The sequence below is a fragment of the Terrabacter sp. Ter38 genome (assembly GCF_024519435.1).
In the GTDB taxonomy this organism is placed as follows: Bacteria; Actinomycetota; Actinomycetes; order Actinomycetales; family Dermatophilaceae; genus Terrabacter.
On record NZ_JALJRZ010000001.1, the window covers coordinates 515,962 to 573,632 of the forward strand.

The 57,671-nt window shown below is 71.2% G+C and carries 50 protein-coding genes (2 of these 50 only partly in view); 15 read left to right on the forward strand and 35 right to left on the reverse strand.

The features are described from left to right. The 3 genes in view from NR112_RS02400 to ileS are tightly spaced (each overlapping or abutting the next) and all read right to left on the reverse strand, a layout consistent with a single transcriptional unit that may run on beyond the window. Window positions 1-698, reverse strand: partial view of a folylpolyglutamate synthase/dihydrofolate synthase family protein gene (locus tag NR112_RS02400; RefSeq protein WP_256792380.1) — the 5' portion only. The gene continues 694 nt to the left of window position 1, outside the view; only the first 698 of its 1,392 coding nucleotides appear in the window; the start codon lies at window positions 696-698; the stop codon falls past the left edge of the window. Beyond that, the gene (locus tag NR112_RS02405) at window positions 695-1,297 is read right to left on the reverse strand and encodes a GNAT family N-acetyltransferase (RefSeq protein ID WP_256792381.1); all 603 of its coding nucleotides are present in this window, start codon (window positions 1,295-1,297) and stop codon (window positions 695-697) included. Before NR112_RS02405 ends, NR112_RS02400 begins: the two co-directional genes overlap by 4 nt. Further along, on the reverse strand, window positions 1,294-4,578 hold the full coding sequence (gene ileS / locus NR112_RS02410; protein ID WP_256792382.1) for an isoleucine--tRNA ligase: 3,285 nt from the start codon (window positions 4,576-4,578) through the stop codon (window positions 1,294-1,296). The genes NR112_RS02405 and ileS overlap by 4 nt, the downstream gene beginning before the upstream one ends. 274 nt (window positions 4,579-4,852) lie before the next feature. Between ileS and NR112_RS02415 the strand changes: the two genes are divergently transcribed. The 3 genes from NR112_RS02415 to NR112_RS02425 all read left to right on the forward strand — a co-directional run bounded on the left by NR112_RS02415 (window position 4,853) and on the right by NR112_RS02425 (window position 7,967). Beyond that, window positions 4,853-6,223 carry an FAD-binding oxidoreductase gene (locus NR112_RS02415; RefSeq protein WP_256792383.1) on the forward strand — a complete coding sequence of 457 codons (1,371 nt, stop codon included), beginning with the start codon at window positions 4,853-4,855 and terminating at the stop codon, window positions 6,221-6,223. A 106-nt stretch (window positions 6,224-6,329) separates the two neighbouring features. Next, entirely contained in the window at window positions 6,330-7,370 is a 1,041-nt protein-coding gene (locus NR112_RS02420; protein ID WP_256792384.1) for a M28 family metallopeptidase, read from the forward strand. A gap of 63 nt (window positions 7,371-7,433) precedes the next feature. Then, the gene (locus tag NR112_RS02425; protein ID WP_028785370.1) at window positions 7,434-7,967 is read left to right on the forward strand and encodes an NUDIX hydrolase family protein; all 534 of its coding nucleotides are present in this window, start codon (window positions 7,434-7,436) and stop codon (window positions 7,965-7,967) included. 142 nt (window positions 7,968-8,109) lie between these two features. On the opposite strand, the gene NR112_RS02430 is transcribed toward NR112_RS02425, so the two are convergent. The 10 genes from NR112_RS02430 to rimP all read right to left on the reverse strand — a co-directional run bounded on the left by NR112_RS02430 (window position 8,110) and on the right by rimP (window position 21,274). After that, window positions 8,110-10,101 (reverse strand): TIGR03960 family B12-binding radical SAM protein, encoded by a 1,992-nt coding sequence (locus NR112_RS02430; RefSeq protein ID WP_256792385.1) that lies wholly within the window; start codon window positions 10,099-10,101, stop codon window positions 8,110-8,112. Window positions 10,102-10,286: 185 nt separating this feature from the next. Continuing rightward, a complete protein-coding gene (locus tag NR112_RS02435; protein WP_256792386.1) occupies window positions 10,287-12,149 on the reverse strand; it encodes a long-chain fatty acid--CoA ligase in 1,863 nt (620 codons plus the stop codon). 145 nt (window positions 12,150-12,294) lie between these two features. Further along, entirely contained in the window at window positions 12,295-13,527 is a 1,233-nt protein-coding gene (gene rodA / locus NR112_RS02440; protein ID WP_256792387.1) for a rod shape-determining protein RodA, read from the reverse strand. After that, window positions 13,491-14,462 carry a bifunctional riboflavin kinase/FAD synthetase gene (locus tag NR112_RS02445; protein ID WP_256792388.1) on the reverse strand — a complete coding sequence of 324 codons (972 nt, stop codon included), beginning with the start codon at window positions 14,460-14,462 and terminating at the stop codon, window positions 13,491-13,493. Before NR112_RS02445 ends, rodA begins: the two co-directional genes overlap by 37 nt. Window positions 14,463-14,518: 56 nt before the next feature. Next, a complete protein-coding gene (gene truB, locus NR112_RS02450; RefSeq protein ID WP_256792389.1) occupies window positions 14,519-15,469 on the reverse strand; it encodes a tRNA pseudouridine(55) synthase TruB in 951 nt (316 codons plus the stop codon). Next, window positions 15,466-15,954 (reverse strand): 30S ribosome-binding factor RbfA, encoded by a 489-nt coding sequence (rbfA, locus tag NR112_RS02455; protein ID WP_056769847.1) that lies wholly within the window; start codon window positions 15,952-15,954, stop codon window positions 15,466-15,468. The genes truB and rbfA overlap by 4 nt, the downstream gene beginning before the upstream one ends. A 183-nt stretch (window positions 15,955-16,137) precedes the next feature. Next, window positions 16,138-19,071 carry a translation initiation factor IF-2 gene (gene infB, locus NR112_RS02460; protein ID WP_256792391.1) on the reverse strand — a complete coding sequence of 978 codons (2,934 nt, stop codon included), beginning with the start codon at window positions 19,069-19,071 and terminating at the stop codon, window positions 16,138-16,140. Window positions 19,072-19,163: 92 nt separating this feature from the next. After that, entirely contained in the window at window positions 19,164-19,550 is a 387-nt protein-coding gene (locus tag NR112_RS02465) for a YlxR family protein (RefSeq protein ID WP_308336085.1), read from the reverse strand. A gap of 54 nt (window positions 19,551-19,604) precedes the next feature. After that, the gene (nusA, locus tag NR112_RS02470) at window positions 19,605-20,648 is read right to left on the reverse strand and encodes a transcription termination factor NusA (protein WP_256792392.1); all 1,044 of its coding nucleotides are present in this window, start codon (window positions 20,646-20,648) and stop codon (window positions 19,605-19,607) included. Continuing rightward, window positions 20,648-21,274, reverse strand: a complete 627-nt coding sequence (gene rimP, locus NR112_RS02475) for a ribosome maturation factor RimP (protein WP_256792393.1) — start codon at window positions 21,272-21,274, stop codon at window positions 20,648-20,650. Before rimP ends, nusA begins: the two co-directional genes overlap by 1 nt. 133 nt (window positions 21,275-21,407) lie before the next feature. On the opposite strand from rimP, the gene NR112_RS02480 reads away from it, so the two are divergent. From NR112_RS02480 to NR112_RS02500, 5 genes are all read left to right on the forward strand, one after another. Further along, entirely contained in the window at window positions 21,408-22,412 is a 1,005-nt protein-coding gene (locus tag NR112_RS02480) for a hypothetical protein (RefSeq protein ID WP_256792394.1), read from the forward strand. Further along, complete coding sequence (locus NR112_RS02485; RefSeq protein ID WP_256792395.1) at window positions 22,409-23,377, forward strand: aminoglycoside phosphotransferase family protein; 969 nt, start codon at window positions 22,409-22,411, stop codon at window positions 23,375-23,377. The genes NR112_RS02480 and NR112_RS02485 overlap by 4 nt, the downstream gene beginning before the upstream one ends. Window positions 23,378-23,538: 161 nt before the next feature. After that, complete coding sequence (locus tag NR112_RS02490) at window positions 23,539-24,939, forward strand: MATE family efflux transporter (RefSeq protein ID WP_256792396.1); 1,401 nt, start codon at window positions 23,539-23,541, stop codon at window positions 24,937-24,939. A gap of 57 nt (window positions 24,940-24,996) precedes the next feature. Beyond that, window positions 24,997-27,003, forward strand: coding sequence for a thioredoxin domain-containing protein (locus NR112_RS02495; protein WP_256792397.1), 2,007 nt, complete (start codon window positions 24,997-24,999; stop codon window positions 27,001-27,003). An 88-nt stretch (window positions 27,004-27,091) separates the two neighbouring features. After that, complete coding sequence (locus tag NR112_RS02500; RefSeq protein WP_256792398.1) at window positions 27,092-27,889, forward strand: response regulator transcription factor; 798 nt, start codon at window positions 27,092-27,094, stop codon at window positions 27,887-27,889. A gap of 58 nt (window positions 27,890-27,947) precedes the next feature. Here NR112_RS02500 and NR112_RS02505 read toward each other — a convergent pair whose 3' ends face one another. The 7 genes from NR112_RS02505 to NR112_RS02535 form a co-directional block, all read right to left on the reverse strand. Further along, complete coding sequence (locus NR112_RS02505) at window positions 27,948-28,376, reverse strand: hypothetical protein (protein ID WP_256792399.1); 429 nt, start codon at window positions 28,374-28,376, stop codon at window positions 27,948-27,950. Window positions 28,377-28,831: 455 nt separating this feature from the next. Further along, window positions 28,832-29,632, reverse strand: coding sequence for an FAD:protein FMN transferase (locus NR112_RS02510; RefSeq protein WP_256792400.1), 801 nt, complete (start codon window positions 29,630-29,632; stop codon window positions 28,832-28,834). Between the two features lie 33 nt (window positions 29,633-29,665). Continuing rightward, a complete protein-coding gene (locus tag NR112_RS02515; RefSeq protein WP_256792401.1) occupies window positions 29,666-30,244 on the reverse strand; it encodes an FMN-binding protein in 579 nt (192 codons plus the stop codon). Window positions 30,245-30,307: 63 nt separating this feature from the next. After that, on the reverse strand, window positions 30,308-31,729 hold the full coding sequence (locus tag NR112_RS02520) for a ferric reductase-like transmembrane domain-containing protein (RefSeq protein ID WP_256792402.1): 1,422 nt from the start codon (window positions 31,727-31,729) through the stop codon (window positions 30,308-30,310). Window positions 31,730-31,866: 137 nt separating this feature from the next. After that, the gene (locus tag NR112_RS02525) at window positions 31,867-32,649 is read right to left on the reverse strand and encodes a TSUP family transporter (RefSeq protein WP_256792403.1); all 783 of its coding nucleotides are present in this window, start codon (window positions 32,647-32,649) and stop codon (window positions 31,867-31,869) included. Beyond that, window positions 32,646-33,440, reverse strand: a complete 795-nt coding sequence (locus tag NR112_RS02530; RefSeq protein WP_256792404.1) for an HAD family hydrolase — start codon at window positions 33,438-33,440, stop codon at window positions 32,646-32,648. The genes NR112_RS02525 and NR112_RS02530 overlap by 4 nt, the downstream gene beginning before the upstream one ends. Next, window positions 33,437-35,215 (reverse strand): proline--tRNA ligase, encoded by a 1,779-nt coding sequence (locus tag NR112_RS02535; RefSeq protein WP_256792406.1) that lies wholly within the window; start codon window positions 35,213-35,215, stop codon window positions 33,437-33,439. The genes NR112_RS02530 and NR112_RS02535 overlap by 4 nt, the downstream gene beginning before the upstream one ends. 438 nt (window positions 35,216-35,653) lie before the next feature. Here NR112_RS02535 and mmsA point away from each other — a divergent pair, with 438 nt between their 5' ends. The 5 genes from mmsA to NR112_RS02560 all read left to right on the forward strand — a co-directional run bounded on the left by mmsA (window position 35,654) and on the right by NR112_RS02560 (window position 41,633). Beyond that, a complete protein-coding gene (mmsA, locus tag NR112_RS02540; protein ID WP_256792841.1) occupies window positions 35,654-37,195 on the forward strand; it encodes a multiple monosaccharide ABC transporter ATP-binding protein in 1,542 nt (513 codons plus the stop codon). A gap of 65 nt (window positions 37,196-37,260) precedes the next feature. Continuing rightward, a complete protein-coding gene (gene mmsB, locus NR112_RS02545; protein ID WP_256792407.1) occupies window positions 37,261-38,559 on the forward strand; it encodes a multiple monosaccharide ABC transporter permease in 1,299 nt (432 codons plus the stop codon). 129 nt (window positions 38,560-38,688) lie between these two features. Next, window positions 38,689-39,789 (forward strand): sugar-binding protein, encoded by a 1,101-nt coding sequence (locus NR112_RS02550; protein WP_256792408.1) that lies wholly within the window; start codon window positions 38,689-38,691, stop codon window positions 39,787-39,789. A gap of 114 nt (window positions 39,790-39,903) precedes the next feature. Then, the gene (locus tag NR112_RS02555) at window positions 39,904-40,707 is read left to right on the forward strand and encodes a methyltransferase domain-containing protein (protein WP_256792410.1); all 804 of its coding nucleotides are present in this window, start codon (window positions 39,904-39,906) and stop codon (window positions 40,705-40,707) included. Between the two features lie 71 nt (window positions 40,708-40,778). Beyond that, on the forward strand, window positions 40,779-41,633 hold the full coding sequence (locus tag NR112_RS02560) for a GNAT family N-acetyltransferase (RefSeq protein ID WP_256792411.1): 855 nt from the start codon (window positions 40,779-40,781) through the stop codon (window positions 41,631-41,633). Window positions 41,634-41,637: 4 nt separating this feature from the next. On the opposite strand, the gene NR112_RS02565 is transcribed toward NR112_RS02560, so the two are convergent. The 8 genes from NR112_RS02565 to NR112_RS02600 form a co-directional block, all read right to left on the reverse strand. Continuing rightward, window positions 41,638-42,048 (reverse strand): MauE/DoxX family redox-associated membrane protein, encoded by a 411-nt coding sequence (locus tag NR112_RS02565; RefSeq protein ID WP_256792412.1) that lies wholly within the window; start codon window positions 42,046-42,048, stop codon window positions 41,638-41,640. A 30-nt stretch (window positions 42,049-42,078) separates the two neighbouring features. After that, window positions 42,079-42,924, reverse strand: a complete 846-nt coding sequence (locus NR112_RS02570) for a GNAT family N-acetyltransferase (protein WP_256792413.1) — start codon at window positions 42,922-42,924, stop codon at window positions 42,079-42,081. 115 nt (window positions 42,925-43,039) lie between these two features. Beyond that, window positions 43,040-43,717 (reverse strand): uridine kinase, encoded by a 678-nt coding sequence (locus tag NR112_RS02575; RefSeq protein WP_256792414.1) that lies wholly within the window; start codon window positions 43,715-43,717, stop codon window positions 43,040-43,042. Window position 43,718: 1 nt separating this feature from the next. Then, complete coding sequence (ispG, locus tag NR112_RS02580) at window positions 43,719-44,879, reverse strand: flavodoxin-dependent (E)-4-hydroxy-3-methylbut-2-enyl-diphosphate synthase (RefSeq protein ID WP_256792415.1); 1,161 nt, start codon at window positions 44,877-44,879, stop codon at window positions 43,719-43,721. A gap of 127 nt (window positions 44,880-45,006) precedes the next feature. Next, the gene (locus NR112_RS02585) at window positions 45,007-46,353 is read right to left on the reverse strand and encodes a site-2 protease family protein (RefSeq protein ID WP_256792416.1); all 1,347 of its coding nucleotides are present in this window, start codon (window positions 46,351-46,353) and stop codon (window positions 45,007-45,009) included. 111 nt (window positions 46,354-46,464) lie between these two features. Next, window positions 46,465-47,667, reverse strand: coding sequence for a 1-deoxy-D-xylulose-5-phosphate reductoisomerase (gene dxr / locus NR112_RS02590; RefSeq protein ID WP_256792417.1), 1,203 nt, complete (start codon window positions 47,665-47,667; stop codon window positions 46,465-46,467). Window positions 47,668-47,700: 33 nt separating this feature from the next. After that, window positions 47,701-48,222, reverse strand: a complete 522-nt coding sequence (locus tag NR112_RS02595; RefSeq protein WP_256792418.1) for a pyridoxamine 5'-phosphate oxidase family protein — start codon at window positions 48,220-48,222, stop codon at window positions 47,701-47,703. 66 nt (window positions 48,223-48,288) lie between these two features. Further along, window positions 48,289-49,599: a hypothetical protein gene (locus tag NR112_RS02600; protein ID WP_256792419.1), complete on the reverse strand. Its 1,311-nt coding sequence runs from the start codon at window positions 49,597-49,599 to the stop codon at window positions 48,289-48,291. A 74-nt stretch (window positions 49,600-49,673) separates the two neighbouring features. On the opposite strand from NR112_RS02600, the gene NR112_RS02605 reads away from it, so the two are divergent. Both NR112_RS02605 and NR112_RS02610 read left to right on the forward strand, forming a co-directional pair. Next, the gene (locus NR112_RS02605) at window positions 49,674-50,162 is read left to right on the forward strand and encodes a ribonuclease domain-containing protein (protein WP_256792420.1); all 489 of its coding nucleotides are present in this window, start codon (window positions 49,674-49,676) and stop codon (window positions 50,160-50,162) included. Next, complete coding sequence (locus NR112_RS02610; RefSeq protein WP_256792421.1) at window positions 50,159-50,506, forward strand: barstar family protein; 348 nt, start codon at window positions 50,159-50,161, stop codon at window positions 50,504-50,506. The genes NR112_RS02605 and NR112_RS02610 overlap by 4 nt, the downstream gene beginning before the upstream one ends. Window positions 50,507-50,609: 103 nt before the next feature. On the opposite strand, the gene NR112_RS02615 is transcribed toward NR112_RS02610, so the two are convergent. The 7 genes from NR112_RS02615 to NR112_RS02645 all read right to left on the reverse strand — a co-directional run. Beyond that, a complete protein-coding gene (locus tag NR112_RS02615; protein ID WP_256792422.1) occupies window positions 50,610-51,626 on the reverse strand; it encodes a DnaB-like helicase C-terminal domain-containing protein in 1,017 nt (338 codons plus the stop codon). An 85-nt stretch (window positions 51,627-51,711) separates the two neighbouring features. After that, complete coding sequence (locus tag NR112_RS02620; RefSeq protein WP_256792423.1) at window positions 51,712-53,181, reverse strand: NAD-dependent succinate-semialdehyde dehydrogenase; 1,470 nt, start codon at window positions 53,179-53,181, stop codon at window positions 51,712-51,714. A 60-nt stretch (window positions 53,182-53,241) separates the two neighbouring features. Beyond that, window positions 53,242-54,489, reverse strand: a complete 1,248-nt coding sequence (locus NR112_RS02625; RefSeq protein WP_256792842.1) for a saccharopine dehydrogenase family protein — start codon at window positions 54,487-54,489, stop codon at window positions 53,242-53,244. Window positions 54,490-54,495: 6 nt separating this feature from the next. After that, complete coding sequence (locus tag NR112_RS02630; protein ID WP_256792424.1) at window positions 54,496-55,290, reverse strand: ABC transporter permease; 795 nt, start codon at window positions 55,288-55,290, stop codon at window positions 54,496-54,498. Then, window positions 55,290-56,204: an ABC transporter permease gene (locus tag NR112_RS02635; RefSeq protein ID WP_256792425.1), complete on the reverse strand. Its 915-nt coding sequence runs from the start codon at window positions 56,202-56,204 to the stop codon at window positions 55,290-55,292. Before NR112_RS02635 ends, NR112_RS02630 begins: the two co-directional genes overlap by 1 nt. Further along, entirely contained in the window at window positions 56,197-57,315 is a 1,119-nt protein-coding gene (locus tag NR112_RS02640; protein WP_256792426.1) for an ABC transporter ATP-binding protein, read from the reverse strand. Before NR112_RS02640 ends, NR112_RS02635 begins: the two co-directional genes overlap by 8 nt. Next, window positions 57,315-57,671 carry the end of a spermidine/putrescine ABC transporter substrate-binding protein gene (locus tag NR112_RS02645; protein WP_256792427.1) on the reverse strand. Its footprint extends 894 nt past the window's final position, so the window shows 357 of its 1,251 coding nt (coding positions 895-1,251); its start codon lies beyond the right edge, outside the window; its stop codon occupies window positions 57,315-57,317. Before NR112_RS02645 ends, NR112_RS02640 begins: the two co-directional genes overlap by 1 nt.

Here is a 57,671-nt window from a genome sequence, read left to right on the forward strand (position 1 = left end):
TCGATGAGGACGCGCGCGACGTCCTCGTCCTGCACGCCCGAGACGGTGACGGAGTCGGCCTTGATGATGCCGCTCTTCTCCTCGGCGATGGAGACGACGTCGTCACCGAGGAGGTGGGTGTGGTCGAGGTCGACCGGGGTCACGACGGCGACCTGGGCATCGATGACGTTGGTGGCGTCCCACGAGCCGCCGAGACCCACCTCGATGATCGCGACGTCGACGGGCGCGTCGGCGAACGCGGCGTAGGCGAGGGCGACGAGCACCTCGAAGAAGTTCATCCGGCGACCGCCCGACTCGAGCGACCGGGCATCGACGAGCTCGATGAGAGGCGTCACCTCGTCGTAGGCGGCGATGAACTTCTCACGCGGGATCGGCTTGCCCGACAGCGTGATCCGCTCACGGATGTCGTGCAGGTGGGGCGAGGTGAACCGGCCGGTGGACAGCCCGGTCTCGCGCAGGATCGAGTCGATCATCCGGCTCGTAGACGTCTTGCCGTTCGTGCCGGTGAGGTGGATCGATGGGTAGGTGCGCTGCGGGTCGCCGGCGAGCTCCATGACCGCGCGAATGCGCTCGAGCGACGGACCGACGTCGTTCTCGGGCGCCCGGGCGAGGATCTCCTCCTCGATCTCGCGCATCCGCTTCATCTCCTCGAGGTTGCGCGCGGCCTCGACGGCAGCGGCGTCGGGACGGCCGTTCACGCCGGCTCCCCCGCCTCTAGCTCGCGGACCATCCACACGCTCTCGGGCAGGCCCGATCCCGGGGCCTCGCGGTGCGTCTCGACGAAGCCGTGGCGCGCGTAGAAGCGCGCCGCCTGATGGTTGCCCTCGAGGTAGGACAGGGTGATGCGCGGGTGCTCGTTCTCGCGGGCCTGCTCGACGACGGCCTTCAAGAGGCGCGAGCCGATCCCGTGCCCGTGGTGGTCGGGCAGCACGTAGAGCTTCCACAGGACGCACGACTCGTCCCGGGGCCCGAAGGTCGCGACCCCGACGACCTCGTCACCCTCGACGGCCACGAGGGTGCGGCCCTTGCGGATGGAGTCCGTGACGACATCGCTCGTCCACCACTTCGCGAGTCCCATGGCGACGTACTCGGGTCCGGCGATCGGCTCGTAGGTCGCGAGCCAGGTGCGGTGCCCGACGGACAGGACGCCCGCCAGGTCGTCGCCGACGGCGCCGCGCACGACGACCCCGTCCGTCGACCGCGTGTCGCTGCGCGTCCCGGACTCGGTCGGGTCGGGGTCGGGGGTCGGGCTCACGTCGGCAGCCTCCAGCTCGTCCTCGCGGTTCGCGGCGATCATCGCTTGACCACGACGATCGTCGCCGGGTGGTTGTCGCCGACGACGACGGCGGTCGGCGTGCCCGGGAGTCCGTCGGGCACGGCGTGGTCGGGTCCGGCCGCGGCGAACTGCGTCGCGAGCGTCTCACCGACGATGAGGTCGCGGTGCGTCACCGTGGCCTCGAACACCTCGGCACCACCCTGGACGGTCAGGCTGATGCGGTCGCTGACGTGCAGGCCGGTGTCGCGCCTGGCCTGCTGGACCGCGCGGACGAGGTCTCGGGCCAGGCCTTCGGAGGCCAGTTCGGACGTCACGGTCGTGTCGAGCACGACGAAGCCACCCGAGGGCAGCATCGCCGTGGCTCCCGCGTCGGCGTCACCGGCGACGACGGTCTCGAGGGCGTACTCGCCCTCGGCGAGCGGGAGGCCGCCGGACGTCACCGCGCCGTCGGCGTCGACGGTCCAGTCACCCGACTTGCTGCCCGTGATGGCGCGCTGGACGTCCCTGCCCAGGCGAGGGCCGGCGGCGCGCGCGTTGACGGTCAGGCGCTGGCTCACGCCGAAGTCGGCCTCGCTCGCCGTCGCGACGTCGACGAGGGTCAGCGCCTTGACGTTGAGCTCGTCCTGGATGATCGCCCGGAACGGCTCGAGGCTCGCGGGCTCGGCCGCGACGACGGTCAGCTCGGCGAGCGGAAGGCGCGCGCGCAGGCCTCGGGCCTTGCGCAGGCTCGAGCCCGTCGAGCAGATCTCCCGTGCCCGGTCCATCGCCACCACGAGCTCGTGGTCGGCCGGCAGGTCATCGATGGTCGGGTAGTCGGCGAGGTGCACCGAGCGCTCGCCCGTCAGGCCGCGCCAGATCTCCTCGGTCACGAGCGGCAGCAGGGGCGCCGTGGCGCGCGTGACGGTCTCGAGCGCGGTCCACAGCGTGTCGAAAGCCGCGAGCGACTCGTCGGTCTCGCCGCCCCAGAAGCGGTCACGGGAGCGGCGGATGTACCAGTTGGTCAGCACGTCGAGGAAGCCGCGCATCGTGTCGCACGCCGCCGCGATCTCGTACGCGTCGAGCTGCTCGGTCATGGCGCCGACGAACTCACGCAGCTTGGCGAGCAGGTAGCGGTCGAGGACGTCGGACGAGCTCGTCGAGCGTTTGGCCTCGTAGCCCTCGCCGCCGCGCGCCGTGTTGGCGTAGAGCGAGAAGAACGACCACGCGTTCCACAGCGGGATCATCACCTGGCGCACGCCGTCCCGGATGCCCTGCTCGGTGACGACGAGGTTGCCGCCGCGCAGGATCGGGCTGCTCATGAGGAACCAGCGCATCGCGTCGGCCCCGTCGCGGTCGAAGACCTCGCGCACGTCGGGGTAGTTGCGCAGCGACTTGCTCATCTTCTGGCCGTCGGAGCCGAGCACGATGCCGTGGCTGACGCACGTCTTGAAGGCGGGTCGGTCGAAGAGCGCGGTCGCGAGGATGTGCAGGGTGTAGAACCAGCCGCGCGTCTGGCCGATGTACTCGACGATGAAGTCACCGGGGAAGTGGTGCTCGAACCAGTCGGCGTTCTCGAACGGGTAGTGCACCTGGGCGAAGCTCATCGAGCCGGAGTCGAACCAGACGTCGAGGACGTCCTCGACGCGGCGCATCGTCGACCGGCCCGACGGGTCGTCGGGGTTCGGACGCGTCAGGCTGTCGATGAAGGGGCGGTGCAGGTCGGTGACCTCGACGCCGAAGTCACGCTCGAGCTCCTCGAACGAGCCGTAGACGTCGATGCGCGGGAACTCGGGGTTGTCCGACTTCCACACCGGGATCGGGCTGCCCCAGAAGCGGTTGCGCGAGATGGACCAGTCGCGGGCGTTGGCGAGCCACTTGCCGAACTGGCCGTCCTTGATGTGGGAGGGCGTCCACTCGATCTCCTGGTTGAGCTCGAGCATCCGCTCCTTGATCTTCGTGACCTCGACGAACCACGACGAGACCGCCATGTAGATGAGGGGCTCGCGGCAGCGCCAGCAGTGCGGGTAGCTGTGGTCGTAGGTCTCGCGGCGCAGCAGCACCGTGCCGGCCGTCACCGAGCCGGTCTCCCCCTCGCCCCGGGTCGCCGCCTTGAGGTGGTCGATGATGTGGGCGTTGGCGTCGAAGACGTGCATGCCCTCGTAGTCGGTGACGGGCCAGAGGAACCGGCCGTCGGCGCCCACGGGGACGACGGGCTCGATGCCGGCCGCGTCGGTGACGATCTTGTCCTCCTCACCGAAGGCACCGGCGGTGTGGACGAGCCCGGTGCCGTCCTCCGTGGTGACGAAGTCCGCGGGGAAGACGTGGTGCGCGCGCTCGTGCCCCTGGTAGTAGGAGAACGGCGGCGTGAACGAGCGGCCGAGCAGGTCGCTGCCGGTGAGCCGCTCGACGACACGCTCGTCGAGCGTGGACAGGTCGACGTCGGCCCCGAAGAGGTCCTTGGCGTAGGCCGCGAGCCGGGCGGCGCCGATGACGTAGCGCTCGGTCGTGCCCGTGACGTCGGACTCGACGACGACGTAGTCGATGTCGGGGCCGACCATGATGCCGAGGTTGGCGGGCAGCGTCCACGGCGTCGTCGTCCACACGAGGGCGAGCTCGCCGGTCTCGAGGCGCAGGCCGATGGTGACGGCGGGGTCCTGGCGCATCTTGTAGACGTCGTCGTCCATGCGCAGCTCGTGGTTGGACAGCGGCGTCTGGTCGTTCCAGCAGTAGGGCAGGACGCGGAAGCCCTCGTAGACGAGGCCCTTGTCGTGCAGCTGCTTGAAGGCCCAGATGACCGACTCCATGTAGGAGGGCTCGAGCGTCTTGTAGTCGTGGTCGAAGTCGACCCAGCGCGCCTGGCGCGTCACGTAGTCGCGCCACTCGCCGGTGTACTTGAGCACCGAGCTGCGGCAGGCGTCGTTGAACGTGTCGATGCCGAGCTCGACGATGTCCTGCTTCGTCTTGAGTCCGAGCTGGCGCTGTGCCTCGAGCTCCGCGGGGAGGCCGTGGGTGTCCCAGCCGAAGCGGCGCTCGACGCGCTTGCCGCGCATCGTCTGGTAGCGCGGGACGATGTCCTTGACGTAGCCGGTGAGCAGGTGGCCGTAGTGCGGCAGGCCGTTGGCGAAGGGCGGTCCGTCGTAGAAGACGAACTCGTTGGAGCCGTCGGTGCCCGCGTCGCGGCCCTCGACCGAGGCGATGAACGTGCCGTCCTCGTCCCAGTACTTCAGGACCCGCTGCTCGATCTCGGGAAAGCGTGGGTTGGACGGGACTGCGCCCGTCGAGGACGGGTCGGCGTCGTTCGTGGTGACCTTGGGATAGGTCATGCTCGTGGTCTCCTGCGTTCGCGTCTGTTGGTCGCTCGTCTCTGCCACGAGGACGACGTCTCCTGCCGGAGGCTGCCGCGGTACCACCCCGCTTGCCGCACGCTCCCGCCCGCTCGGGCAGACCGCGTACGACCGCTCTTGTCGAAGGCTGTGACGGGCCCACCCGTCCGGTTCTAGTGAGGGTCACCCGCTGTGGAGGGTGGCCCCGTTCTTCCGGAGGCTCGCCGCTGATACACGGCTCCGACGCCTGTGCGGACCAGTCTAGCCTGTCGTCATGCCCAGCCTGCCCGACCAGATCGCCCCTCGTGAGGTCACCGACGCGGACGTGCGCCGGTCGTACGCGCTCGACGCGACCGTCGCCCTCGCTCCCCCGCCCGACGACTTCGCCGTCGTCCGGGCCCGCGACGTGAGCGACGTCGTGGCCGTGCTCGAGCACGCCCAGGCCACCGGCACCGCGGTCGTCCCGCAGGGTGCGCGCACGTCACGGTCCGGCGGCGCCGTCGCCACCGAGCACTCCATCGTGCTCAACGTCGAGGCGCTCGACACCATCCACGAGGTCAACGAGCTCGAGGGGTATGCCGTCGTCGGCCCCGGCGTCGTCAACGCGGACCTCAAACGTGCCGCGGCGTCGGCGGGCCTCTTCTACGGCCCGGACCCGGCGTCGTGGGAGACGTGCACCATCGGCGGCAACATCGCGACGAACGCCGGCGGCCTGTGCTGCGTCAAGTACGGCGTCACGTCCGACTGGGTCAAGGCCCTGCAGGTCGTGCTCCCGGGCGGCGAGGTCATGCGCACGGGTCACCGCACCGCCAAGGGCGTCGCCGGCTACGACCTGACCGGCCTCTTCGTCGGGTCCGAGGGCACGCTCGGCGTCGTCACCGAGGCCGTCGTGCGGCTCGACCCGGCGCCCGACCCGGCCCTGACGGCGCTGGCCGTCTTCGACTCGCTCGACGCCGCCGTCGCCGGCATCGTCGCGCTGCGCCGCGACCCGCACCGCCCGTGCCTCCTCGAGATCATCGACCGCACGAGCGTCCGGGCCATCCAGGCGTTCGGGGACTTCGGCTTCCCCGACGACTGCGCCGCCGTGCTGCTCGTCCAGTCGGACCGCCCGGGCCACGTCGCCGAGGACGTCGCGAGGTATGCCGCCCTGCTGGAGTCCGCGGGCGCGACCGACGTCGCGGTCGCCGACGACGCGCAGGAGTCGGAGGCGCTGCTCGCGGGGCGCCGCGTCATGAGCACCGCGTTCGAGGCGATGGGCGGCCGCCTCGCCGAGGACATGTGCGTGCCGATCGGCCGGCTCGCCGAGTTCGTCCGTGGCATCGAGACCATCTCCGAGCGCCGGTCGGTGCTCATCCCGGTGAGCGGCCACGGCGGCGACGGCAACCTGCACCCCTCGATCGTCTTCGCCCACGACGACCCCGACAGTCTGGCGCGCGCGTGGGAGGCCTTCGACGACCTCATCCGGCTCGGGCTCTCGCTCGACGGCACCATCACCGGTGAGCACGGCATCGGCTCGGTCAAGGTGCCGTGGCTCGGCCTCGAGCTCGGGGACGCGGAGCTCGACCGGCAGCGCCGCCTCAAGGCCGTCTTCGACCCGCTCGGGATCATGAACCCCGGCAAGGTCTTCGCGGCTCCCGGCGCCTGAGCGCGCGTCGCGGGATTCGTGGAGGCCTGCTGGCACCGAGTGCCGGTGGACCTCCACGACCGTGCGGCCCGGCCGCCATCCACAGACGACCGGGTTAGCGTGCCTGATGGCCGCCTCGACCCCTCGCCGGCGCCGGTCAGCCGTCGCGCCGGCCATCGTCGCCCTCCTCACGGCTGCGACCGCGTGCACCGGCGGAGTGCAGGGTCCCAGGTCCGAGAGCGGCTCCGACTCGTCCGCGCCCACCTCCTCGCCGCGCTCGGCGTCCCCGCCGCCCACCGCACAGATCCCTCCGCCGACCTCCCCCTCCGCCTCACCGTCGCCCTCGCGGGTGATCCTGCCCGGTGCGGACCCCTTCGACGTCGACACGGTGCTGGGCGGCATACGTGCTCTGACGGCGATCGGTCCGCGTGACGCGGCGAGCCCGGCGGGCGACCGGGCTGCCGCGTACGTCGCCGCGCGGCTGCGTGCGGCCGGCTATCGCGTCACCCTCCAGCCCGTCGCCGTGGCCGCCGGTGTGTCCTGGGGCGTGCGGGTCCCCGCCGGCACGACGGTGGACGTCGTCGCCGAGCCGCCCGGCTTCGACCCGACGAAGCCGCACGTCGTCGTGGGCGCGCACCTCGACACGGTGCCGCAGTCGCCCGGGGCCGAGGACAACGCGTCCGGGCTCATGGTCATGGCCGAGGTGGCCCGGATGACGCGCCAGCAGCCCGGTGCGCTCCCCGTGCGGTTCGTCGCATTCGGCGCCGAGGAGGCGCGCGGCGGCAACGGGACGCTGTATGCGTTCGGCTCGCGACACTTCGTCGCCGGGCTGGGCGCGTCCGAACGTCGTGCGGTCCGCGGGATGGTCGCCCTCGACCGGGTGGGCGTGCGAGCCCCTGCGGTGCCGGTGTGCCACGTCGCAGGCGCCGACACGTCACTCGCGGACGCGATCCGTCGCGCGGCGGTCCGCGTCGCTGCGACCAGGGCGTGCGTCAACAGGGCCAGCGACCACGTGTCCTTCGAGAGGGTCGGCATCCCCGCCGTCCGGATCGGCGGTGTGCCGTATGCGGCGTACCACTCGGCCGCCGACGTGCCCTCCGTGGTGGACCGGGGGCAGCTCGCCCGCTCGGGGGCCGTCCTCTGGGCGTGGATCCGGTCACTCCGGTGACGCCCGACGCGCCGCGGATGGACCCCGCCCGGGCTCGGCGCACGCGTTTGGCAGGATGACGTCATGACCGAAGTGGACACGACGGGTGCGTGGCTGAGCCGCGAGGACCTCGACAACGCCCGTGACCGACTGCCGATCCTCTACGTCCACGCGATCCCGGTCCGCGTCGACGACCGCGGCGTCGTCACCCACGTCGGGCTGCTGCTCCGCGCCGACAGCGACGGCGGCATCGGCCAGGAGGTGGTCGGCGGCCGTGTGCTCTACCACGAGCGCATCCGCGACGCCCTGACCCGGCACGTCGAGAGCGACCTCGGTCCGATGGCGCTCCCCCGCATCCCACTGTCGCCGCAGCCGTTCACGGTCGCCGAGTTCTTCCCGACGCCCGGCGTCACGCCCTTCCACGACCCGCGGCAGCACGCCGTCTCCCTCGCGTTCGTCGTCGCCGTCATGGGTGACTGCCGCCCGCAGCAGGACGCCCTCGACCTCTCCTGGGTCACACCGGAGGAGGCCGCGTCGCTCGCCGTGCGCGGTGAGATGCCCGGCTCGCACGGCGTCCTCGTCCGGCAGGCTCTGGCGCACGTGGGTTTCCCGGTCTGAAGGCCTGCATTTCGCTGGATGGACGACCGGGCCGTGTGCTCCGGGCGGCAGGGGCCCGAGCAGCCGTATGCCGCTCCGCCGACCTCCCCCGGCCACGTGGCATACGGCCCCTCAGGGACCATCCCGTGACCAGCTGGGGCGGTCAGTGCTGGTGCTCGAGGAGGTCCTCACGGCCGGAGCCGAGGACCGTGAGCGGCAGCAGGGTCTTGCCGGTGGGCCCGATCTCGATCTCGGTGCCCATCTGCGGGCAGACGCCACAGTCGAAGCACGGGGTCCAGCGGCAGTCGTCGACCTCGGTCTCGTCGAGCGCGTCCTGCCAGTCCTCCCAGAGCCAGTCCTTGTCGAGACCGGAGTCGAGGTGGTCCCAGGGCAGCACCTCGGACTCGCCGCGCTCGCGCGTGGTGTACCAGGCGAGGTCGACGGGCACGTCCGCGAAGGCCTCGTCGGCGCTGCGCATCCAGCGTTCGTAGGAGAAGTGCTCGCTCCACCCGTCGAAGCGGCCGCCGTCGCGCCACACCGCCTCGATGACCTTGCCGACGCGGCGGTCGCCACGGGAGAGCAGCCCCTCGACGATGCCTGGCTGGCCGTCGTGGTAGCGGAAGCCGATGGACGACCCGTAGCGCTTGTCGGCGCGGATCGCATCGCGGAGCTTGGCGAGGCGCGAGTCGGTCTCCTCGACGCCGAGCTGTGAGGCCCACTGGAACGGCGTGTGCGGCTTGGGCACGAAGCCGCCGATCGAGACGGTGCAGCGGATGTCGCGGCGACCCGAGACCTGCCGGCCGGTCTCGATGACCTTCTTGGCGAGCTCGGCGATCTGGAGCACGTCCTCGTCGGTCTCGGTGGGCAGCCCGCACATGAAGTAGAGCTTGACCTGCCGCCAGCCGGCGCCGTAGGCCGCGGCGACGGTGTTGATGAGGTCCTCCTCGGACACCATCTTGTTGATGACCTTGCGGATGCGCTCGGACCCGCCCTCGGGAGCGAACGTCAGGCCCGACCGGCGACCGTTGCGGGTCAGCTCGTTGGCGAGGTCGATGTTGAAGGCGTCGACGCGGGTCGACGGGAGCGACAGGCCGGTCTGGGTGCCCTCGTAACGGTCGGCGAGCCCCTTGGTGAGGTCGGCGATCTCTGAGTGGTCGGCCGAGCTCAGCGAGAGCAGACCCACCTCCTCGAATCCCGTTGCGGCCAGCCCACGCTCGACCATCTCGCCGATGCCCGTGATCGACCGCTCCCGCACCGGGCGCGTGATCATGCCGGCCTGGCAGAAGCGGCAGCCGCGCGTGCAGCCGCGGAAGATCTCGACGGACATGCGCTCGTGCACCGACTCGGCGAGCGGCACGAGAGGCTGCTTGGGGTACGGCCACGCGTCGAGGTCCATGACGGTGTGCTTGGAGACGCGCCACGGCACCCCGGTGGCGTCAGCCGTCGGTGCCACTCGCTGGATCCGCCCGTCGGGCAGGTAGGAGACGTCGTAGAAGGCGGGGACGTAGACACCGCCGGTGCGGGCGAGGCGCAGCAGCAGCTCGCGGCGACCGCCGGGACGACCTTCGGCCTTCCACTCCCCGACGATGTCGGTGACGGTGAGGACGGCCTGCTCGCCGTCGCCGACGATCGCGGCATCGATGAACGAGGCGATCGGCTCGGGGTTGAAGGCCGCGTGACCGCCCGCGATGACGATCGGGTCGTCGACGTCGCGGTCGACCGCGTGCAGCGGGATGCCGGCGAGGTCGAGCGCCGTCAGCATGTTCGTGTAGCCGAGCTCCGTCGAGAAGCTGAGGCCGAAGAGGTCGAAGTCACGCACCGAACGGTGCCCGTCGACGGTGAACTGCGGCAGGCCCGCCTCCCGCAGCTGCGTCTCCATGTCGGGCCACACGGCATACGTGCGCTCGGCGAGAGCGTCGGCGCGCTCGTTGAGGACCTCGTAGAGGATCATGACGCCTTGGTTGGGGACGCCGACCTCGTACGCGTCGGGGTACATCAGCGCCCACCGCGTGGTCAGATCCTCGCCGTCGGGGGCGTGACCGCCGACGTGCCAGTCCTTGACCGTGGAGTTGAGCTCGCCGCCGACGTACTGGATGGGCTTGTTGACCCGCTCCAGCAGGGGCTCGAGGGCGTTGAACAGGGACTCTCCGGGCATCCCGCCATGGTACGTGGGTCGGCCGCTGCACCGAAAACACGACGAACCCGCCCACCCTCGACCAAGGCCGGGCACGCCCTCGTCTCGACGAACGGCGACGTCTTCCACCACCTCGATGACGCGACCGTGGCCCGGGTCGCACTCGCCGCCCCCGCCGGATCGACCCTGTGGCGTCCCGCCCCGCGTCAGGAGCCGTCGTACATCGCATCCAGCTCGGCGCGGTGCTTCTCGGTGACGGCCTTGCGGCGCAGCTTCATGCTCGGGGTGAGATCGCCCTCCTCGACGGTGAGGTCCTTGTCGAGGATGGTGAACTTCTTGATCGTCTCCCAGCGGTTGAGGCCGTCGTTGAGCTGGTCGACGTAGCGCTGGACGAGGGCGTCCGCCTGCGGCGAGGCCACCACCTCGGCGTACGTCTTGCCGTCGAGCCCGACGGTCGGGGCCCATCCGGCCACCGCGTCGGGGTCGAGCGTCACGAGCGCCGTCGCGTAGTTGTGGCCCGCACCGTGCACGAGGAACTGGCTGACGAACGGGCACAGGCCCTTGAAGCGCGCCTCGATCTCGGCCGGGGCGATGTACTTGCCGCCCGACGTCTTGAAGACGTCCTTCTTGCGGTCGGTGACGTAGAGGAAGCCGCGCTCGTCGATACGCCCGATGTCGCCGGTGTGGAACCAGCCGTCCTCGGTCAGCACCTCGGCAGTCGCCTCGGGGTTGTTGTGGTAGCCGCGCATGACGCCGGGGCCCTTGACGAGGATCTCTCCGTCCTCGTCCGCGATGCGGACCTCGGTGCCGGGCAGCGGCCAGCCCACCGAGCCGTACTGGTACGACCCGTGCTCGGGGGCGTTGACCGTCGTGCCCGATGACGTCTCGGTCAGGCCGTAGCCCTCCTGGACGAGCAGGCCGACCGACCCGAACCAGCGCGCGACGTCCGCGTTGAGCGGCGCGGACCCACTGATCATGAAACGGACCCGGCCGCCGAAACGCTCCTGGACCTTGTGCAGCACGAGCTTCGTCGCGAGCGCGTGACGGCGCTGGAGGCCCGACGAGGGCTGCTCGCCGCTGGCCTGCACGTCGCGCATCTCGCCGCCCACCTTGAGCGCCCAGTCGATGAGCTTCTTCTTGACGCCCTTCTCGCCGGCGAACATCAGGGCGATGCGTCCGTGCGCCTTCTCGAAGATGCGCGGCGGGCCGGCCATGAAGGTCGGCTTGATGACGGCCATGTTCTCGACGATCCTGTCGACCCGGCCGTCGACGGCGGTCGGGAAGCCGATCTGGAGCCCGGTCGCGACGAGCATCTTGCCGAACACGTGCGACAGCGGCAGCCAGAGGAACTGGAGGTCGTCCTTGGTGAAGGTGCCGATGGCATCGATGACGGCGCCCTCGTAGACGACGCTGTCCTGGACGAGGCGCACACCCTTGGGCCGTCCGGTCGTACCGGACGTGTAGATGACGACGGCGAGGGACTCGGGACCGAGCTGGTCGATGCGCGAGTCGACGAGGTCGGGCGTCGCGGCGAGCCACTCGCGGCCGCGCTCGGCCAGCTCGTCGGTGGTGATGACCCAGCCGTCGTCGCTGCCCGGCCCGGTCAGGGCGATGACCTGCCGGACGCCGGGCACCTCCGAGCGCACGTGCTGGAGCTTGGCGACCTGCTCCGCGTCCTCGGCGAAGACGATGCCGCTGCCGGAGTCGGTGAGGATGTAGGCCACGTCCTCCGCGATCGTCGTCGGGTAGACGGTCGTCGTCGCACCTCCGGCGCAGATCACGGCGAGGTCGGCGAGGATCCACTCGACGCGGGTCGTCGACGCGATGGCGACACGGTCCTCCAGCGACACCCCGAGGCTGACGAGCCCGGCAGCCCACTGCTCCACGACCTCGTGCGTCTGCCGCCACGTCAGGTAGGTGAGCTCGCTCGACCCCTCCGCGAAGTAGAGGTAGGCGGGCGCGTCGGGCGTCGCCCGGACGCGGCTGCGGAACAGCGCACCCACGCTGGGAGCGCGTCCGTCGAGGATGTTCTGGTCGACGTCCCGGTCGGCGAGGGCCTGGAGGGGCATGTGGACTCCTTCGTCACTGCGGTTGCGCGTCATCGGCGTCTGCGGGCGACCGCCATGCCGGGATGATGTCAACAATCGTCGTGCCAGTCACGCATCCGTCGGCGTCCTCGTCGAAACGTGACCCCTCGGTAACCGGACGCGGGGCTCAACCCAGCCGGAGGCGACCCGCGACCGGTCGCCCGCCTCGTCGCTGCGACGCGGCGGCGACGTTGCCGACGAGCCCGACGGCGATCCACGAGGCGATGAGCGAGGAGCCACCGCTCGACACGAACGGCAGGGGCAGCCCCGTGACGGGCATGAGCCCGAGGTTCATCCCGATGTTCTCGAAGGCCTGCACCCCGAGCCAGACCGCGACGCCGATCGCGACGAGGCGGCCGAACGCGTCGGCGCGGCGGGCCACGAGGACGCACCGCACGACGATGAAGCCGATGAGCACGACGAGCCCGGCCGCCCCGAGGAAGCCGAGCTCCTCCCCCGCGACGGAGAAGACGAAGTCGGTCTCCTGGAAGGGGATGAACCCGCCCTGCGTCTGCCGACCCTCGAAGAGCCCCTGGCCGCCGAGCCCACCCGAGCCGATGGCGATGCGTACCTGGCGGGTCTGGTAGCCGATGCCCTGCGGGTCGAGCGAGGGGTCGAGGAAGGCGCGCAGCCGGTTGCGCTGGTAGGCCGACAGGACCGGCGTCAGGAACGCCGCGGCCACGGCCGCCGTGCCGGCGACGAGGACACCGAGCGTCCACACCGCCGGGGCCCCGGCGGCCGCGATGATGACGACGGCCATGGCGACGAGCACGAGGGCCGAGCCGAGGTCGGGCTGGGCGAGCACGAGGACCACGGGTATGCCGGCCACGACCCACGCCAGCGCCACGTCCCGGTGGCGTTGGCGCAACCCGCGCTCGGCCCGCTCCGCCAGGAGCATCGCGAGACCGATCGCGAGCGCCACCTTCATCAGCTCCGACGGCTGCAGGCTCATGCCGCCCGGCAGCCGGATCCAGGAGCGCGACCCGTTGACGGTCGACCCGAGCGGCGAGACGACCGCCGCGAGCCCGAGGACGGCGACGACGTAGACGACGGGAGCGACCGCTCGGACCACGCGCACGTCGAGCCGCGCCACCACGGCGGCGCACGCGATGCCGACGCCCAGCGCGACGAGCTGCTTGAGCGCCGCGGTCCCGCCGGCCGACACACGAGTGGCCGACCAGACGAGGACGACGCCGACGACCGAGAGGCCGAGGGCGCCGATGAACAGTCCGAGGTCGACCCGCAGCCACGACGGGTGGGCGGGGTTCCGGGCCGCCCGCCGGACGCCGCCGGCAGGGCGCGTCGGCGGAAGGAGCGGCCCGGCTACGACGGGACGATCGCCGAGAGGATCTCGCGACATCGGACCACGTCCTGGGCCATCTGCTCGACGAGGGTGTCGATCGACTCGAACTTCAGGGTGGGACGCAGGTGCGAGACGAACTCGACCGCGACGCGCTCGCCGTAGAGGTCGAGGTCGGTGCGGTCGAGGACGTAGGCCTCGACCCTGCGCTGGTGACCGTCGAACGTCGGGTTGGTGCCCACGGAGACGGCCGCCGGGAGGGTGCGGTCGGGGGCACTCTCGTCGAGGCCGAGACGGACGAGCCACCCGGCATACACCCCGTCGGCCGGTACGAGGCCCTCGTGGTCCTGCGAGAGGTTGGCCGTGGGGTAGCCGAGCTCGCGGCCCCGGTGGTCGCCGTGCACGACCGTGCCGGTGACCCGGTGCGGACGGCCGAGGATCTGGGCCGCGTGGTCGACGTTGCCGGCGAGCAGCTCGGCGCGCAGCTGCGTCGAGCTCCAGCGCGCGCCCTCGTCGGCCCCCTCGCCGATGTCGTCGAGGGCGATGACCTCGAAGCCGTGCGCGGCGCCGAGCTCACGCAGCGTGCCGACGTCGCCGGAGTTGCGCACGCCGAAGCGGGTGTCCTTGCCGACGACGACGGCGCACGCTCCGAGGGCGTCCACGAAGGTGCCGCGCACGAACTCCTCGGGCGTCTGCTGGGCGAAGTCACGGGTGAACTCGATGACGAGCACCGCGCCGACGCCCACCGACGCGAGGGCGTCGAGTCGCTGCTCGAGCGACGTGACGGCAGCCGGGGCCCGGTCGGGGTAGAGCACGGCGATCGGGTGCGGGTCGAAGGTGACGGCGACGGGAAGGGCGTCGCGGTCGGCGGCCTCGCGCACGACGCGCGTCAGGACCTCGCGGTGCCCGCGGTGCACCCCGTCGAAGTTGCCGAGGGTGACGACGGTGGGCCCGAGGTCGGCCGGGATGTCGTCGAGTCCGTACCAGCGCTGCACGGCGACCACTGTAGTGGCCCCGTCGGAGCGGCCGTCCGAGGGCTCGGGCACGAGGCTCAGGCCCCCGCCCCTGAGCCGGCGAAGACCACCTTGGCCCGGGCGGTCGGACGCGTCTCGTCGAGCACGGCGACGAGTCGCCCGTCGGGGTCGATGGCGGCCACGGCGTCGGAGCCGTCCACCGCGCTCCGGATGCGCTGGCCGTAGCCGAGGGCGAGTGCCTCCTCGGCCGTCACGTCGTGGACGGGCAGCTGCGCCCGTGCCGCCTCGGCGATGGGGAGCAGGGGTATGCCGTCCGGTCCGTCGGCCTCCGAGATGGCCGTGAGGTCGTCGAGTGAGACCGCGCCGTCGAGCGCGAAGCGGCCGACCCGCGTACGCCGGAGCGCCGTCAGGTGGCCGCCGACGCCGAGCGCCTCGCCGAGGTCGCGGGCGAGCGCGCGGACGTAGGTGCCGGACGACACGTCGACCTCGACCTCGACGTCGACGACGTCGATCGGGGGGCCGACCTCGACCGTCGCCGTGCCGGGGCGCACCGAGAGCACGTCGAAACGGCTCACCGTGACCGGGCGTGCCGGCAGGTCGACCGAGTCGCCCTGCCGGACGCGCGTGTAGCTGCGTACGCCCTTGACCTTGATGGCGCTGACCGAGCTCGGCACCTGCTGGATGTCGCCCGTCAGGGCCGCGACGGCCGCGGGCAGCGCCGTCTCGAGGGCGGGCACGTCGTCGACCCCGAGCGCCTGGGTCGTCTCGCCCTCGGCGTCGTCGGTGAGGGTCGCCATCCCGAGACGGATCGTGGCGGCATACGACTTGTCGCAGCCGACGAGGAAGGTCAGCAGCTTCGTGCCGCGCTCGACGCCGAGCACGAGGACACCGGTCGCCATGGGGTCGAGCGTGCCGGCGTGGCCGACCCGGCGCGTGCCGCAGAGGCGACGGGCGCGCGCGACGACGTCGTGGCTCGTCCATCCGGCCGGCTTGTCGACGACGAGCAGGCCACCCGAACGGTCGGTCATCGGGCGTCGACGTCCGCGTCCACCTCGGCGTCCACGTCGTCGCTGTCCTCGTCGTCCGCCGAGCGGTCGACCGGCTTGCGGTAGGGGTCGGGATCGCCGGCGGGCTTGGCGTTGGCCGCGGCGCGGGCCAGCTCCTCGTCCCGGGCCCGGGTCTGGGCCACGAGGTCCTCGAGGTGGGCAGCGCCCTCGGGCAGCGCGTCGGCGATGAACTCGATGGACGGCGTCAGACGGATCCCGATGCCCTTGCCGACGGCCGATCGGATGCGGCCCTTGTTGGCCTCGAGCACCTCGGCCGTGGCCTGGCGGTCCTCGTTGCTGCCGAAGACGGTGTAGAAGACGGAGGCCTGCTGGAGATCACCGGTGACGCGAGCGTCGGTGATGGTGACGAAACCGAGGCGCTCGTCCTTGAGCCGGAACTCGAGGTACTCGGCGACGATGACCTTGATCCGGTCGGCGATCTTGCGGGCGCGGGCGGGGTCAGCCATGACTACCTCTTTCGTGTGCTGTGCGGTCGGGCCGTGACAGCCGGGCCGACGTGGTGTTCACCCTAGTAGCGGGCCGGGGGCCCCGCGCATTCCCACCCGGGCGTCCGGGGAGCGGGTGTGGACCGCCGCGGACGGCGACGGCGCCGACCCCCGTGGGGGCCGGCGCCGTCGGACCGGTCGAGCTCAGGCGCGCGGCTTCTCGCGCATCTCGAACGTCTCGATGACGTCGTCGATCTCGATGTTGTTGAAGTTGCCGAGGTTGATACCGCACTCGAAGCCCTCGCGGACCTCGGTGACGTCGTCCTTGAAGCGACGCAGACCGGTGATCTCGATGCCCTCGCCGATGACGGTGCCGTCGCGGATGATCCGCGCACGGGTCCCGCGCTTGATCTCGCCGGAGCGCACGAGCGAACCCGCGACGTTGCCGAACTTGCTCGACTTGAAGACCTCGCGGACCTCGGCCGTGCCCAGCTGGACCTCTTCGTACTCCGGCTTGAGCATGCCCTTGAGCGCTGCCTCGACGTCGTCGATCGCCTGGTAGATGACCGAGTAGAAGCGCATGTCGACGCCCTCCCGGTCGGCCAGCTCGGCGACCCGCTCCGCGGGGCGGACGTTGAAGCCGATGATGATCGCGTTGTCGACCGTCGCGAGGTTGACGTCGTTCTGCGTGATCGCACCGACACCGCGGTGGATGATCCGCAGGTCGACCTCGTCGCCCACGTCGATCTTGAGCAGTGCGTCCTCGAGCGCCTCGACCGAACCCGACACGTCACCCTTGAGGATGAGGTTGAGGGTGTCGACCTTGCCCGCGGCGAGAGCCTCGTTGAGGTCCTCGAGCGAGATGCGCTTGCGGCGCTTGGCGAGGCTCGCCGCACGCGACGCGGCCTCACGACGCTCGGCGATCTGGCGCGCCGTGCGGTCGTCAGGTGCCACGAGGAACGTGTCACCGGCGCCGGGCACCGACGTCAGACCGAGCACCATGACCGGACGCGAGGGACCGGCCTGCTCGACGTTGTTGCCGTGCTCGTCGAGCATGGCACGCACGCGGCCGTGACCGCTGCCGGCCACGATCGAGTCACCGACGCTGAGGGTTCCCGACTGGACGAGGACGGTCGCGACCGGACCGCGCCCCTTGTCGAGGTGCGCCTCGATGGCGACACCACGGGCGTCCTTGTCGGGGTTGGCGCGCAGGTCGAGAGCCGCGTCGGCGGTGAGCAGGACGGCCTCGAGGAGCCCGTCGATGTTCGTGCCGTTCTTGGCCGAGACGTCGACGAACATCGTGTCGCCGCCGTACTCCTCGGCGATGAGGTTGTACTCGGTCAGCTGCTGACGGATCTTGGCCGGGTTGGCGTCCGGCTTGTCGACCTTGTTGACGGCCACGACGATCGGCACGTTGGCCGCCTGGGCGTGGTTGAGTGCCTCGATGGTCTGCGGCATGACGCCGTCGTCGGCGGCCACGACGAGGATCGCGATGTCCGTCACCGACGCACCACGGGCACGCATGGCCGTGAAGGCCTCGTGACCGGGGGTGTCGATGAACGTGATGGCACGCTTCTCGCCCTCGTGCGTCGTGGCGACCTGGTAGGCACCGATGTGCTGGGTGATGCCACCGGCCTCGCCCTCGGCGACCTCCTCGGAGCGGATCGCGTCGAGGAGCTTCGTCTTTCCGTGGTCGACGTGGCCCATGACGGTCACGACCGGTGGACGCGCCTCGAGGTCCTCGTCCTCCTCCGCCTCGAGCTCGGCGTCGAGGTCGATGTTGAACGAGCCGAGCAGCTCACGCTCCTCGTCCTCGGGCGACACGACCTCGATCTCGTAGCCGAGCTCGGCGCCGAGCACCTTGAAGGTCTCCTCGTCGAGGGACTGCGTGGCCGTGGCCATCTCGCCGAGGTGGAACAGCACGGTGACGAGCGACGCCGGGTTGGCGTTGATCTTGTCGGCGAAGTCGGTCAGCGAGGCACCACGACGAACGCGGATGGTCGTCTTGCCGTCGCCACGGGGGACGCTGACGCCACCCAGGCTCGGCGCCTGCATCTGCTCGAACTCCTGGCGCTTCGCGCGCTTGGACTTGCGGCCTCGGACCGGACGACCGCCGCCGCGCCCGAAGGCACCAGCCGTCGAGCCACGACCGCCACCGCCACCGCGGGGACCGCCGAAGCCACCGGGGCGACCGCCGCCGGGGGCCCCGCCGGGGCCACCACCGAAGCCACCACGGCCACCGGCGCCACCGGGGCCGCCACGGCCGGGGCCGCCTGCCGGGCGCTGGCCCGGCCGACCGACGGTGCTGCGCTCGGGCATCATGCCCGGGCTGGGACGCGGACCACCGGGACGCGGGGCTCCACCGGGAGCACCGGGACGACCGCCTGCGGCAGGAGCCCCGGGGCGCGGGGCGCCACCGGGAGCACCCGGACGCTGGCCCCCCTGACCGCCCTGACCGCCCTGACCGCCCTGGCGCTGCTGCGGACGCGGCATGCCCTGGCTGGGGCTGAACGGGTTGTTGCCCGGACGCGGCGCGGTGTCGCCACCGGGACGCGGGGCACGGGACTGACCCATGCCCTGGCTCGGGGCGAACGGGTTGTTGCCCGGACGCGGCTGCCCCGGACGGGGAGCCGGACGCGGGGAGGCCGGGACGCCGGAGGTCTGCTGACCACCGTCACGGCTGGACTGCACCCGAGCCGGAGCCGACGCCGCAGGAGCGGCGGGCGCCGGAGCAGCCGGGGCCGGAGCCTTCGGTGCCGGAGCGGAGGGCGCGGGGGCTGCCTTGGCGGGGGCCGGAGCGGCTTCGCGGGCGGCAGGTGCTGCGGGAGCAGCCGGGGCCGGAGCCGCCGGTGCTGCGGCTGCGGGAGCGGCCGGCGCGGGGGCCGACGGCGCCGGAGCAGCCTTCTGGGGCGCGGCGGGAGCCGCGCTCGTGGCGGCGGCCTTGGGGGCCGCCGGCTTCGTGTCGCCGCTGGACGAGCCTTCCCGGGGGAAGGTCTCGATGATCTTGCGGACGACGGGGGGCTCGATGGTCGACGATGCCGACCGGACGAACTCTCCCTGGCTCTTCAAGTGTGCGAGCAGTGTCTTGCTCTCGACTCCGAGCTCCTTTGCGAGCTCGTAGACCCGGACCTTAGCCACATCTCTCCTGTTCCTGGTCCGGCCTGAACAGGAAGTGGCCGAACCGTGGGTTATTGCTGGGGCTTGCTCATCGCTGAGTACTCATCGGGTGCTCATAGCGTTTTCAACCCGCCTTGGTTCGTTGACTGATCTCTGACTGATCGGTGCGACCCGTGTGGGGCACCGGAGCGTTGCTGCGTGTCCTGGACTCCGAGATGTCGTGCCACCGCGCTGACGTCGAGGGCGACCTGCAGGCGCAGGGCACGTCCGAACGCCTTGCGGCGCACTGCCAGCTCGAAACAGTCGGGCGTCGGGTGCAGCCATGCACCACGTCCCGGCATCCGGTGTCTCGGGTCGGGACGGAGCGTGACCGGGGAGGTGTCCCCGGGGTCTCCGTCCGTCGCCGCGACCACTCGCAGCAGGGCCGACCAGCTATCCATTCCTCGACATCCCACACAGGTGCGGGACGGCTCAGCACGGAGTCCAGTCCGGTCGGCCACAGGTAAGTCTACCGCGCCGCAGCGCGAGACCGCGCATCGGGGAGCGAGCCGGCCTCAGGGGCTGTCGGTCGTCCCGTGCTTCGCGGCGGAGTCGGCCGCCTCGGTGTCGGGACGGATGTCGATGCGCCATCCGGTGAGCTTGGCTGCGAGGCGGGCGTTCTGGCCCTCCTTGCCGATCGCGAGGCTCAGCTGGTAGTCGGGCACGACGACACGCGCGGCGCGGGCCGTGGCGTCGACGATCTCGACGGACTGCACCCGGGCGGGCGACAGGGCGGCCGCGACGAAGGTAGCTGGGTCGTCGGCGTAGTCGACGATGTCGATCTTCTCGCCGCGCAGCTCGGTCATGACGGCACGGACTCGGGCACCCATCGGGCCGATGCACGCGCCCTTGGCGTTGACGCCGGCAACCCGGCTGTGGACTGCGATCTTCGTGCGGTGACCGGCCTCGCGGGCCAGAGCGGCGATCTCGACGGTGCCGTCGGCGATCTCGGGCACCTCGAACTTGAAGAGCGTGCGCACGAGGTTGGGGTGGGTGCGGCTCAGACCCACCTGGGGGCCCTTGGGCCCGCGCTTGACGCTGACGACGAAGCAGCGCAGGCGCTCGCCGTGGACGTAGCGCTCGCCCGGCACCTGCTCGGCCAGCGGCAGGATGCCCTCGACCGTGCCGAAGTCGACGAGGACGTTCCGGGGGTCCTGGCTCTGCTGGATGATGCCGGAGATGACGTCACCCTCGCGGCCCTTGAAGTCGCCGAGGATCGCCTCGTCCTCGAGGTCGCGCAGTCGCTGGACGATGACCTGCCGCGCCGTCGATGCAGCGATGCGGCCGAACCCGACCGGGGTGTCGTCGAACTCGGTTCCGGGCTCGCCACGCTGCGGACGTTCACCCTCCTCCGCGGCCGGAAGCAGGTCGCCCTCCTCACGGGCCCAGACGATGACGTGGCCGGTCTTGCGGTCCAGCTCGACCCGCGCGATGCGCTGGCTGCCGTCGGTGCGGTGGTAGGCGACGAGGAGCGCCTGCTCGATGGCGGGGATGAGCACGTCGAGGCTGATGTCGCGCTCACGTTCCAGGGCGCGCAGGGCTGCGAGGTCGATGTCCATCAGTGGTCCCCTTCCAGGGCGGACGTCTCGTCCGGGTCGTGGGTGTCGTCGTGTGCGTCGTCTGAGGAGTCGTCGGAGGAGTCGTCCTCGGCGTCGTCGACGGCGTCGTCGGTCGCGGTGCCAGAGCGCGAGAACTCGACCTGCACGGTGCCGCGCTGGACGGTGTCGAGGTCGAGGGTCACGTGGCGCGCCGGGGTCTTCTTCGTGGCGGGGACCTCGAGGGTGAGCGAGTCTGCGCCGACCTCGGTGAGGCGCCCGGTGTCGGTGCCGTCCTGGTGGACGATCTCGACGAGTCGCCCCACCTGACGCCGGAGCTGGTCGCGAGAGGTGAGCGGTCGGCCGACCCCGGGTGAGGACACCTCGAGGACGTACGGCGCCTGACCCGTCACGTCGCTCGCGTCCAGCTCGTCGCTCACGGCACGAGTCGCCTCCGCTACGGCGTCGAGCGAGAGCGGCGGGACGGCACTCGTCGTGTCGGCCGCGTCGAGACCGGCGATGTCGGAGTCGACGAGCACACGGACGAGCCGCCGCTTGCCGGCGGGAGACACGGAGACGTCCTCGACGACGAGCCCGAGGGGCGCGAGCACCGGCTCGAGCGTCGCTCTGATCTCCTGGGCCGTGCTCATCAGTCGACGCCTCCTGCTCTTCTCGAATGTCCGGCGCCGACGCCCCGAAGGGCGCGACCGGCACCGCGTGCCCACCACTCTATCGGCGCCGGGGGGTCGTCGCAGACCGCCGCCCGCGTGCGAAGATCTCGGCATGGACGGCGACACCCGTGGGCTCGGGTCACGGGTGATGGAGGGTCTCGGCCGTCCCCCGCGCCGCCTTCTCGTGCTCGGCGGCGGTGCCGTCGCGCTCGCCCTGCTCGTCGATCGCGGACTGCGCCTCGACGTGCCGCCGCCTCCACCACCGGTGCCCACGCGCCGTCCGGCCCCGGACGAGGCGCTCCTGCTCTCGGCGGTGGCCGACCTCGACCACATCGTGGCGGCCGAGACGTCGGTCCTCGCGGGCGACGAGGGTGGCGGCCTGGTCCGTCGGCTGCGCACCGTCAACCGGGAGCAGCTGCGCGTCCTGCGCGGGCGGCTCACGAACGCCGGCGTGCCGACGACCGTCATCGACGCCGCTGTGGCCGCAGGGCCTGCGCCGTCGTCGCGGGCCCGCTCCGCGGGCACTCCCACGCCCTCGGCCGCCTCGCCGACGAGCCAACCGGCCGTCCGCACCCGCCGGGAGCTGGCCGCCCTGCTCGACTCGCTCGGGCCCGACGACTGGTCCGCGCTCACGACGGCGACCGTCGACACCCGCCAGCTCCTCGCGGCTGCGTACGGACAACGCCTCGCCGGCGCGGTGCTCCTCGGGCGGGACGTCGCCATGTCGCCGCCGAGCCCGGTGCGACCCGAGATCGTGTCCCGCACCTCCCCCCTCGTGTACGCCTTCGAGGTCGTCGCGGCCCAGAGCTCTGGCGAGCAGCGGTCGCAGGCCGAGGACACGCTCGCCGCACTGGTGCGCCTCGACATCGCCGTTTCGGGCGCGAGCTCGACGACTCCTGCCGGGTGGGCGCTGCCGTACCCCGTCACGACACCCGGGGCGGCCGGACGGCTCGCGACCGAGACCCTGTCGTCCGCCGTGGACGCGGCCACCGATCTGGCCGCCCCGAGCCCGAGCGCCGCCTCGCTCGAGGACGTCGCACGCTGGAGCGCCGCCGTCCAGGCACTCGCCGTCGACTGGGACGTGCCCCTGACCGCCTTCCCGGGAGCCACCGCGTGAGCTACGACCCCATGTACGACCTCATCCCCGCCCTCTTCGCCCACGAGGTGAGCGGCTACGAGCCCGACGGCTACCTCTCCGGCGAGGACTGGATCGACGCACTGCCCGGGCTCATCACCGACCTGCTCGCCGACTGGGAGCTCGAGCCGATCGGGCGAGCCACGAACGGCGTGTGCGCGGTGGCCATCCCGGTGCGGCTGCTGGGCTCGGGCCGCGACGTCGTCGGCGTGAGCGGCGAGGGCATCCTCAAGATCACCTGGCCGCATCCTGAGGCCGCGACCGAGCACCTGGCGCTCCAGACGTGGAACGGGCACGGTGCGGTGCGCCTCGTGCGGGCCGACCCCGCGCGCTTCGCCCTGCTCCTCGAGCGGCTGCACACCCGCGACCTGACCCGCGTCGACATCGAGGAGGCGTGCGGCGTCATCGGTGACCTGCTCCGGGTCCTGCGACGACCCCCGCACCCACGCGTGCCCAGCCTCACGGCATACGCCCTCCGTCAGGCCGAGGAGCTGGCGGCGGCACCCGCGGTGCTGCCGCGGCGCTACCTCGACCAGGCCTCGACGCTCGCCCGCGAGCTCGTCGAGCGGGCCCCCGTCGAGGACCGGCTGCTGCACACCGATCTGCACTACACCAACGTCCTCGCCGCCTACCGAACCCCGTGGCTCGCCATCGACCCCAAGCCGATGGCCGGTGACCCGGCGTTCGAGGTGGCTCCGGCCCTGTGGAACCGGGCCGGCGAGCTCGGGACGGGCTCCGAGGTGAGGTGGTCGCTGCGTCGGCGCCTCGAGATCATCTGCGAGCGCGCCGGCCTCGACGAGGGCCGGGCCCGCGCATGGACGATCGTCCGCGAGGCCGACAACGCCCTCGACGCCGCCGAGGCACTGGCGAAGGGCCCTTCCGACGACGCCTGGGCGCACGACCGGATCAGTCTCGCGGTGACGATCATCAAGGCGATGAACGACTGAGCCGGCGGGCTCGCGAGCGCCGACACGACAGGCTCGGAACAGACTCGACGACACGTCCACGACTTGCGCCCGACGTCGTCGATCAAATCGTTTCGACTCCGAGGGGCTCGACGCCTTAACCTTGTCGCGCTCCCCCACCTTCGTTGTCGAAAGGCACTCGCATGCCTCGCCTTGCCATGCCCACCTCCCGCGACCAGCGCTCGGCCACGCCGACCCCTGCTCGCGAGATCGCGCGCATCGCCGTGCCGGTGAGCATGGAGTTCGTCCTCATGCTCGTGCTCAACTTCGTCAACCAGATCGTCGTCGGGAGCCTCGGGGCCACCGCGATCGCCGCTGTGGGCTTCTCCAACAGCCTCACCTTCATCCTCGCGGTGACGCTCGGCTGTCTCGGCACGTCGGTGAGCATCCTCGTGGCGCGGGCTCACGGCGCCGGTCGCCGGGACGCCCTCGACCACACGGTCACGGCCGCGCTGCTCGTGGCCGTCGGGCTCGGCGTCGTCGTCTCGCTCGTTCCCTGGCTCTTCGCCGACCACCTGATGTCGCTCGTCGGGGCCTCCCCGTCGGTGGCGGCCGCGGGCACCGACTACTTCCGCCTCACCGTCCTCGCGACGCTGCCGGTCATGCTCAGCGCGATCCTCTCCGGCGTCCTCCGTTCGGCCGGCCGGCCGACGAGCCCCATGATCGCGACGATGGTCACCGTGGTCGCGAACTCGGTGATCGCGTACTCCCTCGTCGTCGGGCTCGGCCCGCTGCCCTCGCTCGGTGTCGCGGGCGCCGGCTGGGCCACCCTCGTGACGGCCGTCGTCAAGGCGGTCATCCTGCTGTGGATGGCCTACGGACGACGAGCCGTCGTCGGCTGGAGCCTGCCCGACAGCGTCCGGCAGTGGCGGGCTGTCATCGTCCCCCTCTTCGTCCTCGCGCTCCCACTCGGCGTCACCGAGCTCTTCTGGACCGTCGGGACCTTCCTCTACAACGTCGTGTTCCAGCAGCTCGGCGACGAGGCGCTGGCCGCCGCGCAGATCGTCACGACGCTGGAGGGCGTCTTCGTCGTGGGCAGCATCGGGCTCATGAGCGCCACGACCACCCTCGTCGGCCGCTCCGTCGGTCGCGGTGACGTCGACGACGCGATGGCCTGGGTGCGGCGGCTGACCCGCGCGGGCGTCGGGACGGCTGCCGTCTTCGGGGTCCTCTTCGGCGCAACGGTGCTGCTGCTCGACGTCCTCTTCGGGGAGGCGGGTCGCGACGTGCGCACCATGGCCGGCGTCGGCATCCTCATCAACGCGGCCTTCCAGGTGGTCAAGGTGCGCAACATGATCGTCGGTGCGGGCGTGCTGCCCAGCGCCAACGACGTGCGCGGGGTCATCATGGGCGACGTCGTCGGGGCGTTCCTGGTCGGGCTGCCGCTCGCCGTCCTCCTCGGCCTGCACACGCCACTCGGCTACGTCGGCATCTTCGTGGCCCGCATCCTCGAGGAGCTGGCCAAGCTCGCCATCTTCACGTGGCGTGCGCGTCGTATCCGCTGGGATCGCCTCGTCACGCCGCGCGAGAGCGTCACCGCCTGACGGCCCGTTCGGTCGCCCGTCGCCCCAGCCGGCGAGGGCGTGCGCGAGAGTGGTGGCATGCCCAACCGCCTCGACCGAGCGACCAGCCCCTACCTGCTCCAGCACCGCGACAACCCGGTGCACTGGCAGGAGTGGGGCGAGGCCGCGTTCGTCGAGGCGCGCGAGCGCAACGTCCCCGTGCTCCTGTCGGTCGGCTACGCGGCCTGCCACTGGTGCCACGTCATGGCCCACGAGTCCTTCGAGGACGAGGCCGTCGCCGCCGCGCTCAACGACCGTTTCGTCGCGGTCAAGGTCGACCGCGAGGAGCGACCCGACATCGACGCCGTCTACATGTCGGCGGTCACTGCGACGACCGGCCACGGCGGCTGGCCGATGACGGTCTTCCTCACCCCCGAGGGCGAGCCGTTCTTCTGCGGCACCTACTTTCCGCGCGACCACTTCCTCCGCGTCCTGGCGGCCCTCGACGAGGCCTGGCGCACGCGCGAGGACGAGGTGCGCGCGTCCGGTTCGCACATCGCCACCAGCCTCGCCGAGGCACTCCGACCGCCGACGCCGTATGCCGTCGAGCCGGGAGCGTTGGCGTCCGCGGTCGGGCTGCTGGCCCGCCAGTTCGACCACGTCGCAGGCGGTTTCGGCGGCGCACCGAAGTTCCCGCCGTCGATGGTGCTCGAGTTCCTGCTGCGCCACCACGCCCGGACCGGCGACCGGGACGCCCTCGCGATGGCCTCCCGCACGCTCGAGGCGATGGCGCGCAGCGGCCTCTACGACCAGCTCGCCGGTGGCTTCGCGCGCTACGCCGTCGACGCCGGCTGGGTCGTGCCGCACTTCGAGAAGATGCTCTACGACAATGCCCTGCTGCTGCGCGCGTACACGTCGTGGTGGAAGGTGACTCGCGACCCGCTGGCCGAGCGCATCGCCCGTGAGACAGCTGACTTCGTCGTGCGCGAGCTCGGCACCGAGACCGGTGGTTTCGCGTCGTCGCTCGACGCCGACGCTGCCGGCGTCGAGGGGCTGACGTACGCGTGGACACCGGAGCAGCTGCGAGAGGTCCTCGGCGACGACGACGGCCCCGTCGCGGCCGAGCTCCTCGGCGTGACGACGGAGGGCACCTTCGAGCACGGCGCCTCGACGCTGCAGCTGCCGTCCGAGCCGGGTGAGCGCGGCTGGTTCGACGACGTGCGCGCACGACTGCTGGCAGCCCGCGCCGAGCGTCCTCAGCCCGGTCGTGACGACAAGGTCGTGACGTCGTGGAACGGCCTCGCGATCGCCGCGCTCGCGGGTGCTGGCGCCGCTTTCGAGCGGCCGGACTGGGTGGCGGCCGCGACCCGGTGCGCCGCGCACGTCCTCGACGTGCACGTCGTCGACGGGCAGCTGCGGCGTGCGTCACGACTGGGCACGGTCGGGACGGCTCGTGCCGTCGCGGACGACCACGGCAACCTCGCGGAGGGGCTGCTCGTGCTGCACCAGGTGTCGGGTGAGCCGCGCTGGCTCGAGGCCGCCCGACAGGTCCTGGACACCGCGAGCGACTTCGCGGCCGACGACGGCGGGTTCCACGACACCGCCTCGGACGCCGAGCCGCTCTACCTGCGCCCTCGCAGCGCCGCGGACAACGCCGAGCCCGCGGGGCAGTCCGCCCTGGCGGGAGCGCTCGTGACCCTCGGCGCGGTGACCGGTGACACGGCCGCCCTCGCGGCCGGCGCCACCTCCACCGCTGCGGGGATGGGGCTGGCCGTCCGCGAGCCGCGGTTCGGCGGGTGGTCCCTCGCGGTCGCCGAGTCCCTCGTCACCGGACCGCTGCAGGTCGCCGTCGTCGGGTCCGGTCGCGACGCCGACGCGCTCGAGGCAGTGGCGCGGCGGTCCCCGAGCCCTGGACTCGTCGTCGTGCGCGGCGAGCCGGACGCGGCCGGAGTCCCCCTGCTGGCCGACCGCCCGCTCGTCGGCGGACGGGCTGCGGCCTACGTCTGTCGCGGCATGGTCTGCGGACTGCCCACGACCGACTCCCACCACCTGGCTGCACAGCTGGGGTCCGGGGCGGCCGACGGGCTCGGCGGAGCGGGTGTCTGAGTGGGCGGCGGAGTGGCGGCTGAGGCGACGAACCGCCCGACATTCGCAACTCGCGGGCCAAACCGCCGCATTCTGCAAGAATCACCGCATGATGGGCTCAGCGCGCACCGCGGTCGTCGTCGAGGACGACGACGACATCCGTGAGCTCATCACGCACAGCCTGACCATGCAGGGCTTCGAGGTCTCGGCGGCGTCCTCGGGACAGGCGGGCCTCGAGCTCGTCGTCGCGACCGACCCCGACCTCGTCACCCTCGACCTGGGCCTGCCCGACCTCGACGGCATCGAGGTGTGTCGCCGGGTGCGCGACGTGAGCCAGGCCTACGTCGTCATGATCAGCGCGCGCACCGACGAGATCGACCGCCTCATGGGCCTCGAGATCGGCGCCGACGACTACCTCACCAAGCCGTTCAGCCCTCGCGAGCTGCAGGCCCGCGTCAACGCGATGTTCCGCCGCCCGCGCACCGGTGGACCCAACGGATCCGACGACGGGGCGGGTTCGTCCAGCGCCACGTCGGCCGCCTCAGCCGTCGTGCCGCCCGCGGACGGCACGACGCCGGACGAGCCGGCACCCGAGCTCGTGCGTCACGGTCGCATCGCCGTCGACCCGGAGGGCCGCGTCGCCACGGTCGACGACCGGGAGGTCGACCTGACCCGCACCGAGTTCGACCTGCTGTCGACGCTGATCAGCGCACCGCGCCGCGTGTGGTCGCGCGCCGTCCTCCTCGACAGCCTGTGGGGACCCGGGTGGTCCGAGGAGCACCTCGTCGAGGTGCACGTGGGCAACCTCCGCCGCAAGCTGAGCCGTCTCGGCCCCGACGGCACGCGTGCCCCGATCCGGACCGTGCGGGGCGTGGGCTACCGCATGGAGGAGCCCGACGCGTTCTGACGCCGACGGCGCTGCTGTGGGACCGCTCCCACGTGTCGCCGCGTCGACGCGCCGGAGGTCAGGCGACGACCGGAGGGGCCGAGCGGTCGAGGTGGGACCGCAGCGCGACGCGTGCACCTGGGGCCAGGCCCAGCATCGACGTCCCGCGTTCGCGGGCGAGCTCGGTCTCTCCGCGACTGACTGCGTCAATGACGCAGAGCACGGCCGACTCGAGCCGGACGAGTCCGACGGTGGCCGACGAGACGCGCAGGCTGAGCAGCACGTCCATCGCCGCGACCTGGTCGCGGCGATCGAGCGCAGACGCGGCGCGGGCCAGCCGTGCATCGAGCATCCGCAGGTAGGTCCGGGCGATGGAACGGGCGAGGTCGTCGCTCTCGAGCTCCGACGCGAGACGGGTCAGGGCCGTCGGGTCGAGCTGGTCGATCGTGAGTCCGGAACAGGTCGGGCTCACGACCTGCTCAGCGGCCACGGCCGGCGCTGACGGCATCCGGGCCCTGAGCCGTCCTGGGGCGCTGCGGACGTCGGGCGAGGTCCAGGGTCAGGACGGGCCGGCCTCCCACCGGCTGGCCCGTCCCGCTCCGGTCCCCTCCCCCCACCGAAAGCTCCGAGTGGGCCCGCCGACCGGGGAGGGCGCCGCAACCGCGCACCGTCACTGCAGGGTCAGTGTCGGTGCTGACGGTCATGGCGCTCTCCTCCCCGGATCGGCGGGCACTCGCCCGAAGGTCTCTGAGTCAGCGAGCCGGTCCCCCGACCGTTGCTGCTGATGAGGACGACTCTGCCGCGCCAACTGCAAGGTGCGAGGCCCAGGGCGCGCATGGTTTGCGCAAGAAAGCCTCAAGGCCCTACCGGTTCGGTCAGGCGTGCGCCTCTTGTCCTGCACACATCCCGACGGGTGGCTGAGGGGGCGACGCCAGGGCGCGCGCCACGGCGCGCTGTGCGGGGTCAGAGGGCCGTCGAGAGGTAGTCCGTCGCGCTCGTCGCGAAGGCCTCGCTCGTGCGCTCCGATCCGACGAAGAGTGCCGTGGCCCAGATGTCGGCCCACAGCAGGGTCGGTCCGGTCACCGTCACGGATCCGGGACGTCCGACGAGCTCACCGGACGCCGGGTCGTAGAGGTGGGCACCCCGGGCCGCCGTCCCCGAGGTCGCCACGGCCCCACGCGTCAGCGTCAGGGTGTGCGCGACCCGTTGCCGGTCGCGTGGGTCCTCGACGCCGACCCGCCAGACGATGGCCTCGGGTCCCTCAGCGCGCACGTCGGGATGGGCACCGATCAGGATGTCGCCACCGGCATTGATGCAGAAGGAGATCCGCTCCAGCGCCGACAGGGGCACTGATGCACGGTCGACGGCCCACCCCTTGACGAGGCCTGTCGGGTCGAACGCGAGGTCACCGTCTCCCGTGGGCAGCAGGGTCGTGAACGCCCCCTGGGTGAGCACCTCGGCCTCCTGCCCGATGCGCAGTGCCTCCTCCACGAGAGGACTGCACTGCGCGACTTCGACCTCCTCGCGGCGCAGGCGCATGAGGTCGGAGTCGGCGCGGTAGGTCGAGAAGATCGAGTCCATCTCGCGAAGGATCCGAAAGGCCGACGCCACCGCCTCGTGGGCGGCGAGACCGTCGACGTCGTCGCCGCGCAGGTGGATGGAGATCGGCATACCCATGATCTGCTCGACCCACGCCCGCCGTGCCGGCGTGGGGGCGGGGTCGGGGACGCCGGGCTGGCGCGGTCGCGTGACGGGTCGGCTCATGTTCGCTCCTTGGTCGCCTGTCTCAAGAGTGCCTCAGAGGTTGGCCTGGTCGATGGCGGACTGCAGGGACTGCGTGTAGCCGTCCCAGGTGTACGTGGCACCGGACACGACATCGATCTGCGCGGACTGGGCGCTGACGGCCTCCTGGTTGTAGACCGGGACGGCGGCCGAGTTGATCATCTGGTCGTGCCGGTCGTTCCACGGGACCTGGAGCACCTCGGCGGCCGTGATCTTGCCGCTCTGGACGGTGATCTGGACCTGGACGTTGCCGAAGCGGGTCATGACGGCGTCACCGGCGTACGTCTTCGCCGCGGACGAGGTGCTCGTCGAGCCGGACGAGCCCGAGGAGCCGGACGAGCCCGAGGACGACGACGAGGACGAGGACGAGCCTGACGTGGTGGTGTCGTCGGCGGGCTCCTGACCGGAGGAGTCGGTCGAGGACGCGGACGACGACCCGGACGCGGAGCCGGTGCTGGCCGAGGTCTTGCTGCTCGTCGTCACCTGACGGGTCTCCGCGGCCACGACGGCGGACGAGCTGCGGGACGTGCTGTAGCTCAAGAGGAGGACGAGCACGGTCAGGGTGCTCATGGCCCAGAGGACGATGCGACGCATGGGGGGCTCGATTCGGTTCGGGTCGGTGCACGTCGCGGAGTCGGGCGCGACGGCTGCCAAATCTCAGTAGGCGAAACGCTCGTGGTGGACGGCGTCCGGGGACACACCGGCCTCGTGGGCTGCGGTGATGACGGCGTCCATCCAGGCGGGGTTGCCGCACACGTAGACGTCACGATCGGCGATGTCGGGGACGATCCGGGTCAGGGCCTCGACGTCGCTCAGGTGTCGTGAGTCGACGGGGAGCCAGCTCTCGCGCTCGCGGTTGCGGTGGCCGACGACGGCGACGACGCGGCCGCCCTTGGCCCGGGCGAGGTCGAGCAGCTCGTCGCCGAGGACGATGTCGGACTGGCTGCCGACGCGATAGATGACGACGACCCCGTCCTGCGACGCGGGCAACCCCTCGAGGATGGCGCGCAGCGGCGTGATGCCGATGCCGGCTCCGATGAGCACGGCCTTCTCGCTCGTGCGCACCCCGGCGTGCAGGCGGCCGTACGGGCCCTCGACGAGGACCTTGGTGCCCGGGCGGAGGGTCGCGAGGCGCGCGCTCGAGCCACCGACGGCCTCGGCCGTGATCCGGAGCGAGCGACCGTCGGGCGCGGCGGACAGCGAGTACGGGTTGCCTCGGGTCCAGCCCGCGCCGTCGAGGAAGCGCCACTGGAAGAACTGGCCGGCACGGACGGGGAGGCGGTCGAGGCGACGGCCCGTCATGACGACGGACGTCACGGTCGGGGACTCGGCGACGACCGCGGAGACGACCAGGCGGTGGCGGCGCGAGCGGACGAGCGGCAGCCCCACCCGGTAGACGAGGACGGCGACCAGGGCGAAGGCGTACAGACCCCACCAGAACACCGTCGCGGTGACGTTCGCGGTGAAGTCCGCCCCGGTCCAGAGCTGGTGCGGCAGCGCGAGGCCGGCCCCGAGGTAGGCGTAGAGGTGCAGCAGGTGCCACGACTCGTAGCGCATCTTGGCGCGCGCCTTCTTCACGGAGGTGACGACGACCATGACGAGCGCGACCGTGCCGGCGAGAGCGAGCAGCATGCCCGGAGAGTGCAGGACCTGGTCGACGAAGGTGGCGACGACGCCGAGGTCGGTACCAACGCTGTAGCCGACGGTGACGAGGGCGATGTGGGCGATCATGAGGGTGAACGAGGTGAAGCCGACGAGCCGGTGGACTCGGGCGAGCTCGTCCTGTCCCCAGGCCTGCTCCACGAGCGGGATGCGAGCCATGAGCAGCACCTGCAGGAGCATCAGCACCGAGGCGACGAGCCCGGCGAGGCGCCCGATGTTGGTGACGCTCTCACCGAGCGAGCCGAAGGCGGTCAGCCCTCCCCCGACGACCCAGAGGGCCACGACGAACAGCGTGACCGCCCAGGCGAACACGGCGGAGGCGTCGCGCCACCAACGGGGCGTGGGGGCGAGCGCCCGGCGTCGCGACGTGGCCAGCACCGAGAGGTCGCGGCTCTCGGGGAGGGCGAGTGAGCTCATGTCACACACATTTGTGGCGGACCCTGTGGGTGCGCTGTGTCGACGGGGTGCCTCTGGTGTGAGTCAGGGGCCGCCCGCCTCCGCGCCGCCGGCGGTGGAGGCCCGTCCGGGCCGGGCAGCAGGGGGACCGGAACCGGTCAGGGCCACCAGCCGAGCAGACTCCCGCCGATCTTGACGATGAACGCGGTGACGACGAGGACGAACACGACGCGCACGAAACCACTCCCCCTCGCGACGGCCGTGCGCGCCCCGACATAGCCGCCGAGCAGGTTCGCACCCGCGATGATGACGCCCACCTTGAAGAGCACGAGGCCCATCGGCAGGAAGACGGTCAGCGCGCCGAGGTTCGTGGCGAAGTTGGCGATCTTCGCCTTGGCGCTCGCCTCGAGGAAGTTGTAGCCGAGCAGACCGACGAGGGCGAAGACGAGGAAGCTCCCGGTGCCGGGACCGAGCGCGCCGTCGTAGACCCCGATGGTGAAGCCCGTGAGCATCGCGAGCACGGTGTGCCGGGCGCCGTGGAAGCGGCGGATCGACTCCTTGCCGAGATCGGGCTTGAACAGCGTGTAGCCCCCGACGAGGACGAGGAGCACGAGGATGATGGGGTAGAACGCCGACTTGGGGATGTGCAGCCCGATGAGCGCCCCGCCGATCGACCCCACGTAGGCGACGGCTGCCATCGGCAGCGCCGTGCGCAGGTCGGGCCGCACGCGTCGGTAGAAGGTGACCGAGCTCGTCGCCGTGCCGAAGATCGAGCCGAACTTGTTCGTCGCGAGCAGCTGTGCGGGGGACGCGCCGGGGAGCCCGATGAGCAGAGCCGGCAGCTGCACGAGGCCGCCCCCGCCGACGACGGCGTCGATCCATCCCGCGACGAAGGCCGCGGCACCGAGGAACGCCAGAGTGGTGAGCGTGGGATCGCTCACGCCTCGTCGCCCCCGTCGACCCCCCGAGCCTCGTGGTTCCAGAGGGCCACGATCCCGGCGACGTCGAGCAGCTCGTCCGCGACGGCGTCAGGCCGGGCGTCCACCGCAGTGCGTTGGCCCGGGGGGATGTCGGAGTGCGGCACGAGGATCGCGCGCATGCCCACCTGGTGCGGACCGTGGACGTCCTCGAAGATCCTGTCGCCCACGTAGACCGCCCGCTCCGGGGCGACGCCCAGCGCGTCGCAGACGGCGTGGAAGGCGTCGGGGTGGGGCTTCACGACGTGGATCTCGGACGAGTAGACGTCGGCGTCGAGCAGGTCCAACACACCGTCTCGGGCGAAGACCTCCCGGTGGTAGTCCCTGGTCCAGATCGTGTTTGACAGCACACCGATTCGGATCCCCCTGCGCTGCAGCGACTCCCAGAGCGGTCGGACCTGCCTGTCCGTGTGGGTGTGAGGCTCCCAGAAGCGTTGGTAGGCGGCCAGCGCGAGGTGGTGGCGGTCGTGCTCGGCGTCGACACCGGCCGACTCGAGGATCGACGCGAGTGACGCACTCTCGTGCGTCTCTCGCCCGCGACGCCAGGCCCGCTCCTCCGCCTCGTGGATGCGCATGGCGAGCGAGTCAGCCTCGGCCAGGTCCTCGGCGGGCATCGCGGGATCCTCGACCGGCAGCCCGTGCACGGTGCGGGCGAAGACGCGCCACTGCTGGGGCAGATCGACCTCGTGCCAGGGCGTCAGCGTGCCGCCCCAGTCGAAGACGACCGCCTCGACCGGGCATGGCGAGGAGCTCACGAGCGCTCGACCTCCGCGGTGACCTCGGCGGTCAGGGCGGCGACGGCGTCGTCGACGGCGACCTCCCGGCGCTCTCCCGTGCGCCGGTCCTTGATCTCGACCGTGCCGTCGGCGAGCCCGCGGCCGATGACGAGGATCGTCGGGATGCCGACGAGCTCGGAGTCCTTGAACTTCACGCCGGGGCTGACGCCCTTGCGGTCGTCGACGAGGACGGTGAGGCCCTGGATCTCGAGCTCGCGGGCGAGCTCCTCGGCCTTGACGAAGAGCGCCTCGTCCTTGCCGGCCACGACGATGTGGACGTCGGCGGGCGCGAGCTCGCGCGGCCAGACGATGCCGGACTCGTCGTGGTTGCCCTCGACGACGCAGGCGACGGCCCGTGAGACGCCGACCCCGTAGGAGCCCATGACGACCGTGACGAGCTTGCCGTTCTGGTCGAGCACCTTGAGGTCGAGCGCCTCGGCGTACTTCGTGCCGAGCTGGAAGACGTGGCCCATCTCGATGCCGCGGGCCGTCGACAGCGTGTGGTCGCAGTTCGGGCAGGCGTCACCGGCGCGGACCTCGGCGGCCTCGATGGTGCCGTCGGCCGTGAAGTCGCGGCCGGCGACGAGGTCGATGACGTGCTGGCCGGCGACATTGGCGCCGGTGACCCAGCGGCTGCCCTCGGCGACCCGGGGGTCGAGCAGGTAGCGGATGCCGGTCGTGCCCTCGAGTCCGAGCGCACCCGGGCCGATGTAGCCCTTGACGAGCGCCGGGTTGGCCGCGAAGTCGGCCTCGGTGAAGGCTTCCACCTCCGCCGGCTCGACCTGCGCGCCGAGGCGCTTCTCGTCGACCTCGCGGTCCCCCGGGACGCCGATGGCGAGCGGCTCGCGGGTGCCGTCGGGCTGGACGAGCGTCACGACGACGTTCTTCAACGTGTCGCCCGCGGCCCACGGGCGGTCCTCGCGGGGGAAGCGCTCGTTGAGGTGGGCGACGAGCGTGTCGATGGTCGGGGTGTCGGGGGTGTCCTCGGCGTGAGCAGCCGGCACGCCGTCCCAGCCGACCGGGTCGGGGGCGGGCACGCGTACGGCCTCGACGTTGGCGGCGTAGCCGCAGCTCGTGCACCGCACGTAGGTGTCCTCGCCGACCTCGGCGGTGGCGAGGAACTCCTCGCTCTTGCTGCCACCCATGGCGCCGGCCATCGCCTCGACGATGACGTAGTGGAAGCCGAGGCGGTCGAAGATGCGGACGTAGGCCTCGCGGTGCAGCTGGTAGCTCTTGTCGAGACCTGCGGCATCGACGTCGAAGGAGTAGCTGTCCTTCATCACGAACTCGCGGCCCCGCAGCACGCCGGCGCGCGGACGGGCCTCGTCGCGGTACTTCGTCTGGATCTGGTAGATCGAGAGCGGCAGGTCCTTGTAGGAGCTGTAGAGGTCCTTGACCGTGAGGGTGAACATCTCCTCGTGGGTCGGGCCGAGCAGGTGGTCGGCTCCCTTGCGGTCCTTGAGGCGGAAGATGTTGTCGCCGTACTCGGTCCAGCGACCGGTGGCCTCGAAGGGCTCCTTGGGCAGCAGTGCCGGGAAGAGCAGCTCCTGGGCGCCGATGGCGTCCATCTCCTCGCGGACGATCTTCTCGACGTTGCGCAGCACGCGCAGGCCGAGGGGCAGCCACGTGTAGACGCCGGGGCTGACCCGCCGCACGTAGCCGGCGCGGACGAGCAGCCGGTGGCTCGGGACCTCTGCGTCCGCCGGGTCCTCACGAAGGGTTCGCAGGAACAGGGACGACATGTGCAGGGCCACCGGGACTCCTCGAGTGGTGCAGGGTGCACGGCGCGGCGGGAACCCGCGCGGGTGCGGAACCCCGGCAGGATATCGGCCGCCCGCGATGTCCCGTTGGCCCGCATCTTGTCCACTTCCTGTCCTGACCGGACAGGAACCGGTCACGGGCTTGACCGGCGAGTAGGCCCGCGTGTTCAGTGAGCCTGCCGGATCGGCAGGTGCGGTCGAACTCGTCCAGACATCGTGACGTCCTTGTGACAACACGACGGGGTGTTCGGCCACGCACGGATGAACGGTGAGCAACAATCGGGGAGGGCGTTCGCGCCTCACGAAACACCACAAAGGAGTGTTGACGACCAGATGAGCGATCCCTCCATCCCGGCTCCTGGATCCTCGGGTGCGGACAGCACCGGCGCCGCGGCCCCTGCCGCGAACCCTCCCGGCAGCGTCATCCTCGAGATGCAGGACATCACCAAGGAGTTCCCCGGCGTCAAGGCGCTCTCGAACGTCTCCATGGCCGTGCGCCGCGGAGAGGTCCACGCGATCTGCGGGGAGAACGGCGCCGGCAAGTCCACCCTCATGAAGGTGCTCTCCGGGGTGCACCCGGCCGGCACCTACGACGGCGAGATCCACTTCGAGGGTCACCTGTGCGAGTTCAACAACATCCGCGACAGCGAGCACGCCGGCATCGTCATCATCCACCAGGAGCTCGCGCTCATCCCGGAGATGTCGATCGCCGAGAACATCTTCCTCGGCAACGAGACGGCCAAGAGCGGCGTCATCAACTGGCTCTCGACCCGCGTCAAGGCGCGCGAGCTGCTCGCCCGCGTCGGCCTCGAGGAGGAGCCCGACACCAAGATCCGTGACATCGGCGTCGGCAAGCAGCAGCTCGTCGAGATCGCCAAGGCGCTCTCCAAGGACGTCAAGCTGCTCATCCTCGACGAGCCGACCGCCGCACTCAACGAAGGCGACTCGCAGCACCTGCTCGACCTCATCGCGGGCCTGCGCTCCAAGGGCGTCACCTGCATCATGATCAGCCACAAGCTCAACGAGATCGAGCAGATCGCCGACTCCATCACCATCATCCGCGACGGCAAGTCGATCGAGACCCTCCGCGTCAAGGAGGACGGCGTCGACGAGAACCGCATCATCCGCGGCATGGTCGGCCGTGACCTCGAGTCGCGCTTCCCCGACCACACCCCCGACATCGGTGAGGTCTTCTTCGACGTGCGCAACTGGACGGTGCGCCACCCGAGCGTCGCCGACCGGCTCGTGGCCAAGCACAGCGACTTCTTCGTCCGCCGAGGAGAGATCGTCGGGTTCGCCGGCCTCATGGGCGCCGGACGCACCGAGCTCATGCGCAGCCTCTTCGGTCGCTCCTACGGCACGTACGTCGAGGGCACGATCCTCAAGGACGGCAAGGAGGTGCGGCTGCGGTCCGTCGCGGACGCCATCGACGCCGGCCTCGCCTACGTCACCGAGGACCGCAAGACGCTCGGTCTCAACCTCCTCGACGACATCAAGCGCACCACCGTCTCGGCCCGGCTGTCGCGCATCACCCACGGCTTCGTCGTCGACGAGCGCGAGGAGTACAACTACGCCGAGTCCTACCGGAAGTCCCTGCGCACCAAGGCTCCCAACGTGAACGAGGGGGTCTCGAAGCTCTCCGGCGGCAACCAGCAGAAGGTCGTCCTCGCGAAGTGGCTCTTCACCGAGCCAGACCTGCTCATCCTCGACGAGCCCACGCGCGGCATCGATGTCGGTGCCAAGTTCGAGATCTACGGCATCATCCAAAGGATGGCCTCGGAGGGCAAGGGCGTCATCCTCGTCTCGTCCGAGCTCCCCGAGCTGATCGGCCTGTCCGACCGCATCTACACGATCGCCGAGGGCGCGGTCACCGGCGTGCTGTCCCGCGAGGAGGCCGACCAGGAGTCGCTGATGCGACTCATGACCCGGCGCACGCACGGCGGCTCCGAGGCGACCACGCGCGAGAGCGCGTGACCGGCGCCGAGACGCCGGGCCCGACACCTCCCCCATCCACACCCGACACAGCCAGGACTGCACCCATGGACAAGGTCAAGAAGATCTTCGGTGGCGACACCCGTCAGCTCGGCATGATCTTCGCCCTCGTGGCGCTGATCATCTTCTTCCAGATCTGGACCGGCGGGCTCACGCTCACGCCGGACAACGTCATCAACATCTTCCAGCAGAACTCCTACATCCTCGTCCTCGCCATCGGCATGGTGCTCGTCATCATCGCCGGCCACATCGACCTCTCCGTCGGCTCCGTCGCGGCGTTCGTCGGCATCTGCGTGGCCATCGCGATGCGTGACTGGAACCTCAGCTGGTGGATGGGGATCATCCTCGGGCTGGCGATCGGCGCCCTCGTCGGCGCGTGGCAGGGCATGTGGACCGCCTACGTCGGCATCCCGGCCTTCATCGTGACGCTCTCGGGCATGCTCCTCTTCCGCGGCGCGAACCAGTACGTCGGCAAGTCCAACTCGGTGCCCGTCTCCGAGGACTTCCAGGTCATCGGCGGTGGCTACCTGCCCGAGGTGGGCCCCGACACCGGCTACAACAACCTCACCGTCCTCATCGGCCTGCTGCTCGCCGTCGGGATCGTCGTCGGCAGCCTCCGCAGCCGCCGCGCCCTGGTCAAGCTGGGCGCCGAGGTCGAGGAGGCGTGGGTCATGTGGGTGCGGCTCGGCCTCATCTGCGCCGCGATCATCGGCGCGACGCTGCTCTTCGGTTCGGGCCGCCCCGGCACGTCCTTCCCGATCTCCGGCATCATCTTGGCCGTCCTCGTCCTGCTCTACGGCTTCATCTCCAACCGCACCGTCATCGGCCGCCACATCTACGCCGTCGGCGGCAACCGGCACGCGGCCGAGCTCTCCGGCGTGAAGAGCAAGAAGGTCAACTTCCTCGTCATGATGAACATGTCGATCCTGGCCGCCCTGGCCGGCATGATCTTCGTGGCGCGCTCGACCGCCTCCGGCCCGTCCGACGGTGTCGGCTGGGAGCTCGACGCCATCGCGGCCGTCTTCATCGGTGGCGCCGCCGTCACCGGCGGAGTCGGCACCGTCGTCGGCTCCATCGTCGGAGGCCTCGTCATGGCCGTGCTCAACAACGGCTTGCAGCTCAAGGGAATCGGCGCAGACGCGACGCAGATGATCAAGGGCCTCGTGCTCCTCGTCGCCGTCGCCTTCGACGTGTACAACAAGTCGCAGGGACGCGTGTCGCTGCTCGGCATGCTGACCCGTAACTTCCGACGCGGTGGCAGCGACGACGACTCGGCCGCCCCACCGCCGCCGTCCGCGGCCACCGAGACGACTCCGGTCTCCGAGACCATCCGCCAGTCCAGCTGAGCTGCGGATCGGCCCATCCAAGACCCACCAAGACCCACCAAAGACCCACCAAAGACACGGTCAGGGCGCCCGCCCGCGACCGAGAGGGATCCGCGCTCCGCCCGGACGCGATGAGAGGAAAGAGAGCACATGCGTACCTTCACCAAGGTGCTGGGCGTCACGGCTGTGGCCGCCCTTGTTCTGACCGGTTGCGGTCGGAGCAGCGACACCGGCACGACGCCGGGCGCATCCGGCGGTTCTGCAGCGGCGGGCTTCCCCGCCAACGCGGTCATCGGCGTCGCCCTGCCGCAGAAGACGTCCGAGAACTGGGTGCTCGCCGAGCAGCTGTTCAAGGACGGCCTGTCCGCCGCCGGCTTCCAGGGCGACGTGCAGTTCGCCAACGGCGGTGTGTCGGAGCAGCAGAACCAGATCTCGGCCATGGTCACCAAGGGCGCGAAGGTCATCGTCGTCGGTGCGATCGACGGCTCGCAGCTGGGCACCCAGCTCAAGGCCGCCAAGGACTCCGGCGCCACGGTCATCGCGTACGACCGTCTCGTGAAGAACACTGCGGCCGTCGACTACTACGTGGCCTACGACAACTTCAAGGTCGGCGAGCTGCAGGGCCAGGCCCTGCTCGACGGCATGGCCAAGAAGAAGCCGAACGGCCCGTACAACATCGAGCTCTTCGCCGGCTCCCCCGACGACGCGAACGCCCAGGTGTTCTTCGACGGCGCCATGAAGGTGCTCCAGCCGAAGATCGACGACGGCACCCTCAAGGTCGTCTCCGGCCAGAAGGACTTCAACCAGGTCGTCACCCAGGGCTGGAAGGCCGAGAACGCCCAGAAGCGCATGGACACCCTCCTCGCGGCCAACTACACGAGCGCGGCGCTCGACGGCGTCCTGTCGCCCAACGACACGCTGGCCCGCGCGATCATCACGTCGGTCAAGGACGCGACCAAGCCCGTGCCGATCGTGACCGGCCAGGACTCCGAGGTCGAGTCGGTCAAGTCGATCATGGCGGGTGAGCAGTACTCCACGATCAACAAGGACACCCGCAACCTCGTCAAGGAGACCATCGCCATGGTCACCGCCCTCCAGAAGGGCCAGGCCCCGACGGTCAACGACACCAAGTCCTACAACAACGGTGTCAAGGTCGTCCCGGCCAACCTGCTTCCCCCGGTCATCGTGACCAAGGAGAACGCAGCCGAGGCCTATGCGAACGACCCGACGCTGGCCCCGCTCACCAAGTGAGCTGAGACCGCCAGGTCACCGCACTCGGTGGAGGCCCGCCCCGTTCCAGGGGCGGGCCTTCGTCGTGCGTGGACAGTCCCGGTTCGCACCGCGGACGAGGCGTAGCGTCGCGCCATGGCGGACGTCTATCTCCACGGTCACCACCCGAGCGTCCTCGCGTCGCACGGGGCGCGGACCGCCGCCGACTCGGCGGCCTACCTGCTCCCCCACCTGCACGACGGGCTGACGGTCCTCGACGTCGGCTGCGGGCCCGGCACGATCACGCTCGACCTCGCCGAGGCGGTCGGCCCCTCGGGCGAGGTGGTCGGGGTCGAGATCGTCGACGGCCCTCTCGAGCAGGCCCGCCGCCACGCTGCAGCACGCGGTGACGAACGCACCCGCTTCGAGCGCGCCGACGTCATGGCACTTCCGTATGCCGCCGCGTCCTTCGACGTCGTCCATGCCCACCAGGTGCTCCAGCACCTCACCGACCCCGTGGGCGCCCTGCGGGAGATGGCGCGGGTCGCTCGCCCGGGAGGCATCGTCGCCACACGCGACGTCGACTACGCCTCGATGGTGTGGCACCCGGCATCGCAGGGGATGACCCGCTGGCTCGACCTCTACCGCCACCTCGCGCGACTCAACCACGCCGAGCCGGACGCCGGCCGCCACCTCGTCGCCTGGGCGCACGCCGCCGGACTCACCCGGCTCACGCCGTCGGCCTCGCTGTGGACGTACGCGACGCCGGAGCAGTGCGCATGGTGGGGCGGCACGTGGGCGCGGCGCACCCTCGAGTCGACGTTCGCGACCCAGGCGTTGGGGCGGGGGCTCGCGACCGACGACGAGCTCGCGGGGATCAGCGCCGCCTGGCAGGCCTGGTCGACGCACCCCGACGCGTGGTTCGCGATGACCCACGCGGACGTCCTCGCCCACGTCTGAGACATCCACGGCGGCCGGGCGACAGCGGAATCCGGTCGCGGTCACCGGGCGTGCCTTGCGAGAGTTACCGTATGCCGCGCTCCTCCAGCACGTTCACGCTCGTCACCGACGCCGCCGAGGCACAGGCGCGCTTCGCGGGCCTCGTGGCGCGCGAACCGGAGGCGCTCAGCGTCCTCGCGAGCGTGACGGAGGGTCTCGTCGTCGACCGGAGCCGCTACGTGGGCCCGAGGTGGTGGGCGGCCACCGACGCGCGCGGTGAGGTGGTCGGTGCCTTCATGCACACGCCGCCCCACCCGCTGCACATCGCGCTCGCCAGCGCCGACGAGGCCCGCGACCTCGCCGCCCTGCTCGCGGCACGGCGCGACGTGCTGCCCGGCGTCGGCGGCCAGCGTGAACCGGCCGAGGCCTTCGCCACGGAGTGGGTCGCGCGCACCGGGGCGACGTCGAGGGTCGCCATGGAGGTGGGCCGCTTCGACCTGCCGGCCCGGCCGCACGTGCCCTTCGAGGTGAGCGGCTCCTTCCGGCTCGCGAGGCAGGCCGACACGGCGCTCGTCGACGGCTGGCACCAGCAGTTCGTCGACGCGATCGAGGGCGAGGGCCGGGTCGTCCCGTCCCTCGACCGGCACGTCGACGACGGACGGGTCGGCCTCTGGGAGGACGCCGGCCGCACGGTGTCGATGGCGTATGCCTCCCCCGCCAGCGGTGGGGTCACCCGCATCTCAGGGGTGTGGACCCCGCCGGGACTGCGCGGGCGCGGCTACGCGAGCGGGGTGGTGGCCGCCCTCAGCATCGCCCGCCTCGATGCGGGCGATGCCTGCATGCTCTACACCGACCTCGCCAACCCGACGTCGAACGCCATCTACACGGCGATGGGCTACCGGCGTGTCGGTGACAGCATCAGCATCGCGTTCGGTGACCTGGCCTGACGCCTCAGCGCATCACTCCCCCGGCGCGCATCGCCGTGCGGATCATCGGCCACTGGAGCGGCAGCCGCGCGACGGTCGCGGCGAGGTAGCCCTGCCGCTTCGCGTCGTCCGGCTTCCGGTCGAGGCGACGCTTGGCCTGGCCCGTCATCGTGACGTTCGCCGGGAAGACCGCGACGAGAAGTGCCGCCGACGCCAGACCGGCCACGCGACGCGTGCGAGGGATGAACAGCCCCACGGCGCAGGCGATCTCGAGCGCCCCCGAGGCATACACGAGTGCGCGGCGTGACGGGAGCTGCTGGGGCACCATCGCCTCGAAGGGCTCGGGCCTGACGAAGTGCATCGTGCCCGAGGCGAGGAAGAGGCCGGCCAGAGCGATGGCGTCCCTGCCGAGCGGGGCGTTCGTCACGGTCTTCATGCGTCCACCCTAGGCCGGTCTCCCGAGGAGCTAGAGCAGCACCGTCGTGAACGAACCGACCTCGCGGAAGCCGCAGCGCTCATACGTCGCTCGAGCCGCGACGTTGAAGTCGTTGACGTAGAGCGACACCTCGTCAGCCAGGCCCGACAGCACCTGCTCGACGACGCTCGCCATGGCAGGCACCGACAGACCCTGTCCGCGCAGCCGAGGATGCAGCCAGACCCCCTGGACCTGGGCGCAGCCGAGGGCGAGCGAACCGACGTCGGCCTTGAAGACGACCTCGCCGTCCTCGATCTTGACGAAAGTGTGGCCGGCGCGGATCAACGCGGCGATGCTCGCCCGGTAGCCGCGGTCGGAGCCGAAGTAGGGCGGGTAGCCGATCTCCTCGGTGAACATGTGCGCCGCGGCGGGAAGGACGAGGTCGACCTCGTCCATCCGGGCCGGCCGCACTCCGGGGTCGAGGCGCATGCCGAGCGTCGAGGGACGCGTGCGTGTCGTCAGCAGCGGCTGGTGGGTGCGGATCGCGCGAACGGGTCCCCACGTGGGGCCGAGCCGATCCCACAGACCCACGACCTGCCCGCTCGGGCCGAAGATCGAGGCGCACTGACGGCGCATCCTGCTGATGCGCGTCGCGACGGCCGCGACGCCGTCGTCGTCGAGCTCCACGGGCACGACGTTGGCGCTGACCCAGGCGAGGCCGCGCAGCTCACCGTCGCCCCAGTGCCCGAGGAGCGCGCCCGGGGACGTGCGCAGCGATCCCTCGACGATGCGGGCGGCGACGAAGGCGTTGGCCACCCGGTCACGCGCGCACACCTCGAGCGCGGCGTCGTGGTCGGCCGCCGACAGCGGTCGCACAGGGAGGCGTTGGCGGAGCACCACCCAAGAGTGCCCGCCCGCGGGCCGGGTGTCACCCCGGCGCGCCTCACGAACCCGTCACGACCACCGTGACCGGGCCTTCGTGCGGCCGGCCGGAACCGCTCGGAGCCGGGTCTCACCGTCGCGCGACGAGGCCGGGCCGCTCGAGGTCGGTGTTGTCCAGCACCCACCTCGCCCGGGCTCGCGGGTCGGCAGCCGCGAGGTAGAGGCGCTGGCCCTGCACGTAGCGGCGGTTCGACTCCGCCTCCGGGTCGGGGTCGTGTCCGTCCCCGAAGCGGGCGTTGCCCCGGGGCACCGAGACGGTGAAGGGCACCTCGACCCACACCGCGGCATCCCAGACGTCGGCGAGCTCCGGACGCTGGAGGAAGATCCCGTCGACGATCAGCACCGTGTCGGGCCCGACCGTGACGGGGGCGCGCCGCACCGGCTCGTCGGCCTCGACGTCGTTGACGGCTGGGGTGACGGGTTCGCCGCGGCGGAAGGGCTCGACGACGGCGCGCCGGAACGCGTCGTAGTCGTAGGAGTCCTCGTAGAAGGTCTCCGGCCCCCGACCCCGGGCGAAGCGCTGGGCCCTGGGCCGGTGGAACCCGTCGATGGAGAGGCGCAGCACGCCGCGCGCCGCGTCGAGGCCGCCGATCACTTCGGCGAGCTGGTCCGCGAGGACTGTCTTGCCGGCGCCGTCGAAGCCGTCGACCGCCACGGCCACGCGCTCACCCGGGCGCAGCGCGACGACACGCTCGGCGAGGTCGTGCAGGACGGCATACCGCTCGGTCGAACGGACGGGGGCGCGCACCTCAGCTGACGGTGACGCTCGGGGTCCCGGCCGACTCCTCGTCGACCGGCTCGCCCATCTCCTCGGCCAGACGCATGGCCTCCTCGATGAGCGTCTCGACGATCTGCGCCTCGGGGACGGTCTTGATGACCTCGCCCTTGACGAAGATCTGGCCCTTGCCGTTGCCGGAGGCGACTCCGAGGTCGGCCTCGCGGGCCTCCCCCGGGCCGTTGACGACGCAGCCCATGACGGCGACACGCAACGGGACCGTCATGCCCTCCAGGCCGGCGGTGACCTGGTCGGCGAGCGTGTAGACGTCGACCTGGGCGCGGCCGCACGACGGGCACGAGACGATCTCGAGCTTGCGCGGGCGCAGGTTGAGACTCTGCAGGATCTGGATGCCGACCTTGACCTCCTCGACCGGAGGGGCCGAGAGGGAGACGCGGATCGTGTCGCCGATGCCCCGCGAGAGGAGAGCGCCGAAGGCCGTCGCCGACTTGATGGTGCCCTGGAACGCGGGGCCGGCCTCGGTGACGCCGAGGTGGAGGGGCCAGTCGCCGCGCTCGGCGAGCAGCTCGTAGGCACGCACCATGATGACCGGGTCGTTGTGCTTGACCGAGATCTTGAAGTCGTGGAAGTCGTGCTCCTCGAAGAGGCTCGCCTCCCAGACCGCCGACTCGACGAGCGCCTCGGGCGTCGCCTTGCCGTACTTCTCCATGATCCGCTTGTCGAGGCTGCCGGCGTTGACGCCGATCCGGATGGAGACGCCGGCGTCCTTGGCCGCCCTGGCGATCTCCTTGACCTGGTCGTCGAACTGGCGGATGTTGCCGGGGTTGACACGCACGGCCGCGCACCCCGCGTCGATGGCCGCGTAGACGTACTTCGGCTGGAAGTGGATGTCGGCGATGACCGGGATCTGGCTCTTGCGCGCGATCGCGGGCAGTGCGTCGGCGTCGTCCTGGCTCGGGCAGGCCACCCGCACGATGTCGCAGCCCGAGGCCGTGAGCTCGGCGATCTGCTGGAGCGTCGCGTTGATGTCGGTCGTCGGCGTCGTCGTCATCGACTGCACCGACACCGGGAAGTCGCTGCCGACGCCGACCTTGCCGACCTGGATCTGGCGGGTCTGTCGCCGCGGGGCGAGGACCGGCGGGGGCAGGGGCGGCATACCGAGGGAGACGCTCATGGCGCCATTATGTCGCGCCGCGCCGAAGCGGGAGCCGGGGGAGGTGACGCAGCCGGGTGCGTGAGGCACGAGCAGACCGATCCGTGTGCCGTCGGCGCGCTCGCGCGGCTCCGGCGCCGCGGCCGGCTCAGCCGAAGAGCTTGATCGGCTTGACGATGTCGGCGTAGATGAGCAGCACCGACATGGTGATGAGCACGAGGCTCATGCCGTAGGCGATCGGCAGCCCCTTGGCGACGTCCACGAAGCCCGGGTCGGGACGGTGGCGCAGTCGTGCCCACCCCCGCTTGATCGCCTCCCAGACGGCCCCTGCGACGTGACCGCCGTCGAGCGGCAGGAGCGGCACGAGGTTGAAGACGAAGAGCGCGAGGTTGAGCGAGGCGATGAGCAGGATCAGCTGGGCCAGCTTGACCCAGTTGCCGCCCTCGTCGGCCGGGATGTCGAGCGCCGCGACCTCGCCGCCGATGCGCCCGACGCCGACGACCGAGATGGGTCCGTTGGGGTCGCGCGCCCCGCTGCCGAACGCGGCCTGGACGACGCCCGTCATCTTCTCGGGGATCTTGACGATGATCGAGGCGGTGTCGACGAGGCGGTCCCGGACGAAGCCGGGCGCCTGGGCGATCGGGGTGCGGACGAGCTCCTGGCCGGGCGTGATCCCCGCGAAGCCCATCGACGCGAGGACGGGCTTGCCGTCCCTGGCGACGGGGTTGCCCTGGTCGTCGTACGTGGCGCGCTCGAGGACGGCGGGCGTGATCGCGATGGTGACCTGGTGACCGCCGCGCTCGACGACCCACGCCATCGTGGCGCCCTTGCTGTCGCGGATGGCCGAGGTGACCTGGTCCCACGTGCTGACCGGCTTGCCGTCGACGGAGACGATGCGGTCGCGCTCCTGCAGGCCCGCGGCCTTGGCCGGCGCCACGGGGTCGCCGGGCTTGCACGCGGGCTGCGGCACCTGCAGCGTCGGGGCCGTGGTCGGCACGCACGCCGAGAGGAGCCCGACCTTGGGGGCCACGTGTGGCAGACCGTAGAGCGTGATGACGCCGGTGATGAGGACGAACGCGATGATGAGGTTCATGACCGGGCCGCCGAGCATGATGACGATCTTCTTACCAGGGCTCAGCTTGTAGAAGACGCGATCCTCGTCGCCGGGCCTGACCTCTTCCATGGAGTCGGCCCGGGCTTGGTCGACCATCTGGCTGAACCGGCCGGTCGAGAGCGTGCGCAGCTCGCCGGGCTTGTCGCCGGGACGGGGCGGGAGCATGCCGATCATCCGGACGTAGCCGCCGAGCGGGATCGCCTTGATGCCGTACTCGGTCTCGCCACGCTTGCGCGACCAGACCGTCGGGCCGAAACCGACCATGTACTGGGTCACCTTGACCCCGAACTTCTTGGCCGGCACGAGGTGGCCGATCTCGTGCAGCGCGATGCTGAGCGCCACACCGACGACGACGACCAGGACCCCTAGGAAGAACAGCACCCCTCCATTGTCACATCGACTTCCTGTGATTCACGCGTCGATGGATCTCCGCGCGCGCGTGACGCACAGATCCATCGAACCGTGAGTCGTTTCGGGGCGCGCTCCGCGGGGCTACCCCGTGATGGCGCTCCGGGCTGCGGTGCGGGCCCAGGTGTCGGCGGCGAGGACGTCGGCGAGCGTGAGGTCGTCGGCCCGCGAGGTGGGCTCGGCGGCATACGCGTCCACGACGTGCGCGACGGTGTCGACGATGTCGACGAAGCCGATGCGTCCCTCGTGGAAGGCGTCGACGGCGACCTCGTTGGCGGCGTTGTAGACCGCCGGCCACGTTCCCCCGGCCTCCCCCACCCGGCGGGCGAGGGCGACGGCGGGAAAGGCGTCGTCGTCGAGCGGCTCGAACTCCCACGACTGGGCCCGCGTCCAGTCGACCGGCACGTCGGCGTCGGCGAGGCGCTCGGGCCACGACATCCCGAGGGCGATCGGCACGAGCATCCGCGGCGGCCCGGCCTGTGCGATCGTCGAGCCGTCGACGAACTCGACCATCGAGTGGATCATCTGCTGCGGGTGGACGACGACGTCGATGCGCTCGAACGGGATGTCGAAGAGCAGGTGCGCCTCGATGACCTCGAGGCCCTTGTTGACGAGGGTGGCGGAGTTCGTCGTGATGACCCGGCCCATCGAGAAGTTCGGGTGCGCGAGGGCCTGCCCGGGCGTGACGTCCGCCAGCTCGGCGCGCGACCGACCGCGGAACGGGCCACCGCTCGCGGTGACGACGAGCCGCCGCACCTCGTCGGCGCGGCCCCCACGCAGGCACTGGGCGATCGCCGAGTGCTCGCTGTCGACGGGCACGATCTGGCCGGGAGCAGCGACCGCCTTGACGAGCGGGCCGCCGATGATGAGCGACTCCTTGTTGGCGAGCGCGAGGGTGGTGCCGGCACGTAGGGCGGCGAGGGTGGGCTCGAGGCCGATGGCCCCGGTGATGCCGTTGACGACGACGTCGGCCTCCCGAGCAGCGAGCGTCGTGCTCGCCTCGGCGCCGACGAGCAGCTCGGGGTCGTATGCCGTCACGCCGCTGGCGTCGCAGGCGCGCGCGAGGGCCGCGGCCAGGTCGTCGTGCGTCGCGCTCGCCGCCGCCACGACGGGGACGCGGAAGGCGGCGGCCTGCTGGGCGAGCAGGTCGAGGTTGGATCCGGCCGAGAGCCCGACGACCTCGAAGCGGTCGCGGTTGCGCTGGATCAGGTCGATGGCCTGGGTGCCGATCGAGCCGGTCGAGCCGAGCAGGACGATGCGGCGGGGGCGCGCCGAGGTGTCAGTCACCCCGACATTGTCGCGCAGGCCCCGGCTCGGCGGTCAGGCGGTCACTCCCCTCGTCCGGAGCAGCTCGTCGCGCTTGAACGCATAGGCGACGGCCCAGGTCATGCGCAGGCGGTACATCCGGATGTCGTCGCCCCACGAGTACGGGCTGCTGCCGTAGTGCGCGGTCCAGTGCGCGTCGACCTCGTCGCGGTCGGGCCCCGGCTCGATCAGCTCGGCCCGGCCGTGGCTGAAGAGCGCGAGCTCCTCGCCGTCGACGTGCGCGACGCTCACCGCGGGCCGCGCCGCGAGGTGCTTCGCCTTGGCCGACGTGCCGGAGGTGCCGAAGGTCCACGTGCCGTGGAGGAAGTGGCCGTCGAGGGCGCTGATGCGCGGCTCGCCTGCTGCCGTGACGGTGGCCACGGAGAGGACCTTCATGCCGGTGAGCAGCGCGACGAGCTGCTCGGCGGTCAGGGTGCGGTCGTCGTCGATGATGCTCCGCAGGTGGCCCGATGCCTTGGCGTGCGAGGCGTCGAGCAGGGCCTGGAGCGCGGCTGTCTCGTCAGGTGTCTCGAGCATCCACCGACGCTAGCGCCGAGCACCGACGACGAACCTGGTCGTTCGTGCTGACCGGGGCGGGTCACCTCACCACCACGTGGCCTCGCTCGCGGCAAAGAAGCCGTCGTCGGTCCACATCCGCCACGGTCCGACGTCGTAGCCGGCCGCAGGCGCCGCGACGTGCGGCGGCGGGAGCAGGACGCTCGACGGGACGGACGGGCGGCCGCCCACGGCGTGCGCGTCGCCCAGGGCGGCCCGACCGGGGGCCATGGCTGGCAGTGGCGCCCGGCTCGTCGGCCGACCCGACGGGGGTGGCAGGTCCGGCACCTGACCGGGCGGCAGGAACCCGGTGCTCGGGTCACGCTGCGGGACGACACCCGCCTCGGCGAGGTTCTTGACGACGGCGAGGCGGGCGGCCATGAGCGCGGCGATTCCGGAACCGTCGACGACGCGACCGGGCCCGGCCGGGAGCCAGCCGGTGAAGGTCTCGGTGAGACGGGCGCCGAGCGCGCACGGCTCGACGGTCGTGACGACGTCGGCCTCGTGGGAGGAGGTGAGGTCCCGCTCGACGGTCCGGCCGAGCGCCGACGACGGGGCGACGAGCGAGACCGAGCCGGCCCGGCGGCCGTCGTCGTGGCGGTGGACGGCGAGCACGTGCTCGCGAGCGGGCTCGTCGGCGAGCGGGAGGCGCACGAGCTGCTCGAGAGAGGGCTTGAGCAGCTGGTCGGACGACGGTTGCTCGAGTAGGTCGCGGAGTCGGTCAGGGGTGACGGCGATCTCGATCGAGGCCGACTCCTGCACCGGCATGACCCCGGGACCGCCGGCCGTGGCGACGCCGTGTCCGACGAAGCCGCTCGCCATCGCCTCCTCGACCGGTCCGTCGGCCGTCGGGTCCGCCGTCCGGCTGCGCGGGATCCCCTCGACATCCGCCTTGAGCCCGAGCAGCGCCCTCGCCATCCACCCCCGGGCGAACTCCGCCACAGGGTCCGAGGGTGCGATCCCGTCGAGCCGCTGGGCGACGACGCACCCGCCGTCGAGCGGCTCCACCGTCGTCGTCAGGGTGAGCGCCGCCGCACCGTCGGCCGACCGGGACACCACCCGGACCCCCTGCTCGACGACGCCCACGGTGCTGAGCCCCACCCAGAGCCTGCCGTTCGACCGCCGCCACACACCCGCGAACTCGGGCAGCCCGGCGGGTCCGGAGGCCGGCAGGGCGAGCACCCGCACGCAGTCGACGCCGAGCTCGGCCCCCGGTGCGGGCGCGACGAGGTGTGGCCAGACCTGCTCAGGTGGGCGCTCGACGAAGACCCGGTGGCCGACGTCGCGCGCGACGACCGCGAGCGGCGGCTCGTCACGCCGGCCGCCCCGCTCCCCGAAGAGGCCGCGTAGAAGGCTCACGTGCGGCAGTCTCCCCCAGCGGTGCGGCGCCGTCAGAGGATTCGGACCATTGCCTCCTCGGGCATGATGACGACGTGAAGACGCGCGGCTCGCGGCAGGTCTTCCTCGGCGTGCTCGCCGTGGCCGTCCTCGTGCTGGCCTGGGTCGTCGTGCGGGCCGCGCAGGGTCCGTCCGCGCCGTCGGGCTCCGCGGCACCCGGCGCCTCGTCGACCGGCCCGTCCGTCAGCGGCACTGCCGGGTCCGGCGCCACCGACCCCGCCACCGACCCCGTCTCGGGACTGCCCTGGGTCGCCGAGTCGGCCCTGCCCGCACCGGCCCGCGAGACGCTCGCGCTGATCCGCGCCGGCGGCCCGTTCCCCTACCCCCGCAGCGACAACCGCACCTTTGACAACCGCGAACGCCTCTTGCCGCCGCACACGACCGGCTACTACCGCGAGTTCACCGTCGTGACACCGGGATCCGCCGATCGCGGGGCCCGGCGCATCATCACCGGCAGCAGTGGCGAGCGATACTGGACCGACAACCACTACGGGTCGTTCAGGCGGATCAGGGAGGGCACGTGACGACGTTCCTGGGCCGGCACAGCGAGGCCGAGGACCACATCGCCCAGCTCGCCTGGCTCGGCCACGACGTGCGCGTCGTCTCGGGCGGGGACGACAAGGCGGGCGTGCTCGACGCCTTCGCGACGGGGCTCGAGCTGCCGGACTGGTTCGGGCACAACTGGGACGCCCTCCTCGACGCGCTGCGCGACCTCGACGGCGCGCGCGGCGTGCCCATCGAGCTCGTCTGGGACCACGCGGCCACCCTCCGCGAGCAGGACCGTGGGGCCTACGACACCGTCGTCGAGATCCTCGAGCAGGCCGCCGACGAGCGCGACGACCTCCGCGTCACCGTCATCACCCGCTAGCCGCCCCATCGGCCGGGCTCGCGTATGCCGGCACGCCAGCCCGCGCGCGACGGCGCGGGCGCGCAGGCGCCAGGGGACGGCATACGCCATCGGGTGGGACGGCTCAGGAGACGAAGACCCTGTCGTCGATGAGCCGCTCGGTGACCTCCTGGCCCTCCGTGTGGAAGCGGCCGTGCTCGAAGTCCTTGGCGAACTCGAGCTCGAGGTGGGCCCTGCCGTGGCGGTTCTTCTCGACGCTGACGACCGACCAGCCCCGGAAGCGCTGGATGTTGCCGAGGTTGTAGACGAGGTGCTCGCGCGAGACGACGTCGACCTTGTCGTTGACGATGAGGACGACATCGGCCTCGAAAGCCAGGGCCGATGACCCCCGCAGGTCGTGGGTGCGCATCCGGTGACCGGAGGCGAGGGCCTCCTTGTCGGCTGCCGAGATGGCGACGACCGGCACCCGCGCGGACAGGGCGAGGTCCTTGAGCCCCTCGGCCACTGCGGTGATGCGCGCGTCCTCGTCGGCGCGCTCGGCGGGCACCTTCTGGATGTAGTCGAGCAGCACGAACGGCGCCTGGCCGGTGGCCTCCGTGACGCGGTCGACGGTCTCGCCGATCGTGGCAAGCGTCGTCGTCGCGCCGGACGACTCGTGGATCTGGAGCCGGTCGCCGTAGCTGCCGAGCGCCGCGAGGGCGCGTTGGCCGCCGGGCAGGCTGCCGAGCACGGTGTCGAGCGAGCCGCCGAGGTCGGCCGTCTCGAGCGCGCGCCGCACGTCGATGACCCCGGCCACCTCGCCCGGGTCGCCCTCGGCGGCCTCCATCGAGATGAGCCGCTCGAGCAGCGTGTGGCTCTCGTGCTCGTAGGACAGGACGAGGGCGCTGGCTCCGGCGGCGACGACGTTGCGGGCGAGCTGGAGGCCGATCGTCGTCTTGCCGTGGCCGGCCGGACCGCCGAGCAGGACGAGCTCACCGGAGCGCAGCCCACCGGTCAGGACGGCGTCGAGCGCCGGGAAGCCGGTGGGCCACACCCGCGCGCCGGCGGCCGACCCACGTCGCAGGACGTCGTCGGTCTCGCTGAGCAGGGCGGCGAGCGGGCGCAGGGAACCCGCGTCGCGGGGGCGGGCTGGTGTCACCATGCGCAGATTGCACCACAGGGCGACCGCGTGCCGGGCCGGTTCGGTGAATGTCCCGAGAGCGCGGGGAGGCTGGCCGGGCGGTCCGTCAGAGGGCGATGCCGACGTACTTCGTCTCGAGGTACTCGTCGATGCCCTCGAAGCCGCCCTCACGCCCCACGCCGGACGCCTTGACGCCGCCGAAGGGGGCCGCCGGGTTGGAGACGATGCCCTGGTTGACACCGACCATGCCGTACTCGAGCGCCTCGCTCATCGTGATGGCTCGCGAGAGGTCCTGGGTGAAGAGGTAGGCGACGAGGCCGTACTCGGTGTCGTTGGCGAGGCGGATGGCCTCGGCGTCGGTGCGGAACGTCGTGACGGGCGCGACGGGTCCGAAGATCTCCTCGCGGGCCATGTCGGCGTCGGTCGGCACGTCGGCGAGGACGGTCGGCTCGTAGAACCAGCCGGCACCCTTGGGCGCCGAGCCGCCGACGAGGACCTTCGCGCCCTTGGCGACGGCGTCGTCGACGAGGGCCGACACCTTGTCGCGGGCCTTCTCGTCGACGAGGGGGCCGACGTCGACGCCCTTCTTCGTGCCCTTGCCGAGCGTCAGCGCGCCCATCCGGCGGGCCAGCTTTGCGCTGAACTCGTCGGCGAGCGACTCGTGGACGTAGAAGCGGTTGGCCGCGGTGCACGCCTCCCCCATGTTGCGCATCTTGGCGAGCATCGCGCCGTCCACGGCCTTGTCGACGTCGGCGTCCTCGAAGACGAGGAAGGGCGCGTTGCCGCCGAGCTCCATCGAGACGCGGAGGATGCCCTGCGAGGCCTGCTCCATGAGCGAGCGGCCCACGGGCGTCGAGCCGGTGAAGGTCAGCTTGCGCAGGCGCGGGTCGCGGATGAGCGGCTCCATGACGTCGCCCGTCGTCGCGTGCGTCGTCATGACGACGTTGAGCACGCCGTCGGGCAGCCCGCACTCGCGGAGGAGGTCGGCCAGGGCGAGCATCGTCAGGGGCGTCTGACTGGCCGGCTTGACGACCATCGTGCAGCCGGCCGCGATGGCCGGGCCGATCTTGCGGGTGCCCATCGCGAGCGGGAAGTTCCACGGCGTGATCATCAGGGTCGGGCCGACGGGCTGCTTCATCGTCATGAGCCGGGTCGCGCCGTTGGGGGCCGTCGACCAGCGACCCGAGATGCGCACGGCCTCCTCGGAGAACCAGCGGAAGAACTCGGCGCCGTAGGCGACCTCACCGCGGCTCTCGGCGAGCGTCTTGCCCATCTCGAGGGTCATGAGCATCGCGAACTCCTCCGCGCGCTCGGTGATCTTCTCGTAGGCCGCCCGCAGCAGCTCGCCGCGGTCGCGCGGCGCCGTGCGCGCCCAGTCGGCCTGCGCCGCCACGGCGGCGTCGAGGGCGGCCCGGCCGTCGGCGACCGAAGCCGCCGCGACGTGGGTCAGCACCCGGCCGCTCGACGGGTCGTCGACCGCGATGGTCTGTCCGTCGCCGCCGTCGCGCCACTGCCCGCCGATGAGCAGGCCCTTGGGCACCGAGTCGATCACTGACTTCTGCGTCAACGCTGCCATGCGTGAAACCCTATTCCTGTCGTCGTGGCCACCGTCGAGCCCCTGTCCGTGCGAGCGGGCTCAGCGCTCGTCGATCCCCCACGGGGAGCCGTAGCCCTCGGGCTTGGGCGCCGCGAGGAGGTCGAGGAACGGGACGGCATCGAACGCCTCGGGCCCGAGGACTCCCGCAGCCTGCCACGTGCCCTGTGCGAGCAGCTCCAGCGCGACGACCGGGTTGACCGCCGTCTGCCAGACGACGCACTGGGCGTCGTAGCCCGCCATCGTCTCGGCGTTGTCGACGACGTGGTAGAGGTAGGTCCGCCTCGGACGGCCGTCCTTGCCGGTGCCGGTCACGAAGAGGCCGGCGCACGTCTTGCCGGTCATCCGAGGCCCGATCGTCGCGGGGTCCGGCAGGGCGGCAGCGACCACGTCGCGGGGCGAGACCTGCACGCCCTTGACGGTGATGGGGTCGGTGCGGTCGAGTCCGAGGGTGTTCAGCACCTTGAGGATGCCGATGAACTCGTCGCCGAGGCCGTACTTGAAGGTGACCCGCTGGGCATCGACCCAGCGGGGCATGAGGAGCACCTCCTCGTGCTCGACGTTGACGCACTCGACCGGCCCGATGCCCTCCGGGAAGTCGAAGACCTCGGGTTCGCTGAAGGGCGCGGTCGTGAACCAGCCGCGGTCCTTCTCCCACACGACGGGCGGGTTGAGGCACTCCTCGATCGTCGTCCACATCGAGAAGCTCGGGGCGAAGATCTCGTTGCCGTCGTCGTCGTGCACGACGAGGTTGGCACCGTCGCGCGTGCCCAGCTCGTCGATCTGCTCGAACAGGTGGTCGGCGGCATACCGCGCGAAGACGTCGGAGAGCCCTGGCTCGACGCCGATCCCGACGAGCGCGAGGCGACCGTCGGCCTCCCACTCCCCGGCCACGGCGAACTGCTCGTCGCCGAGCATGACGCCGACCTTCTCGTAGGGCTGCTCGGGGTGACGCTGCGACAGGCTCATCGCCATGTCGAGGTAGTCGGCCCCGGCGGCCTTGGCACCGTGGAAGATCGGCATGTTGAACTTCGGGTCGACGGCATTGAAGACGTGGGTCGCCGCGTGCTCGCGGGCCAGCGCCGTCACCGCCTCGGCCGACGAGGCGTCGACCTGGGCCGCGACGAAGCGCGTCTCTCCCGAGTGCCGCCCGGCGACCGCCGCGACCGTGCGCTCAGCGCGCGTCACGTCGTAGTCGGCGACGACCCAGCGCTCGAAGAAGCCACGCTCGGCGGCGATGCGCGCAGCGGCGTCACCGACCCCGCCGGAGCCGATCATGAGGACACGCATGGGCATTCAGACCACCTGACGGTTGCGCCGGCTGGAGATGAGCTGGCCCACCATGACGACGACGAGGGCCAGCAGGAACATCACCGTGCCGATGACGTAGACCTGCACCGGAACACCACGAGCCGATGCGCCCCAGACGTACATCGGGAAGGTGATCGAGCTCGGGCTGGCGTTGAAGTTCGTGATGATGTAGTCGTCGAAGCTCAGCGAGAAGGCCAGCAAGCCACCCGCGGCGATGCCGGGCGCTGCGAGCGGCAGCGTGACGCGCAGGAACGTCTGCCTGGGGTTCGCACCGAGATCGGCCGCGGCCTCCTCGAGCTTCGGATCGAGCGTGGCCACCCTCGCCTTGACGGCGACGACGACGAAGGACACGCAGAACATGATGTGCGCGATGAGGATGGCGGTACGTCCCGAGGGCACCCCGAGCATGAGGAAGAGCGTCAGCAGGCTCGAGCCCATGACGACCTCCGGCGTGGCCATCGGCATGAAGATCAGCAGGTTGGTCGCGGACCGTCCGCGGAACCGGTAGCGGCCGAGGGCGAAAGCGATCATCGTGCCGAGCACGGTGGCCGCGAGGGACGCGATGACCCCGACCTGCAGGCTGAGACCCAACGACTCGCAGATGCCTTGTGCACCACAGGGATTCGTCCACGCCTCGGTGGAGAACTCGTTGAAGTTGTAGTTGTACTTGCCCTTGGGGTCGTTGAACGAGAAGGCCGCGACGATTACGTTCGGCACGAGCATGTAGACGAGGACGGCCAGGGCTGCGAACGCGATGAGATGCTTCTTGACCCACGTCATCAGAGCAGCTCCTCCGTTCCGGCCCGGCGCACGTAGACCGAGACCATCGTGACGATGATGATGAGCAGGATGAACGACAGGGCAGCCGCCAACGGGTAGTCGAGCACCCTGAGGAACTGGCTGTCGATGACCGAGCCGATCATCGTCGTCTGCGTGTTGCCGAGGAGCCGGGCGTTGATGAAGTCGCCGGCGGCCGGGATGAAAGTGAGCAGCGTGCCGGCCACGACGCCCGGCAGCGACAGCGGCCAGGTGACCCTGCGGAAGGTCTGCCACGCCGACGCGTAGAGGTCGCCTGCCGCCTCGATGAGACGCGGGTCGAGACGTTCGAGCGAGGTGTAGAGCGGCAGGATCATGAAGGGCAGGAAGTTGTAGGTCAGGCCCATGATCACGGCGAACTTCGACGACAGCAGGGAGTCGTTGGACGTGAGGCCGACGGCCTGGAGGAAGTCGGTGATGTGCAGCTTCTGCGCCCACTCCGTGACGAACCAGTCGTCCGAGAGGATCGTGCGCCAGGCCAGCGTCCGGATCAGGAAGCTCGTGAAGAACGGCGCGATGACGAGCACGAGGATGAGGTTCTTGTAGCGACCGGCCTTCTGGGCGATGAAGTAGGCCAGCGGGTAGCCGAGCAGGAGCGCCAGCACGGTGGCTGTGCCGGCGTAGACGAGCGAGCGTACGTACTGGGGCCAGTACTGCTGCAGGGCGTCGACGTAGATCCCGACGTTGCCGGTGAACACGTAGCCGTCGTCGACGTTGCCCTCCTGCAGCGACTGCGACGCGAGGGTGACCATCGGCAGCACGAAGAAGACGACGAGCCAGAGCAGACCCGGCAGGAGCAGCGCGTACGGCACCCAGCTGCGACGCCGCCGGCTCGGTGCCGCCGCAGACCCCGTCGACAGGACGGCGGCCTCAGCCATGGTCTTCCACCAGCTCCGCCCCGGCCGCGGCGTCCTGCGACGCGTCGAGGGCGAACCCGTGGTGGGCCGCCCACGAGACCGAGACGGTCTCGCCGAGCACCGCCCGGGCCGACCCGTCGTTCTGCTGCACGACGATGAGCTCCTGCCCCCAGGGCATCTCCACGGCGTACTGCGTGGCGACACCGCTGAAGGACACGTCGCGGACGATGCCACGCAGCTGGTTGGGACCGCCGGCCTCCCCCAGCCGCAGCTTCTCGGGGCGCACGCCGAGCCACACGTCGTCGACCCCGTAGGGCAGGTGCTCACGCGAGACCTCGAGGTCGGTGTCGTGGACGCGTACCGTGACGATCCGGTCGGTGCCACCGGGGTTGACCTGGGCGCGCACGAGGTTCGACTGGCCGAGGAAGTTCGCAACGAAGGTCGATCGCGGCTGCTCGTAGAGCGTGGCCGGGTCACCGAGCTGCTCGATCCGTCCGGCGTTCATGACCGCGATGGAGTCGGCCATCGTCATGGCCTCCTCCTGGTCGTGGGTGACGTGGATGAACGTCAGTCCGACCTCCTGCTGGATGCGCTTGAGCTCCATCTGCATCTGCCGTCGCAGCTTGAGGTCGAGCGCACCGAGCGGCTCGTCGAGCAGGAGCACGTCGGGGCGGTTGACGAGGGCACGGGCCAGCGCGACTCGCTGCTGCATGCCGCCGGACAGCTGGGTCGGCTTCTTGTCGGCCACCTGTCCGAGCTGGACGAGCTCGAGGATCTCGCCCGCCTTGGCCTTGGCGTTCTTGTCACCGCGGCGACGCAGTCCGAACATCACGTTGTCCATCACGCTCATGTGCGGGAAGAGCGCATAGCTCTGGAAGACGGTGTTGACGTTGCGCTGGTAGGCACGCGTCTCGGTGATGTCGGTGTCGCCGATGTGGATGCGGCCACCGGACGGCTCCTCGAGACCGGCGATCATCCGCAGGGTGGTCGTCTTGCCGCAGCCCGACGGGCCGAGCAGGGCGAAGAACGACCCCTGGGGGATCGTGAGGTCCAGCGGGTGGACCGCGGTGAACGTGGCGAACGACTTCGTGAGGGCGACGAGGCTGAGGTCGCCCTTCTCCTGGCCGGCCATCATGCCGTCGTCAGGGCTGAGAACAGCTTGTTGTACTTGTTCTCCTCGGCAGCCGTCAGGCCACGGAAGACCTGGGCGCGCGACATCACCTCGGGCGTCGGCACGATGAGGGGGTTCTTGCCGAGCTTGGGATCGAGCTTCGTCAGCTCCTCCGCGGTGCCCTTGACCGGGGAGATGTAGTTGACGGACGCAACGACCTGCGCCATGACGGCCGGGTCGTAGTAGTAGTCGATGAGCTTCTCGGCGTTCTTCTTGTGCTTGGCGAGCGCGGGGATGACGAAGTTGTCCGACCAGAGGGTGAAGCCCTTCTGCGGCAGGGCGTACTGGATGTTGGGGTCATCGAACTGCAGCTGGAC

What these genes read in the sequence shown, in the direction of transcription:
- NR112_RS02405 (WP_256792381.1), bottom strand. Translation starts at nt 1,297, where the DNA reads ATGATCGCCGCGAACCGCGAGGACGAGCTGGAGGCTGCCGACGTGAGC.
- ileS (WP_256792382.1), bottom strand. Translation starts at nt 4,578, where the DNA reads ATGACCTATCCCAAGGTCACCACGAACGACGCCGACCCGTCCTCGACG.
- NR112_RS02415 (WP_256792383.1), top strand. Translation starts at nt 4,853, where the DNA reads ATGCCCAGCCTGCCCGACCAGATCGCCCCTCGTGAGGTCACCGACGCG.
- NR112_RS02420 (WP_256792384.1), top strand. Translation starts at nt 6,330, where the DNA reads ATGGCCGCCTCGACCCCTCGCCGGCGCCGGTCAGCCGTCGCGCCGGCC.
- NR112_RS02425 (WP_028785370.1), top strand. Translation starts at nt 7,434, where the DNA reads ATGACCGAAGTGGACACGACGGGTGCGTGGCTGAGCCGCGAGGACCTC.
- NR112_RS02430 (WP_256792385.1), bottom strand. Translation starts at nt 10,101, where the DNA reads ATGCCCGGAGAGTCCCTGTTCAACGCCCTCGAGCCCCTGCTGGAGCGG.
- NR112_RS02435 (WP_256792386.1), bottom strand. Translation starts at nt 12,149, where the DNA reads ATGCCCCTCCAGGCCCTCGCCGACCGGGACGTCGACCAGAACATCCTC.
- rodA (WP_256792387.1), bottom strand. Translation starts at nt 13,527, where the DNA reads ATGTCGCGAGATCCTCTCGGCGATCGTCCCGTCGTAGCCGGGCCGCTC.
- truB (WP_256792389.1), bottom strand. Translation starts at nt 15,469, where the DNA reads ATGACCGACCGTTCGGGTGGCCTGCTCGTCGTCGACAAGCCGGCCGGA.
- rbfA (WP_056769847.1), bottom strand. Translation starts at nt 15,954, where the DNA reads ATGGCTGACCCCGCCCGCGCCCGCAAGATCGCCGACCGGATCAAGGTC.
- nusA (WP_256792392.1), bottom strand. Translation starts at nt 20,648, where the DNA reads ATGGACATCGACCTCGCAGCCCTGCGCGCCCTGGAACGTGAGCGCGAC.
- rimP (WP_256792393.1), bottom strand. Translation starts at nt 21,274, where the DNA reads ATGAGCACGGCCCAGGAGATCAGAGCGACGCTCGAGCCGGTGCTCGCG.
- NR112_RS02480 (WP_256792394.1), top strand. Translation starts at nt 21,408, where the DNA reads ATGGACGGCGACACCCGTGGGCTCGGGTCACGGGTGATGGAGGGTCTC.
- NR112_RS02490 (WP_256792396.1), top strand. Translation starts at nt 23,539, where the DNA reads ATGCCTCGCCTTGCCATGCCCACCTCCCGCGACCAGCGCTCGGCCACG.
- NR112_RS02495 (WP_256792397.1), top strand. Translation starts at nt 24,997, where the DNA reads ATGCCCAACCGCCTCGACCGAGCGACCAGCCCCTACCTGCTCCAGCAC.
- NR112_RS02500 (WP_256792398.1), top strand. Translation starts at nt 27,092, where the DNA reads ATGATGGGCTCAGCGCGCACCGCGGTCGTCGTCGAGGACGACGACGAC.
- NR112_RS02505 (WP_256792399.1), bottom strand. Translation starts at nt 28,376, where the DNA reads ATGCCGTCAGCGCCGGCCGTGGCCGCTGAGCAGGTCGTGAGCCCGACC.
- NR112_RS02510 (WP_256792400.1), bottom strand. Translation starts at nt 29,632, where the DNA reads ATGAGCCGACCCGTCACGCGACCGCGCCAGCCCGGCGTCCCCGACCCC.
- NR112_RS02515 (WP_256792401.1), bottom strand. Translation starts at nt 30,244, where the DNA reads ATGCGTCGCATCGTCCTCTGGGCCATGAGCACCCTGACCGTGCTCGTC.
- NR112_RS02520 (WP_256792402.1), bottom strand. Translation starts at nt 31,729, where the DNA reads ATGAGCTCACTCGCCCTCCCCGAGAGCCGCGACCTCTCGGTGCTGGCC.
- mmsA (WP_256792841.1), top strand. Translation starts at nt 35,654, where the DNA reads ATGCAGGACATCACCAAGGAGTTCCCCGGCGTCAAGGCGCTCTCGAAC.
- mmsB (WP_256792407.1), top strand. Translation starts at nt 37,261, where the DNA reads ATGGACAAGGTCAAGAAGATCTTCGGTGGCGACACCCGTCAGCTCGGC.
- NR112_RS02550 (WP_256792408.1), top strand. Translation starts at nt 38,689, where the DNA reads ATGCGTACCTTCACCAAGGTGCTGGGCGTCACGGCTGTGGCCGCCCTT.
- NR112_RS02555 (WP_256792410.1), top strand. Translation starts at nt 39,904, where the DNA reads ATGGCGGACGTCTATCTCCACGGTCACCACCCGAGCGTCCTCGCGTCG.
- NR112_RS02560 (WP_256792411.1), top strand. Translation starts at nt 40,779, where the DNA reads ATGCCGCGCTCCTCCAGCACGTTCACGCTCGTCACCGACGCCGCCGAG.
- NR112_RS02565 (WP_256792412.1), bottom strand. Translation starts at nt 42,048, where the DNA reads ATGAAGACCGTGACGAACGCCCCGCTCGGCAGGGACGCCATCGCTCTG.
- ispG (WP_256792415.1), bottom strand. Translation starts at nt 44,879, where the DNA reads ATGAGCGTCTCCCTCGGTATGCCGCCCCTGCCCCCGCCGGTCCTCGCC.
- NR112_RS02595 (WP_256792418.1), bottom strand. Translation starts at nt 48,222, where the DNA reads ATGCTCGAGACACCTGACGAGACAGCCGCGCTCCAGGCCCTGCTCGAC.
- NR112_RS02615 (WP_256792422.1), bottom strand. Translation starts at nt 51,626, where the DNA reads ATGGTGACACCAGCCCGCCCCCGCGACGCGGGTTCCCTGCGCCCGCTC.
- NR112_RS02620 (WP_256792423.1), bottom strand. Translation starts at nt 53,181, where the DNA reads ATGGCAGCGTTGACGCAGAAGTCAGTGATCGACTCGGTGCCCAAGGGC.
- NR112_RS02625 (WP_256792842.1), bottom strand. Translation starts at nt 54,489, where the DNA reads ATGCGTGTCCTCATGATCGGCTCCGGCGGGGTCGGTGACGCCGCTGCG.
- NR112_RS02630 (WP_256792424.1), bottom strand. Translation starts at nt 55,290, where the DNA reads ATGACGTGGGTCAAGAAGCATCTCATCGCGTTCGCAGCCCTGGCCGTC.
- NR112_RS02635 (WP_256792425.1), bottom strand. Translation starts at nt 56,204, where the DNA reads ATGGCTGAGGCCGCCGTCCTGTCGACGGGGTCTGCGGCGGCACCGAGC.
- NR112_RS02640 (WP_256792426.1), bottom strand. Translation starts at nt 57,315, where the DNA reads ATGGCCGGCCAGGAGAAGGGCGACCTCAGCCTCGTCGCCCTCACGAAG.